We start from the raw sequence: 54,498 nt of genomic DNA, 5'->3' as shown, positions 1-54,498 counted from the left end.
GCCGAGCCCGGTGACCGTGGCCAGCCACTGCAGCCCGCGCAGCTGGTAGTCCCGCAGCGACGCCGCCAGCCCGGCGGGCGGCGCCTGCGGCTCCGGGGGTTCGGACAGCCGTTCCCGCAGCCGCGCCAGCCAGCCGTCGGTGACCACTTCGACCGGCTCGCCGTCGACCTCGGTGGTCCCGGACAGCACGGCGCCCAGCGCGTCGACCGGGGTGAGCGGCTTCAACGTCCGCTCCCGGGCCTTCGCCGCCAGCGCCGGGTCGACCAGCACCCAGCGGTCCCGCAGCCGCACCACCGGGCGGCGGGCCTCGGCGAGCGCGTCCAGCTCCGCCTCGGTCAGCACCTCACCACCCAGGGCGAGCTGCCAGTCGAACGCCAGCGCCCGCCCGCCGCCGAAGAACGACGGCAGGTCACCGGGTGCGTCCCCGGCCCGCACCACGGCCCGGGCGGTCAGGGCTCCCGCCAGCTCGGCCGGCCAGTGCACGTCGATCCCGGCTGCCGCCAGCCGCGGGGCCGCGGCCGCGACCAGCTCGGTCACCTCGTCCCCGCCCAGCACCAGCTCGTCCGGCACGGCCGAGGTCAGCAACGGGCCCAGCGCCGGCCACACCTGCGCACCCCGCCGCAACGCCAGCACGACGTCGATGCGCGCCCGCGGCCCGAACCGGCCGGTCGCCCACAGCTGCGCCGCGTCGGCGACCTGGCCCGGATCGGCGAGGCTGTGCACCTGCACGACGGCGTGGTAGCGGCCGGCGTCGAACCCGTCGGGCGCCTCGATCCGCAGGGACACCCGGATGCCCGAGTCGAGCCCGGCGGCCAGTTCGTCGGCCCAGTCGCGGACGGCCTCGGCGCGTTGCGGGGCGACCGCGGCGAACAACCGCGTCCCGGCCGCCTTCGCCGCGGCGGGCGTCCGGGGCAGCGTGTCCGCGACGGCGTCGAGGAAGGCTCGCAGCAGCGGCCCCGGCGCCCGGTCGTCGGCGGGCATCGCGGCCGCGAGATCCCGCAGCCACGCGGCTTCCGCCGGTTCGAGCGGCCCGACGCGCCAGGCGTCGTGCCCGGCCTCGGTGACCCCCGGCAGCAGCCGTCCCGCCGCGACCAGCTGCAGCGCGGCCTTCGCCGCGGTCGCCCAGAACAGCACGGACGGATCCGCATCCGTCGTGGTGAGCAGTTCCTGCAGACCGTCCGTGATGGACAGTGTCCGGTCCTCGAGCACCAGGTGTCCCGCTCGTGGCGGTTCCCCCGGCAAGAAGTCGGCGTTCAGTTCCCCAGCCTCCCGTATCGGCGCACGGACAACGGCACGAACACCCCGAGCAGCACCAGCGGCCACACCACCGCCATCAGCACCGGGTGCGCACTCACCCAGGACGTCCCCGCCGCCCCCGGGTTGCCGAACAGCACCCGCGCCGCCGTCACCGTGGAGGACAACGGGTTCCACTCCGCCACGGTTCCCAGCCAGGCCGGCATCGTCGACGTCGCCACGAACGCGCTGGAGAGGAACCCGAACGGGAACTCCAGCGTCTGCGCCAGCGTCACCATCGACGGGTCCGACGTCAGCAGGCCCAGGTAGATCCCGGCCCACACCAGCGCCGTCCGCAGCAGGAGCAGCAGCAGGAACGCGGCCACGGTCTCACCGAGGCCGCCGTGCGGCCGCCACCCGACGGCGAACCCGCAGCCGAGCAGCACCGCCAGCGCGAGCACCGCGTTGACCAGGTCCGCGGCCACGCGCCCGGTGAGCACCGCCGACGGCGCCATCGGCAGCGACCGGAACCGGTCGGTGACGCCCTTCGCGGCGTCGTCCAGCACCGCGATCATCGTTCCCGACAGCCCGAACGCCATCGTCATGGCGAACATCCCCGGCATCAGGAACTCGCGGTAGGAGCCGCCGCCCGGCACGCTCATCCCGCCGCCGAGCAGGTAGGCGAAGATCAGCACCATCAGGATCGGGAAGGCCACCACGGTGGCCAGCCGGGCCGGGCGCCGCGCCAGGTGCGCGAGGTAGCGCTGGGTCAGCGTCCAGCTGTCCGTGATCGCCCAGGTCATCGCGCCACCCCCGTCAGCTCCAGGAACACTTCGTCGAGCGTCGGGTGCCGAAGAGCCACGTCGGCGAACGCCAAATCGGTCGCCGCCAGCGCACGCACCACCTCGGTCAGCATCGCCGGCTCCGCCGGCGCGCTCACCCGCAGCTCCTCGGTCACCGGCTCGGCGCCGGTGACCCGGGCCAGCAGCGCCGCGGCCGCGCCGGTGACGTCCGGATCGGTCACCACCAGCTCGATCCGGGTCGCCCCGAGCGAGCCCTTCAGCTCGGCCGGGGTGCCTTCGGCGATCACGCGCCCGTGTTCCACCAGGGAGATCCGGTCGGCGAGGCGGTCGGCCTCTTCCAGGTACTGGGTGGTGAGCAGCACCGTCGTGCCGTCGGCGACCAGGGACCGCACCGCCTTCCACACCTCGATGCGGCTGCGCGGGTCCAGCCCGGTCGTCGGCTCGTCGAGGAACAGCACCTGCGGGGCCGCGAGCAGCGACGCGGCCAGGTCGAGGCGACGCCGCATCCCACCGGAGTAGGCGGACACCGGCTTCGACCCGGTGTCCGCCAGTCCGAAACGCTGCAGGAGGTCGTCTGCGCGGCGGGTGGCCTCGCGCCGGCCCAGGTGGTGCAGCCGCCCGAACAGCACCAGGTTCTGGCGCCCGGACAGCAGTTCGTCGACCGCGGCCTGCTGGCCGACCAGCCCGATCGCCGAACGGACCTTCGCCGGTTCGGTGGCGACGTCGAACCCGGCCACGCGCGCGACGCCGTCGTCGTGCCGCAGCAGGGTGCTCAAGACACGGACGGCCGTGGTCTTGCCCGCGCCGTTGGGTCCCAGCAGGCCGTGCAGCGAGCCCGCCGGGACCGAGAGGTCGAATCCATCGAGGGCGTACGCGGCGCCGTAGCGCTTGCGGAGTCCCTCGGCCTGGATCTGCAGAGTCATCTTCCCCCTTAACTCTGTACTGTGTACGAAGAAAGGTTAGCACAACTCTGTACAGCGTACGAGAATCTGGTGGGCAGAATGAGCGGCGTGAGCACCGAGGATGGCAGCTGCAGCGACCCACGACGGGGGATCGAGCTGCTCTGGGGCGTTTCCGCACCCCCGCGACGCGGCCCGAAGCCCAAGCTGACCACGGCCGACGTCGTCCGCGCGGCGATCACGCTGGCCGACGCCGACAGCCTGGACGCCGTCACCATCCGCGGGGTCGCCGAGCACCTCGGGGTCTCCCCCATGTCGCTCTACACCTACGTGCCCGGCCACGCCGAGCTGCTGGACCTGATGATCGACCACGCCCACGGGGAACTGCCCGTCCCCGCACCCGGCCTCGGCTGGCGCGCCGCGCTGACCGCGATCGCCGAAGAGCTGTGGGCGCTGTTCCACCGCCATCCCTGGCTGCTGCAGGCCGCCACCAGCCGGTCGGCACTGGGACCGCACAGCTTCGCCAAGTACGAGCACGAACTGCGCGCGGTCGACGGCATCGGGCTGGAAGACGTCGAGATGGACGCCGCGGTCACCGTGGTCACCGGCCTGGTCCGGGTCACCGCGCGCAGCTCGCTCGACGCCGCCCGCCTGGTCCGCACGAGTGGCCTGACCGACGCGCAGTGGTGGGAGCGCGCCGCGCCGGTGCTGGCCGGCATCCCGGCCGCCGACGCGGCGAACTACCCCCTCGCGTCCCGGGTCGGGCAGGCCGCGGGCGAGGCGCACAACGCCGCCGAGAATCCGGCCTACACCTTCCGCTTCGGCCTCGCGCGCGTCCTCGACGGCATCGAAGCTCTCGTGTCAGAGCGTCAGCGGTAGCGCGGCCGGGCGCCACGTCCCACCGTCGGGCGCGCGCGGCACGTCGTCGACGGCCAGCGCGAGGTCCGGGAAGCGGGTGAACAGCGCCGACAACGCCACCTCGGTCTGCACCCGCGCGATCGACGCACCCAGGCAGAAGTGCGGGCCGTGCGAGAACCCCAGCTGCGCCGGCCCTTCACGCCTCACGTCGAGCCGGTCGGCGTCGGTGAACACCCGCGGGTCGCGGTCAGCGGCCACCATCGCCGCGGTCACCCGCTCACCCCGGCGGATCAGCTGTCCGTCGATCTCGACGTCCTCCCGCGCGAACCGTGGTGTGGTCAGCAGCTGCGGGCTGCAGAAACGCATCAGCTCCTCGACCGCGCCCGGCCACCGCCCCGGCTCGGCCCGCAGCGCCGCGAGCTGGTCCGGGTGCCGCAACAGGGCTTCGACCGCGTTGGCGATCAGGTTCACCGGTGTCTGCCCGGCCAGCACCAGGTGCCAGACCAGGGTGACCAGCTCGGTGTCGGTGAGCCGGTCGTCGTCCTGCGCCCGGACGAGGTCCCCGATCAGGTCGTCACGGGGTTCGGCGCGGTTGCGGGCGACGACCTCTTTCGCGCCGGTGATGATCGCCGGGATCGCCGCGGCGAAGTCCTGCCCCATCCCACCTGCGACGGCGGCGCCGTACTCGCGCCAGCGCGGCCGGTCCGCGTCCGGAATGCCCACCAGTTCACAGATGACGTCCATCGGCAGTGGTCGCGCGAAGTGCGGCACGAGGTCGACAACGCCGTCTTCCGCGTGGGACGGCAGTTCGTCGAGCAGCCGTTCGGTGATCGCCGTCAGCCGTGGCCGCAGCTGCGCGGCGCGCTTCGGGGTGAAGGCCGGGGCCACCAGCCGGCGCAGGCGCAGGTGCTCGGGCCCGTCCTGCTCGGCCATCGTCCGCATGTACTCCAGGCAGTGGTCGGGGATGCCCGGCGGCCGCATGAAGCTGCCGGCGGTGACCTCGAACCGCGGGTCGCCCAGCATCGCGCGGGCCTCGCTGTAGCGGGTCAGCGCCCAGAACGGGCCGAAGCCGGGGATCACCAGCTTGGCCAGCGCGCCCGCTTCCCGGGCCTGGTCGTAGGCGGTGAACGGGTCGGTGAGGACCTTGAGGTCGGTCAGGTCGATCTCGGGGATCATCGGCAACTCCAGATGTTCACATCAGATGTTCTTATCATCTCAGTGGTCACGGTATCTTGATCCGCGACACCGCGGCAAGGGAGGACGATGGTCAGGCTCAGCAGGGCGGAGACCCAGGAACGCAACCGCGCGAAGGTGCTCGCCGCCGCCCGGGACGAGTTCGCCCGCCGCGGCTTCCGCGAAGCCAAGGTCGACGTCATCGCCGAACGCGCCGAGCTGACCCGCGGCGCGGTCTACTCCAACTTCCCCGGCAAACGGGCCCTCTACTTCGCCGTCCTGGCCGACCTCGCCGAACACGCACCCCGGCCCGCGACCCCGCCCCCGGACCCCAGCGCGTCCGACGTGCTGGCCGCGTTCGCCCGCGCCTGGGTCGCCCGACTCCCCCTGGCCACCGACAGCGACAGCGACGACGCCCGCCTCGCCCGCGACCTGCTGCCCGAGATCCTCGCCGACGACCACACCCGGCGGCCGTTCGCGCAGCTCATGCGGGTCAACGCGATCCTGCTCGGGCTCGCCCTGGAACGCCGCCGCCCGGGACGGCGCCTGGTCCGCGTCGCCGAAGCCGCGCTGACCACCCTGCACGGCGCCAGTCAGCTCGCCGCCGCCGCGCCGGGGTTCGGCGAGCCCTTCCACGTCGTCACCGCGTGCGCCGCCCTGCTCGACCTGGGCCTGAGCGACGACTGGCCGGCCGCCCCGCCGATCACCAGCCAGGCCCGGCCCGCCGACGAACCGTGGAGCCCGCCGCCGGCGACCGACCTGCTGACCGGCGAGACCGTGCGCCTCGGCGACGGCGTCGCGACGATCCTCGGCCTGCACCGCGCGTCCGCCTTCGAAGAAGCCGTCCGCACCGGCGCCGACGTCACGGTTGTGCTCGTCACCAGCGACCCCGGCGAGCTCGCCCCGCTGACCCGGCTCGCCGTCGCCGACCTGCGCGGCTGCCTCGACCAGGCGATCTCCCCGCCCACCCGGCCCCGGCTGCGGATTATCTGCGACGCCACCGGCGAGCTCGCCGCGGCCGCCGGGGTCACCGCGGTCAGCGACGCCACCGAGACCGCCGTCCGGGTCGACGGCGGCCGGATCGTCGTGCGCGCCGAAGGCTTCGGCGCCTGCCACGCGGCGGCGACCGGGTAGGGGTCGATCCCGGCGCCCGCCGTTCGTCGACGGGGTGACCGGTAACGTGGGGAGGTACGGGTGGCAGACGTCGAGACCGCGGTCGCCGAGGCGTTCCGCGAGGAGTGGGGCCAGGTCGTGGCCACGCTCATCCGGATCACCGGCGACTGGGACCTCGCCGAGGAGTGCGCTCAGGAGGCCTTCGCCCTGGCCCTGCGCACCTGGCCCCGCGACGGCGTGCCACGGCGGCCCGGCGCGTGGCTCACCACCGCCGCCCGCAACCGCGCCACCGACCGGCTCCGCCGCGACGCCCTCGGCGCCGCCAAGCTCCGGGAGGCCGGCCGCATGCACGTCCCCGACGACCCCGACACCGACAACGACAGCGGTGTCACCGACGATCGGCTGCGGCTGATCTTCACCTGCTGCCACCCGGCGCTGGCCACCGAAGCCCAGGTCGCGCTCGCCCTGCGCACGCTGGCCGGGCTGTCCACCGCCGAGATCGCCCGCGCCTTCCTCGTGCCCGAAGCGACCATGTCGCAACGGCTGGTGCGGGTGAAGCGCAAGATCCGCAACGCCGGCATCCCCTACCGCGTCCCGCCCGCGCACCTGCTGCCCGAACGGACCGCCGCCGTCCTCGGCGTGCTGTACCTGACGTTCAACGAGGGCTATTCCGCCAGCGCCGGGCCCGACCTGTTGCGTCCCGACCTCGCCGCCGAAGCCGTCCGGCTCGCCCGCGTCCTGGCCCACCTGATGCCCGACGAACCCGAGGCGCTCGGCCTGCTCGCGCTGATGCTGCTCCAGCACGCCCGCCGCGCCACCCGCGTCGGCGCCGGCGGCGAGCTCGTCCCGCTGGAAGAACAGGACCGAACCCGTTGGGACACCGCGGAAATCACCGAAGGCACCCAGCTGCTGGAGACGGCGTTGCGTCGCCGCCAACCCGGGCCCTACCAGATCCAGGCCGCCATCGCCGCCTGCCACGCCACCGCCGCGACGCCTGCCGAAACCGACTGGGCCCAGATCGCCGGGCTCTACCGCGAACTGCGCAGGTTCGTCCCCAGCGAGGTCGTCGAGCTCAACCGGGCCGTCGCGGTCGCCATGGCCGACGGGCCACTGGCCGGCCTCACGCTGCTCGACGAGCTGACCCTCGACGGTTACCACCTGCTGCCGGCCACCCGCGCCGACCTCCTGCGCCGCCTCGGCCGCCACACCGAAGCCGCCGACTGGTACACCCGGGCCCGGAACCTGGCCCCCACCGAAGCCGAGCGCGCCTACCTCACCCGGAGAATTTCCGAAGCGCTGTCTGTTCCGGCCGGCCCCGTTCGTCGGGAAGGCAAATCCCGACCTCCGGAGGAGACACCATGACCACCCTCGCCGTGCCCGGCGCCACCCTCACCTACGACGTCACCGGCAGCGGACCGGTCCTGCTGCTGGTTCCCGGCGGCCCCGCCGACGCCACGATGTTCGCCCCGATCCGGCCGCTGCTGGCCGAGGACCACACCGTCGTCACCTACGACCCTCGCGGCATCTCTCGCAGCTCGCTGGACGGCGAACCCGGGGCCGACACCATCCGCGAGCACGCCGACGACGTCCGGCGCCTGCTCGACGCGGTCGGCGCCGGCCCCGCCGACGTCTTCGCCAGCAGCGGCGGCGCCATCACGCTGCTCGAGCACGTCGTGCGCCACCCCGGCCGGGTCCGCACGGTCGTCCTGCACGAACCGCCGGTCACGCGGTACCTCGGCCCGAAGGTGCTCGACGGCCCGGACATCCCGGCGATCTACCGCGAGCACGGCCTCGGCGCCGCGATCGCCGCCTTCATGGAGATGGCCGGCTTCGACATCGCCCCGCCCGCCGACCCGACACCCGAAGAGCTGGCCCAGATGAAGGTGATGGAAGGCAACTTCGCCTACTTCTTCGGCCACCTCATGGCGGCCATCGGCAGTTACGACCCGGACCTCGACGCCCTCCGCGCGGTGCCGACGCGGCTGGTCGTCGGGGTCGGCGAGAAGGCCGCCGGGCTGCCCGCCCACGAAGCCGGCCTCGGCCTGGCCGCCGACCTCGGCGTCCCCGCCGAACCGTTCCCGGGAGACCACGGCGGGTTCCAGGCCGAACCCGCCGCCTTCGCCGCGCGCCTGCGCGAAGTTCTGGAAGGACGCTGACATGCAGTACCTGCTGATGATCGCCGGCGACGAAACCGCCGAGGAACACCAGTACGACGGGTGCGACGGCTGGGGTGAAGACCTGGCCCGCCGCGGCAAGATCCTCGGCGGTGGAGGCCTGCGCCCGCCGTCGGAAGCCACGACGATCCGGGTCCGCGACGGCGAGGTCCTGCTCACCGACGGGCCGTTCACCGAGGCCAAGGAACAGGTCGGCGGTTACGTCGTCCTCGACTGCGAAGACCTCGACGAAGCCCTCGAGATCGCCGCCAAGCACCCGGCCGCGACCTACGGCAGCATCGAGGTCCGCCCGATGCTCACCCCGGAGGAGCCCGCCTGATGCCGTCCACAGTGGACCGCCCCGCCCAGCGTTACGTCGCCGAGCGCGCCACCGTCGGGATCGAGGAGTTCCCGCGCATCGCCGACCGCCTGCCACCGCTGATCGGAAGCTTGGCCGGACACGGGATCGTGCCCGCCGGGGCGCCGTTCTTCCGCTACCGCGTGCTGCACCCCGGCCTGCGGTTCACCGTCGAAGCCGGCGTCCCGATCGAGGGCGGGTTCACCCCGGACGAACCCGCCTTCCTCGGTGAGATCCCCGCCGGGAAGTACGTGCTCGAGACCTACGTCGGCGCGCCCGGCGGCCTCGCCTCCGCGACCGAGGCCGTGCTGACCTGGGGTGCCCGCGAAGGCGTCACCTGGGACGTCACCGAAGGCCCCGACGGCGAAGAGTGGGGTGGCCGCATGGAAGTCCTGCGCACCAACCCCCTCGAACAGCCCGACCCTTCGCAGTGGGTCACCGACCTGCTGTTCCGCCTCGCGGACTGATCAGCCGCGCCCGGTGAGCACGGCGGCGACCAGGCAGCCGAACCCCGCCGTGCTCACCAGCGCGCGCAGCACGTTCCAGCGCACCCACACCGTCTCGAACGCCGCCCGCACCGCCGCGTAGTCGTCACCGCCGCTCTCCAGCGCGTTGTTGAGCGGGATGTTCACCACCCCGGTGATCACGATCATCACCAGCAGGCACACGAACCCGGCGATCACCCACGGCAGCGACCGCGACCCGAGGTGGAGGAACACCGCCACCCCCGCCAGCAGCGGCGCGCCCAGGAACGTCAGCATGAAGACCGGGTTCACGATCGCGACGTTGATGCCGCGCATCGCCTCCACGAACGTCTTGTCGTCGCCCCGCGCGAGACCCGGCATCACCGAGCAGGCGTAGGCGTAGAACAACCCCGCGATCAACCCGGCCGCGATTAGCGCGGCCACCAGCACCACACCCGAAAAAGTCGTCATCGAGCTCTCCTTCCCCTTCACCGCGCCCAGACCCCGGTGGCGGCCGCGTCCCGCGCGAACTCGGCAAAATCCGTCGCCGGCCGGCCCAGCACCCGCGCCACGTCGTGCGTCACCGACTCGTTGCGGCCGTCGAGCACGCGGGCGAACAACTCCGTGAGCGCCCCCACCTCTTCCGCCGGCACCCCGTAGCCGACGGCCGCGGCCGCATACTCCTCGGCGGAAACCGGAACATAGCGGACATCCCGCCCGGATGCGGCCGAAATGTCGGCCGCGGCGTCGGCGAAGCTCAGCAGCCGCGGCCCGGTCAGCTCGTACAGCTCACCCGTGTGCCCGGGTTCGGTCAGCACCTTCACCGCGACGTCGGCGATGTCGCGGACGTCGACGAACGGCTCCGTCACCGTGCCCGCGGGCAGCACGATCTCCCCGCCGCGGACGGCGTCGAGGAGGAAGTGCTCACTGAAGTTCTGCGCGAACCAGCTGCACCGCAGGACCGTCCAGCCGGTGCCGGCGTCGGCCACGATCCGCTCGCACGCCTCGGCTTCCGCCTCGCCGCGGCCGGACAGCAGCACCAGGTGCCGCACGCCGTGGGCCACGGCCAGTTCGGAGAAGGCCTGGACGTCGGCGGCCGCCTCGGGCACCACCAGGTCGGGGTAGTAGGTCAGGTAAACCGCGTCGACGCCTTTCAGCGCCGGCGCCCAGGTCTCGCGGTCGGTCCAGTCGAACGGCGGCGCCCCGCGCCGCGACGTGCTCCGCACCGGCAGGCCGCGCTCCCGCAGCCGGTCCGCCACGCGGCGCCCGGTCTTGCCGGTGCCGCCCACCACCAGGAAGTTTGTTGTCATGGCAGTGAGTCAACCGCCTGGCGGTGAGACTCTCCATAGTTCAAAGCCTCGATGACATGTTCCAGCGTCTACACTCAGACGCATGGACCCGCTAGCCGCACTCCTGGACGGCCCCCGCGCCCACAGCGCGTTCCTGCTCCGCTCGGTGCTGACCCCGCCGTGGTCGCTGCGCATCGAGGACCGGGCGCCGCTGACGGTCGTCTCCGTCGTGCGGGGCGAAGCGTGGATCGTGCCCGACGCCGGTGAAGCCGTCCTGATGAGCGAAGGTGACGTCGCGATCGCCCGCGGCCCGGACCCGTACCTCGTCGCCGACCACCCGGAGACACCACCGCAGGCGATCATCCTGCCCGGCCAAGAGTGCCGCACCCCCGACGGCGGACACCTCACCGACTACGCCGACCTCGGCGTCCGGACCTGGGGCCACGGCACCGACGGCCCGGTTGTGCTGCTCACCGGCACCTACGGCATGGAAGGCGAGCTCAGCAAACGGCTCCTCGCCGCGCTGCCGGTGTTGATCGTGCTGCGCGCGGCCGACTGGCCGACCCCGCTCGTCGCGCTGCTCGCCGGCGAGATCGGCAAGGACGTGCCGGGGCAGGAAGCCGTCCTCGACCGGCTGCTCGACCTGCTGCTGATCGCCGCGCTGCGGACCTGGTTCGACCGGCCCGACACCAGCGCGCCGGCCTGGTACCGCGCCCACGACGACCCGGTGGTCGGCCAGGCGCTGCGGCTGCTGCAGCACCAGCCCGCCGAACCGTGGACGGTCGCCAAGCTCGCCGCCAACACCGGCGTCTCCCGGGCCGCGCTGGCCCGGCGGTTCGCGACCACCGTCGGCGAGACGCCGATGGCCTACCTCGCCGGGTGGCGGCTCGCGCTCGCCGCAGACCTGCTGCGCCAGCAACGGGATTCGACGATCGGCGCGGTCGCCCACCAGGTCGGCTACGGCAGCGCCTTTGCCCTCAGCGCGGCGTTCAAGCGCGAGTTCGGGGTCAGCCCGCAGCAGTACCGCTCGGCGTGAGGGCCGTCAGCGCCTGACCGGTGGCGCCGTCGAAGGGCACCGAACTGTGCTCGTGGACGATCTTCCAGCCGTTCTCGTCCCGCCGGAACCCGACGGTGGAGCGCACCCACATCGAGACCTCGGTGCCGTCGGTCATGGTGCCGTGCACGTGGAAGAGGTAGTGCGCGAAGCCGGCGTCACCGTCGGCGACCACCTCGAGGTCGCTGATCCGCAGGTCGATCGGGGACCGGTAGGCGCTGAACCACGTTTCGAGCCGCGTTCGCTCGACGTCGGCGCCTCGATCGGCCAGCGGACCGAGTGCGTCGAACAGCGTCACGTCCCCGGCGTACTGCGCAACCAGCGTCTCGACGTCCTTCGCGGCCACGGCCGCAACCCGGGCCTCGACGAGCGCCGTGAGCTCGGCGGTCACTTCAGGGCCTCGCCGAGCCGGTCGAGCCAGTCACCCGTGCCCTGCTCACGCCACGCCGGCTCCTCGGCGCCGTCCAGGAAGGTGTCCTGCTCGGTCAGGACCAGCCGGGTGCCGTCACCTTCGCCGACCAGCTCCACCGTGGTGACCGAGACCGTGGCGAGCACCTTTCCGCCGCTGAGCGTCGAGGAGTAGACGATCCGCTGCTCCGGCACGATGTCGTGGTAGGTCGAGACGACCGACAACGCCGTGCCGTCCGGGCCCGTGGCGTCGACGGTCTCGCGGCCGCCGACGCGGAAGTCCAGCTCGTGGCTCCCGTCGGGGACGAACCACCGGGTTTTGGCGGACTGGTCAGCCCAGGCGGCGAACACTCGCGCCGGCGGGACGGGGTAGGTGCGTTCCAGGGTGAAGGTGCTGTGCGTGACGGTCATGACGTGCTCCCTTCGGAGGTTCCGGGCCCGGCCAGGAAGTCGCCCAGCCGGTCGAGCCTGCTCTCCCACGTGGTGCGCTGGCGACCCAGCCAGTGCTCGCCGGTGCGCAGCAGCTCCGGTTCGATCCGGCAGGTGCGGACGCGGCCGGTCTTCTCCGACCGCACGATCCCGGCGGTCTCGAGCACCTGGAGGTGCTGCACCACCGCGGCGAGCGACATGGTCAGCGGCTCGGCCAGCTCACTGACCGACGCCGGACCGCGTACCAGCCGCTCCACCAGCGCCCGCCGGGTGCGGTCACCCAAGGCGCGGAACACCAGGTCCAGCGACTCCTCATGGTTAAGCATGTACTTAAGTTACGTCCGTGCCGGCACGATAGTCAAGTAACTACTTAAGCATTGCCTGGACGTCGTCCGGGAGTTCGAGTTCCGGGATCTCGCGCAGCACGGTGAGGGTTCTGGTCAACGCGCGCTCGGTGGCATCGGCGCGGGTGGTGCATGCGCGGAGTTCGGCGCCGAGGTTCGTGGTCGTCTCGTGCATCGACCGGACGGTCTGCTCGTGGGCCGCCTGCGCTTCGGCCAGCCGCTGGTCGAACCCGGCGCGCAGGGCGTCGGCGTCGACTCGCGCTCGTTCCAGGGCGGCTTGCTGTGCGGCCTGATGAGCCGCTGTCGCCTTGGTCAGTTCCTCGTGTGCCGCGTCCAGTCGACCGGTGGCGGCCTCGGCGCGGGCTTCAGCCGTCTCCGCGCGAGATGCGGCGGCCTGACTGCGTCCCCGTTCTTCCTCGAGTGCGGCGCGGACGGCCGCAAGTTCGGCGGTCAAGGTGGCGATCGCCGACGCGCGCTCGCCGGCCAGAGTTGCGGTCGCCTCGGCCTTTTCGGAGACTCGCGTCAGCTCGTCACGGACGGCAGCCAGCTGACCTTCGACACGCTGCCGCTCGTGGAGCGCCTCCCGCTGGGCGCCACGAGCGGCGTCCCGCTCCCGGACGGCCGCGGTCTTCTCCTTCTCCGCGGCGGCCGCGTTCGTGACGGCCTCCTCGGCGGTTTCGCGGGCTTGTGTTGCTTCGGCTTCGGCGAGCCCACGCTGGCGGCGGTGGTCGTCCGTCTCGGCCAGCGCCGCGTCCCGTTCGGTGAGTGCGGTGGCGGTGGTCGCTTCGAGCTGATGGCGCAGCGTCGTGAGCGTCTCGACGAGGCCTTGCGCCGGTTCGAGGACGCGGTCGACCTGGTCGGCAAGGGCTGTGACGGCGGTGTCGTCGAGCGCGGTGTCGCTCTCCCGCAGCGACTCGGCGTCCGACAGCACCGCTTCGGCGTCACGGCAGCTCAAGTTGCGGCGGCCCCAGGTCTTCCCGTCCTGGCAGAACCGCGCCCGGCTCCCCCGCCCCACCGCGGGTGGCAACGGCGCCCCACAGCGCCGGTACTCACAAATCCGAGCCTGACCAGCATCTTCCGTCATGATCAGAAGCCTACCAAAGCTTCTGATCAAAACTAGAAGCAGCTGTTCAAAATGAGAAGAGAACGCTTAACGTGCTTGAGTTTGGATAAGGTCACATATCCGAACTCAGAACACGGTGAAGAGTCCCTGGTGGGAAACGGGCAGATTTGAGCCCTCGAAAAACTAGGACCCCCCTGATTGTCAACCCTGGGTTGACGCGGTGGCCCGCTTCCGCTCCAGCAGAGTTCGCTCAGCGGCGTTCTGAGTCAGTTTGATGGCCGTCGTGTAAGCCGCGACCGCTTCCCCGTTCCTGCCGACGCGCTCCAGGAGGTCCGCGCGGATCGCGTGGTACAGCGGGAACCGGGCGAGATCGAGATCCTCGACCACGGCCAGCGCTTCAGCCGGACCGTCGACCTCGGCGACAGCGACCGCCCGGTTCAGCGCCACCACCGGCGTCGGCGAGACGGCCAGGAGCTGGTTGTAGAGCGCCTTGACCTGCGACCAGTCGGTGGGCGCGTCGGTGTGGACGGCCTGGATCGCCGCCTGGATCTGGTACGGGCCCGGCTGGTTGCGGCGCAGGCAGCCGCGGACGATCTCCTGGCCCTCGGTGATCAGCTCCGCGTCCCAGCCGGCGCGGTCCTGGTCCGCGAGCAGCACGAGGTCACCGTCGGCGGTGGTGCGGGTGGCGCGCCGCGCGTCGATGAGCAGCATCAGCGCGAGCAGGCCCCGGACCTCCGGCTCGTCGGGCATCAGATCGGCCAAGACGCGGGTGAGGCGGATCGCCTCGCGGCAGAGGTCCTCCCGGACCAGTTCGGCGCCGGCGGTGGCCGTGTACCCCTCGTTGAAGACCAGGTACAGCACGCCGAGCACCGCCGACAGCCGGGCGGGCAGATCGGCGTCCCGCGGGACCCGGTACGGGATGCCGGCGTCACGGATCTTGTTCTTCGCGCGGACGATCCGCTGGGCCATCGTCGGGTCGGCGACCAGGAACGCGGCCGCGATCTCCGCGGTGGTCAGGCCACCGAGCAGCCGCAGCGTCAGCGCGACCTGGCTGGCACGGGCCAGCGCCGGGTGGCAGCAGGTGAAGATCAGCCGGAGCCGTTCGTCGGGCACGGCGCCCTCCTCGATGGGCTCGGCATCGGCGTGCATCAGGGCGGCTTGGGCGTGTTTGTCGGCCCGCGCGGCCTCGCGGCGCAGCCGGTCGATGGCGCGGTTGCGGGCGGTGGTGATGATCCAGCCCGCCGGGCTCGGCGGGATCCCCGCGGACGGCCAACGCCGGACTGCTTCGGCAAACGCGTCCTGGACGGCTTCCTCGGCGACGTCGATGTTCCCGAAGACTCGCACCAGGACCGACACCGCGCGGCCGTACTCGGCGGCGAAGATGCGGTCGATGCTCATCCGCTGAACGGCCGCACCTCGACCGGCAGCGGAGCGACAGCGTCGGCGAGGCGGCTGCCCCAGGCGAGGGCAGCGTCGAGGTCGGGGGCGGTGATGATCGTGAACCCGCCGAGGTGCTCCCGGCCCTCGGCGAAGGGGCCGTCAGTGACCAGCGTGTCCCCGTCGCCGGCCCGCAGCACGGTCGCGGTGGACGGCGGGTGCAGGCCCCCGGCGAACACCCAGGCGCCGGCCGCCTTGAGGTCGGAATTCAGGGCGTCGAGCTTCTTCATCACGCCGTCGAGCACCTCGGGCGCCGGGGCCGGGCCGTCGGGCTGGTAGATGCTGAGCAGGTACTGCTTCACGTCGTCTCCTTCGCCGGTCGGTGCGTTCACCGCTGACACGAACGGCGCCCGGCCGGATCGACAGCGTCCCGGACGAATCATCCACTAACCTCGGCGCGTGCCCGACCTGGAACCGGTGACCGACACGGTCCTGACCGCCGCGAGCCCGCAGGACCGGCTCGCGCTGCTGGACGAAGCAGCGGCCCGGCACGTCGAGGGGCAACGGCCGCCGAACACGCTCAAGGCCTATGCCCAGGACTGGCAGGTGTGGCAGGACTACACCGCCGAAGCCGGGATCCCGCCGTTGTCGGCGTCGATCGGCGCGCTGACCGGGTTCGTGGTGTGGCTGGAGCGCGGGCGGACGCTGCGTCCGGACGAACGCGCGGTGCCCGAGGTGCCGGAGCGGGCCGCTCCGGCGGCGCCGTCGACGATCGAACGGCGGCTGACCGGGGCGCTCGCCGGACTGCGGCACCACAAGGTCGTCGTCGACCCCGAAGCGAGCCGCGCCGCCTGGCGGGCACTCAAGGGGTATCGGCAGCGGCTCGCCCGGGAAGGGATCCAGCGCGGCCGCGGCAAGGCCACCATGGTCACCCTCACCGACTTGCGGGCGATGTCGCGCGCCTGTCCCGACACGCTGGCCGGCACCCGCGACCGGGCGATGCTGCTGATCGGGTTCCCCATCGCCGCGCGCTGCTCGGATCTGGCGAACCTACTGGTCACCGACGTCGAACCGGTGGCCGACCGGGGGCTGTCGGTGACCGTGCGGCACGGCAAGAGCACCGGTGACATGGTCGTCCCGCGCCGCGAGAACCCCGACACCGATCCGGTGCGGGCGTGGCACGCGTGGCGTTCCGGCGCCGGACTCACCGAGGGGCCCGCGTTCCGCCGGGTCGACCGGCACGGCAACGTCGGCGAGCCCGCGCTGAGCACGACCGGCGTCAACCAGATCCTCACCCGGGCCGGCGTCCGGGCGGGCCTGCCCTATCCGGTGACCGGGCACTCCCTGCGGTCCGGGTTCGCCACCGAGGCACGCCGGGCCGGCGCCGACGATCTCGCCATCGCCGACCAGGGCCGCTGGGTGCGCGGCAGCCGCGCGCTCTACGAGTACATCCGCCGGGTCGACCAGTGGAACGACAACGCCGCGGGTGTGCTCGACCTCTGAGCTTCATCGGGTGAGCCGGGCTCGGGTGGCGCCGACAACTTCGCCGTCGAGGCGGGCCAGCCAGCTGCCGCAGACGCAGCGGACGTAGTCGAGGCGGTGGGTGGCGGGCTGGGCCGCGGTCGCGGGCAGTTCGGCGAGTGGCCAGCCACAACGGGGGCAACGGGTGGATTCCATGCCCCTGATCGTGCTGTAATGGCTTTGTGCACTTCAACCCTTACGGCGGCCCGGCCGCACTCGTGGCTGCCGACCTGGTGAACGCCGGGTCAGCGAGCGAGCTGCTCGACGGGATGGTCCGCAACGGCATGTCCATCCCGGCCTTGAGCGACGACGAGGCAGCGCGGATCGCCGCGTGGGCACACCGGCTGCGGCCGGTGTTCGCCGCCGAACCGGCGGAGCGCCCCGACCTGGTCAACGGGCTGCTCGTCGAGGCGGCGTGCCGGCCCTACATCACGACCCACGACGGCAAGCCGCCCCACCTGCACTACTCGGCCGAAGACGCCGGGCCGGTCGGCCGCGTCCGTGCCTACACCGCGGGTGGGCTCGCGCACCTCGTCTGCGAAGCCCCGGACCGCCTCGGCATCTGCAGCCGCGAAGGCTGCGGAACGGCGTACGTCGACACCTCCCGCAACGGCCGCCGCCGGTTCTGCTCGACCCGGTGCGCAACGCGTGTCCACGTCGCCGAGCACCGGGCCCGGCAGCTGACCGCCTAGGCGAAGACCTCCGCCAGCACCGTCTCCCAGGCGCGCTCGTCCGCCTCGACGTCGACGTCGGCGAAGTGGTGACGCCCGACGCCGATCGGCCAGCCGAAGGCGTTGCGGCCGTAGAACCGGATGAGCGCGTCCCCGGTCCGGACACCGAGGAACTCCGGAGTCGCGTAGTCCACGACACCTTCGGCGCCGCGCACGGTCACGCGGTCCCCGACCTGGACGTTTTCCGGCACCCCGAGCGCATTCTTCAGCTTCGTGAAGCCGTCGGGCTCCGCGGACGTCGCCGGGGCTTCGGTCATCGCGTAGGTGGCGGTGCGGCCGGCGAAGTGCGTGAGGTACTCGCCGAGCGAGTGGTAGTAGAACGCGGTGTGGCGGCGGCAGGCGTCGTAGTTGGTGTCCCAGTCCTCGAGGAAGACACCACGGTGCACGAACTTCAGGTGCGTGGTGGCACCCCGGCGTTCGAAGGTGTAGTCGAGCTGGTTGAACCAGGTTTTGTGCTCGCAGCGGGTGGTGAAGTGCTCTCCCGGCTGCCACGCGGTGACCTCGCCGCCGTAGAAGGTCAGCCCGGTTTCCTTGCCGCCGACCCACGGCTCGTAGGAGATGGGCCACGACCAGCTCCCGGCGTCCACGGTGATCGCCCGCCAGCAGGCTTCCGGCGTGGCGGCCAGCGTGCCCTCGAACCCGACTTCGAATTCCTTGGTCATGGCTGTTCAGCTCCTTCGGTGTGTCACGGCCTCTGCAAGGGCGTCCACCGGGGAGAGCTGGATTCGACAAATGCACCGGAAGTTTTCTTCGCCCGCCAGCCGAGGGCCGTCGGAGTGGGCTCGCCGCCCTCGGCGAACCGCTCAAAGGCCAGGCCTGCGTCGAGAACGGCGTGCAGGAGGTCGGGCAGCGGCAGGTGGGCGGCGCCGACCTTGTCCCGCAGTCCCTGGTCGGTCCAGGACGCCGTGGTCCAGCCGGGCTCCCGGTACCCGGGCCGGATCACGACGGCGTGCTCGTCGGAGCGATCGGCGAACCCGCCGCAGAAGCACGGGTGCACACCGACGTGCACGAACACCCCGCCCGGCGCGAGGATCCGCGCCGCTTCGCGGAGCACGGCCGGGTAGGCGGGCATGTCGGTGTGGACCATGATCGCCACGACCGCGGCCAGGGACCCGGTGGCGACGGGAAGCGCCCCGGCATCACCTTGCGCGACCGGCAGCCGTCCTGTCGCGTGGTGCAGCATTCCGGCGGAGACGTCGACGCCGAGCGGGGACCAGCCGAGCTCGCGGATCGTCCCCGCGTGGACGCCGGTGCCGCAGCCCAGCTCGAGGCACGGCCCGGAGCCGGGGCCGAGGAGCTCCCGCAGCGCGGGTCCGAGGGCCAGGGGGTCTTCGCGCTGCGTGGCGAGGAAGGTCGTCTCGTACCAGTCGGCGATCGCGTCGTAGGCCGTCATGCCTCCCGTGTACCGGGCAGGTGCGCGGCGTGGCCACGGATTCCGCGGCCGGCGGAACGTCAGAGCAAGCCGAGCACCGCGGGCCCGACTCTTCGTATGCGATGTCCAGCAGCGGCGTGGTCGTGATGGCCAAGGGCGGTGATCCTTCCAGCTGACGCTTGCTTAGACTGCAGACATGAGCAAGCGCTTAGTGGTCATGGGGGACTCGTTCACCGAAGGCGTCGGGGACGACGATCCGGCCGCCCCGAACGGGGTGCGTGGCTGGGCCGACCGCGTCGCCGAGCAGCTCGCCGCGCGCGAGCCGGGTTTCCGCTACGCCAACCTCGCCATCCGCGGCAAGCTGCTGCCGCAGGTGCTGGGCGAACAGCTCGAGCCGGGGCTCGCCCTGGACCCGGACCTCGTCTCCCTCTACGCCGGCGGCAACGACCTCATGCGGCCCAAGGTCGACATCGACACGATGCTCGTCGACTACGAAGCCGCCGTCGCCCGGATCCGGGCGACCGGCGCCCGCCTGATCCTGTTCACCGGCGTCGACGGTGTCGAGGACCCGCTGTTCCGCGCCATCCGGGGCCGGGTGGCGATCTACAACGAGCTCGTGCGCGGCATCGCGGCCCGCCACGACGCCTTGCTGGTGGACCTGTGGTCGATGCGGCAGCTGTGCGACCGCCGGTTCTGGGCGCCGGACCGCCTGCACCTCAACGCGCTCGGGCACACCGAGGTCGCCATCGAGGTGCTGCGGGTCCTCGGCGTCGAACACCCGTTGCTCAGCCCGGAACTGGCGCCGCGCGCGGTGTTGAGCCCGGCCGCGCGCCGCAGCCAGAACCTGCAGTGGGCGCGGGAGCACGCGCTGCCGTGGGTGCGGCGGCGGGTGAAGGGCGAGTCCTCCGGGGACACGCTGACCGCGAAGCGCCCGACGCTGGAGCCGATGGGCTCAGCGCCGCTCCCCCGATGACGGGCGCAGGCCGTCGAAAAGGATCGCCACCGCCCGGTCGCGCAGCCGCGCGTCCGGGCCGGCGTACTCGGCGGCCTTCGCAACCCCGATGATCACGGTGATCAGCTCGCCGGCCACGAGGTCCTCGCGAACTGCCCCCGCCTGCTGCGCTCGTGACAGCAGCACGCCGAGGGATTCGACCAGCCGGGCGCCGATGTCGGACTTCGAAACCGGCACCGTGACGCCGGCGGCGGTGAGGGCTTCGAAGTAGGCGTTCTTCGCGCCGGACATCTCGATCCAGCTGGTCAGGAACGCGAAGAACGCGCCGCCCGGGTCCGCGGAGTCGGCCGCGACGACGGCTTCGGCTTCGTCGACGAACCGGCGCAGCCGGGCGACGAGCACCGCTTCGAGCAGGGCTTCCTTCGTCGGGAAGTGCCGGAACACGGTGCCGATGCCGACACCGGCGGCGCGGGCGACCTCTTCGGTCGGCGCCCCGGTGCCCTTGGCGGTGAACACGCTCTCGGCCGCCTCCAGCACGCGCGCCCGGTTGCGCCGGGCGTCGGCGCGCAGCGGCTTCGAGTCGGCGGGATCAGCGGCGGGGCTCACCAGTCGATCGTAACGGGGCTTCGTCGGGCAGCGTGTCCAGCAACCGGGCCAGCGCCTTCGGCACGTGGGAGCGCCAGCCGCCGCCCATGATCCGGCGCGAGACCCGCTGGAACTCATCGTCCGGGTCGAACCCCTCGTGGCTGAGGAAGAGCCGGGTGCCGGTGCCTTCGGGCTCGAGCCGCCAGGTGACCGTCCACTGCGGACCCCAGCGGATGCTCAGCTTGCGCTCGGGCTCGACCTCGAGGACCTCACACGCCACCGGGCCGCCGGCGAACCCGGCCGCGGGCACCGGCTCGGCCAGGAGCTCGAACCGGTGTCCCACCACGGGTTTGATGTCGTTTGGCATGTTGATCCAGCGTTCGAGCAGGTCCGGTTCGGTCAGCGCGCGCCACACCTTGCGGGCCGGGTGGGCGAGGAACTGGTCGACGTGGATCGCGGTCGGATCGTCGTCGGTCACAGCCCGTCCTCCTCGTCCAGCAGGTCACGAAGGTTCGCGAGCTTGCTCCGCCAGAAGCGCTCGTACGGCGTGAGCCAGTCCGCGACTTCTTCGAGCGGAGCCGCGTCCAGCCGGTAGACGCGGTTGCGGCCCTGACGCTGCTCGTTGACCAGGCCCGCCTCACGAAGCACCCGAAGGTGTTCCGAGAGGCTGGGCCGGGCCATCTCGAACCGCTCGGCGATCGCACCGGCGGCCATCGGGCCGTCCAGCAGCAGCCGCAGGACCTCACGCCGCGCCGGGCTGGCGAGGGCGGCGAAGACGTCGTCGTTGACCGGCATCAGCTCGGCACGTTGCCGAAGTCCGACGGCTCGAGCAAGCCGAGGGTGTGGCCGTCGAGGTCCTTGAAGGACGTCGCGCGCCCCCACGGCCGCTCCTCCGGGTCGGCGACCTCGACACCGGCGGCCCGCAGTGCGGCGACGTCGGTGTCGAGGTCGGTGGTCTGCAGCTGGAAGTGCCGCGGGCCCGGCTCGATCCCGGTGACCTGCTGGTCGGTCAGCACCACCCCGGTCTGCGCACCCTTCGGCGCGACCATCACGAACCGCCCGCCCTCCGGCGTGCGGCGGTCGACGAGTGCTTCGAAGCCGAGCTTGCCGACGTAGAAGTCCCGTGCGCGGGCGTGGTCGGTGACGGGCAGGGTCAGGAACTGCAAGTGGGTGATCGTCATGCCGGCGACATTACGTAGGACATCTCCTACATGTCAACCGGGCTGCCGAACCACCGCTCCAGCGCCACCCGCAGGGTTTTGCGCTCCCCCTCGTCGGGATCATCCGAATCGGATGCCCAGGCGACGTATCCGTCGGGACGCACGAGCATCGCGGTGGCCGGAGCCGACGCCTTCCCGGTGACAACGTCGACGCGGTCGGCCCAGCCCTTCGCCTCGTCACCGAGGGATGCGCCCGCGGTGAAGTCCAGCAGGAGCGGCCGGGCGCTCCTCGTCAACTCGGCGAGCCGGGTGCCGTCGGCCAGCTCGAGGTCCGGGGCCCACCGGCCGTCGAGCGGGTGGTCGGTGCCCGGCTCGTACCGGACGTCGGCGCCGGACATGAGGTCCGCGATGTGCTGCACCGTGCTCGGCTGCCGGAGCAGCTCGCCGAACAGCTCGCGCAGCGCCGTCACCTCGCCGCCCGGCGCGATCAGCGCGGACTGGGCCTGGGTGTGCATCACGACGCGCTCGGCGACCGGGCGGCGTTCGCCCTCGTAGGTGTCGAGCAGGCCGGCGGGAACCCGGCCGTGCACCACGGCGGCGAGCTTCCAGCCGAGGCCGACCGCGTCCTGCAAGCCGAGGTTGAGCCCGGGCCCGCCGATCGCGGAGTGGACGTGCGCCGCGTCCCCGACCAGGAGCACCCGGCCGTCGCGGAAGCGGTCGGCGAGCCGGGTGTTGCGGCCCCGCAGCCGTCGCAGCAGGTGCGGACCGTCACCCTCCGGCGGGCCGATGGGCAGGTCGGCACCGAGGACACGGCGGATGCTGGCGCGCTGTTCGTCGAGCGTCATCGGGCGCTCGTCGTCACCTTCCTCGCCGGTCCACTCCATCGTGGTGACGAGCGTCCGCCCGGGGAACGGCGCGAAGACGAAAAGGCCGGTTTCGGTGCGGTAGTGGAAGAACGGCGGGATGACGCCGTGCCCGGGCACCTGCAAACCGCCGGACGCGGGGTCGACGAGCTCCGCGGGCACGGTGGCGTTCGCGGTGTGGGAGAGGGTGCGGTCTTCGGTGACACCGGGGAAGCCGATGCCGGCGAGCTTGCGTGTGACGCTCTTGCCGCCGTCCGCGCCGACGAGGTAGCGCGTCGTGAGCCCGTAGGTGCCGTCGGGGCCGGCAACGTCGATCGTGACCGCTTCGGCGTCCTGGGTCAGGCCGGTCAGCTCGTGACCGCGGCGGATCTCGACACCCAGTTCGGCAGCCCGCTCGACGAGCATCGCCTCGATCTGCCGCTGCGGCACACCCAGGATGTTGAGCGAGTTGTGCTCGGCGAGGGTGAGGTCGAGGCGCATCGCCCCGAAGACGAACGCGGGCGCGGCCGGCCCGATCGGCCCGGCCAGCCGCTCGTGCAGGCCGCGGCGGTCGAGCAGGCGGACGACCTGGCCGACAAGCCCGTTGGCGCGGTTCTCGGTGGTCGGCTCGGGCAACCGTTCCAGGACCAGCGGGCGGATGCCGGCCAGGGCGAGCTCGCAGGCGAGCATGAGCCCGTTCGGGCCGGCTCCGGCGATGACGACGTCTTCCATGGCGGAAACTCCTTGCGGTGGAAGGAAAAGGGCATGACGAACCAGCCCGGCGGGTGCCGGGCGCCCCAGGTGTCCAAAAAGGTCAGTGCGGTTCGGGCAGACCGGCGGCGAGCCGGCCGAACACGTCCCGCAGGAGCTCGTCCATCGGCGGTTGCGGCTCGGCGCGGAGCCACTCCCGTGTGACGACGTTCAGCGCGGCGCCGACCACACCGGCGACGAGCCAGGCATAGAGGTCGTCGGCGCCGGTGCGTTCGGCGACGACGTGAGCGATCTCGGCTTCGGCCGCCGCGCCGGCCTTCTGGAACTCGCCCTGCAGTGCGGGTTCCGCGACCATCAGCCGGAGTCCTTCGGCCCACGAATGGTCCGCCGGCCGCCCTTCGGTCACCGGCTCACCGAGGGCGAACCCGGCCAGCGTGGCTCCCGTGATGGCTTCCCAGATCGGCTCGCCGGCCGGGCGCTCGCGCAGCGCCGCGGCGATCGCGCGGGCCCGGTCGTGGTGGCGGGCGACGATGGCTTCGCCCTTGGTGCCGAAGTAGTTGCTGAACGTCCGGGTGGACACCCCGGCCTCGGCGGCGATGTCTTCGACCCGGACGTTGTCGTAACCGCGTTCGACGGTCAGCCGGATCGCCGCCCAGCTCAGCGCGATCCGCGTCTGCTGCTTCTTGCGCTCCCGGAGCCCGGCGCCGTCGGTGTCCATGACTCCAAGGTAGCAAAACTTGCAGACTCTGCAAAGTTACCGAATCTGCAGTTTTGTGGCGCGGTATACTCGTTTCGTGGCGCAACGAAACGAACGGGCCGAACTGGCCCGCGCGGTGATGGAACTGCTCGACCAGGGCCACCGGGGGATCTCGCGGCACCTGGACCTGACGAGGATGCGGATCCTCGGCACAGTCGCCGCCCAGGGACCGCTCCGGCCGGGCACGATCGCCGCCGGGCTCGGGCTCACCGCGTCGGCCACCAGCCGGCACCTGACCGCACTCGAACGGGCGGGCCGGATCGCCGTCGAACCGGACCCGGCCGACCAGCGCACCTTCCTGGCGCGAGTGACGGAGACCGGGCAGGCCGAGCTGGACTCGGCCGTCGAGGCCGGATCGGCGGCGTTCGCGGAGGTTGTCGCCGACTGGCCGGACGAGGACATCGTGACCGCGCGACGACTGATCACCCGCCTGACCGAGGCGTGGGCCGGCCGCGGTGAACCACCGGCACCCCGGCCCGAGCCGGGATGGCGCCGGGCGCGCCGGACGGAGGAGGAGTAGATGACAGTGACTTCGACGGACCGCCGGGTTCCGGCGGCGGTGCAGGTGGCCCGGCTGCTGTTGGTGCTCATCGCGCTCAGCCACCTCGTGGTGCCGATCGTCATGGCGGCCGGCGAGGGCGCGCTGCGGGACCTGATCGCGACCCAGCACCCCGCATTCGGTGCTGCCGAGGTGGCGCGTTCCGCGGACATCGCCGTGGTCTCCGGCGCGGTGTTCCACGGTGTGCTGCTGCTCGTCTGCTTGCTGCTGGCGGCGAAGCTGGCCGGGGCGCGGCCGTGGACCCGCCGGCTGACGACGGTCTCCCAGCTGCTGTCGGTGGTGTTCAGCGTCTTCTCGTGGTCGTCGTCCCCGATGTTCCACGCCGTCATCCCGGTGGTCGGCATTCTCCAGGTCGCGGTGGTCGCCTTGCTCTGGGTGCCGGGACCGGCTCGGCGGTTCTTCACGCGTTAGCCACGATCACGGTCATCGATCGCCGAATTCGTCGACGGGCGTCACACTGTTGTGTGACATCAGTCACCGGAGGTGTTGCGAGATGGTCCTGGGAGACAACGGCATCACTCACAAGGTGGAGCCGGACAGCAAGACGGGGCAAGTGCAGGTACGGCGTGCGGCGCTGGCGAGTGCGGTCGGCACGACCATCGAGTGGTACGACTTCTTCCTCTACAACACTGCGGCGGCCTTGGTCTTCCCGCACCTGTTCTTCCCCGCGTCGAGCGCGTACGCGGGAGCGATGCAGTCGTTCGCGACCTACGCGGTCGGGTTCGCGGCCCGCCCGGTGGGCGCCGCGATCTTCGGGCACTGGGGTGACCGGATCGGCCGGAAGGCGACGCTGATCGTCACGCTGCTGCTGATGGGCATCTCCTCCGGCATCGTCGGGATGCTGCCCGGGACGGCGTCGATCGGGTTCGCGGCACCGCTGATCCTGGTGCTGCTGCGGCTGGTCCAGGGCATCGCCATCGGCGGTGAGTGGAGCGGGTCGGTGTTGCTCGCGATGGAGTGGGGCGATCAGAAGAAACGCGGGCTGCTCGGGAGTTCTGCGCAGATCGGCGTGCCGGTCGGGCTGGTGCTGGGCACCGGTGGGATGACGCTGCTGTCGGCCGTCCTCTCCCCCGCGGCGTTCGACTCCTGGGGCTGGCGGCTGCCGTTCCTGGCGAGCCTGATCCTGGTCGCGGTCGGGCTGGTGATCCGGCTGAAGATCCTCGAGACGCCGATGTTCGCCCGGCTCGTCGCGAACAAGGAGACCGCGCGGACGCCGGTGCTCGACGCGATCCGCCACCACTGGCGCGAGATCCTGCTCTCGGCCGGGGTGCGCTTCAGCGAGCAGATGCCGTTCTACCTGTTCACCAGCTACGTGCTGATCTACGTCGTGGCGCGGCACGAGTTCAGCAAGACGTTCGTGCTCAACGCCGTGCTGGTCGGCGCCGCGCTGGAACTGCTGATGATCCCGTTCTTCTCCCACCTGTCGGATCGATACGGGCGCAAGAAGGTGTACCTGTCCGGGGTTGTCCTCACCGGACTGATCGCGTTCCCCTACTTCGCGATCCTGACCAGCGGCGGGCACGCGCTGGTGTTCGTGATCGTCGTGGTGTCGTTCGTCCCGCACGCGCTGCAGTACGGCCCGCAGGCCGCGCTGATCGGCGAGAGCTTCCCGACACACCTGCGCTACGGCGGCGCGGGACTGGGTTACCAGCTGGCGTCGGTGTTCGCGGGCGGGCCGGCGCCGCTGCTGGCGACGTGGCTGCTGCACCAGACCGGGACGCCGTATTCGATCTCGGGGTACATCGTGCTGTCGGCGGTGGTTTCGGTGCTGTGCGTGATCTGGCTGAAGGACCGCTCGAAGGTGGACATCGACGACGCGAGCGTCTACCGCCGCGCCTGACGTCCGGGCTCCGACGGGGCTCCACTGTTGGCCACCCGCCAGCGCCCCAAGGCCGCCTTCGGTGCGCGAGACGCAACCAAGGCGGCCTTGGGTGCGCGAGACGCAACCAATGTGGCCTTGGGGCGGTCCCCTGAACGCCGTGAAGGCCTCCTTACCGGCCATAAGAGCCGGTAAGGAGGCCTTCAAAGACCAAACGTCAGCGGCGCGGGCCGCCCTGGGGGCCGCCGAACGGGGGCTGCTGCGGGAACGGTCCGCTGCCCGGGTTCTGCTGCGGCCCGCCGAACTGGCCCGGCGGCGGGGTCTGCGGCGGCGGGCCCTGGTACTGCTGGCCGCCCGGGGGCGGACCGGCGGGCGGCTGCTGCGGGTTCTGCGGCTGGGGCAGCCCGCTCTGCGGCGTCGACGGCTGCTGCGGCGCGGGCGCCACCTCGGTGCCGCGGTCTTCGTCCGCTTCGGGCTCCGGTGCGGGCTGCTGCGTCGGACGCGGGATCTGCGGCCGCGCCGGCGGCGTGCCGGTCGCCACGCCGAGCGCCGGAACCTCCTGGCGTGCCACCGCTTCCGCAGCGGCGACGGCCTCGGCGACCTTCGGGTCGCTCTTGGTCTCGAACCAGCTGGCGACCTCTTCGTCCTCGAGGTCGGGCTTGGCCGGGACGTCGTCCTCCTTCGGCGGCTCGTAGCGGAAGACGCCGTCGTCGCCGGGGGCGCCGAGCGCGCGGGCGAAGCCTTCGAGGGCCTTGCCGTAGTCGCTCGGGATCATCCAGACCTTGTTCGCGTCGCCCTGCGCCATCTGCGGGAGCGTCTGCAGGTACTGGTAGGCCAGCACCTCCGGCGTCGGGCGGCCGGCCTTGATCGCGGCGAACACCTTCTCGATCGCCTTCGCCTGGCCCTGCGCCTGCAGGTACCGCGCGGCCCGCTCACCCTGGGCCCGCAGGATCCGGGACTGCCGCTCGGCTTCGGCGGCGAGGATGGTGGCCTGGCGGGCACCTTCCGCGGAGAGGATCTGGCTCTGCTTCTGGCCTTCCGCGGTCTTGATCGCGGATTCCCGCTGCCCTTCGGCGGTGAGGATCATGGCGCGCTTCTCACGGTCGGCGCGCATCTGCTTCTCCATCGAGTCCTGGATGGAGGGCGGCGGGTCGATCGCCTTCAGCTCGACGCGGCCGACGCGGATGCCCCAGCGGCCGGTGGCCTCGTCGAGCACCCCGCGCAGCTGGGTGTTGATGGAGTCGCGCGAGGTCAGCGTCTGCTCCAGGCTCATGCCACCGACCACGTTGCGGAGCGTGGTGGTGGTCAGCTGCTCGACACCGACGATGTAGTTCGAGATCTCGTACACCGCGGCGCGCGAGTCGGTGACCTGGAAGTACACAACGGTGTCGATCGACACCGTCAGGTTGTCCTCGGTGATCACCGGCTGCGGCGGGAACGAGACGACCTGCTCGCGCAGGTCGATCCGGGCGCGCACCTTGTCCAGGAACGGCACGAGGATGTTCAGGCCGGGCGAGGCGACCGTGCGGAACCGGCCCAGTCGCTCGATCACGGCCGACTGCGCCTGCGGCACGACCATGACCGCCTTGGCGATCGTGATGATCACCAGCAAGGCCAATGCGATGACCAGGCCGATCACAAATCCGGTCAAGAGATCTTCCCCTTACCTAGTACCATTCTTGTGCGGTTGACGGTGTTCCGGGCGCCGCGGGCGGGCTGACCGCGAGCTTGAGCTCCTTGGCGGTGATGCCCCAGCGGCCGGTGGTGTCGTGCAGGACCGTCCACACTGTACGGTGCAGGTCCCCCGGTGCGGTGACGGCGCGCTCGGCCGTCGTCAGCCCGGCTTCCTGCCGCAACGCGGTGCGGGTGAGCTGCTCGATCGCGAGTGCCGGGTTCGCGGTTTCGTAGGTCGCCAGCCGCGCGTCCGTGACGGCGAAAATGACCTCGAAGCCGATGTGGACTTCCTTCCCGTCGCCGGTTTCGACGGCGCGGGGCGGCGCGGACAGGATCTGCTCGCCGAGGTCGACGCGGGCGCGGACCCGGTCGGCGAACGGGAGCACGAAATGCCGGCCGGGGCCGAGCACGGCGCGGAACCGCCCGCCGCGTTCGATCACCGCGGCCCGGCCCTCGGGGACGGTGACGAGGCCGAGGCTCACGGCTCGGCCGACACGACGGCGGTGGCGCCGGAGATCTCGACGACGGTGACGGACGTCCCGGGCGCGATCGGCTCGTGCGCCTCGGAGAGGCTGCGCGCCGACCAGACGTCGCCGGCCAGCTTCACCTGGCCGGCCTCGAAGTCCACTGTGGACACGACGACGGCGCGGGCGCCGATCAGCGCGTCGATCCCGGTCCGGTGGGCGGAGCCGGAGAGCAGCTTCCGCTTCAACGCGGGTCTCACCAGCATGAGCATGCCGACGGAGGCGACGGCGAACACGGCGACGTCGATGAAGAGGTTGCCGGTGAGCACCTCGGCGCCGGCGCCGAACAGCGCGCCGATGCCCAGCATGATCAGCACGAAGTCGCCGGAAACGACCTCGGCGATCACCAGGGCGATGCCGACGATCAACCAGATCAGTGCCCAAGACATGGCTTCATGCTCTCAGATCGCGCCGGTTCGCACCGGCGCAGCTACTCGACGTGACCTACGCGTGACCTTGGACAATTCGGACATTCAGCCCTCTTCCGTCGGCTCGGTGACGAAGTCGATGAGCCGTTCCACGGCCCCGATGAGCGGGGTCTCGAGGTCGCGGAAACTGCTCACCCCGCTCAGGACACGTTGCCAGCCTTCGAAAGGTTGCCCCCAGCCGAGCGCGTCGCAGATCCCCTGCTTCCACTCGGTGCCCCGCGGGATCTTCGGCCACGCCTTGATGCCGACCGCCTCGGGCCGCACGGCTTCCCAGACGTCGATGTACGGGTGCCCGGTGACCAGCACGTTCTCGTCGCGGACGGCGCTGACGAGCCGCGACTCCTTGCTACCGGGGACGAGGTGGTCGACCAGTACGCCGAGGCGACGGCCGGGTCCGGTGCCGAACTCGGCGATCCGGTCGGAAAGCACGTCGACGCCGTCCAGCGGCTCCACGACGACACCTTCGACCCGCAGGTCGTGGCCCCAGACGCGTTCGACCAGTTCGGCGTCGTGCTTGCCCTCGACCCAGATCCGCGAGTCGCGCGCGACGCGGGCCTGCAGGCCCTGCACCTTGACCGAGCCGGACGCCGAGACCTGCTTGACCGGCGCTTTCACGGTCTTCACCGGGACGAGCGTGACGGGCTTGCCTTCCAGCAGGAACCCGGCGGGTTCGAGCGGGAACACGCGGTGGCGGCCCTTGGCGTCCTCGAGCACGACGTTCCCGTACTCGATCTTCACCACCGCACCGCAGTAGCCGCTGGCCGGGTCTTCGACCACCAGGCCGGGCTCGGCGGGGACTTCCGGCACCTTCTTGCGGCGCGGGCCGGCGAGCACGTCGTCATAGGAGTGGGAGCGCACGACCCGGCACGCTAGTGGCCGGAAAGCCCCGGACGGGTCATGCCACGCCGGTCAGCGGGCCAACTCCAGGACCGCGTCGGTGAACGGCGACCGCTCGCCGCGGCGCAACGGCGACAATGCGACCAGCGGGGCCATTGCGACGCACCAGGCGCGGACGCGCTCGGCGTCGAAGCCCGCCACGTGCGGGGCGAGCGCGGCGAGGCCGTCGTCGATCGTGCCGCCCCTGGCCACGGGGACGAACATCCAGTCGATCGCGTCGAGCGAAGGGTCGCCGAGGCCGGGCCGCGGGTCGATGGCGACGGCGCCGCGGCCGGGTCCGGCGTCGAGGACGTTCGCGGGGTGCAGGTCGCCGTGGATCAGCGTGACCGGCCCGCTGGTGGCGAGTGCGAGCGCGCGCTCACGCCCCTTCTCCAGGACCTCGGCGCTCAGGTGCGCGGCGGCCGGGGATTCGCGGCGGCGGCGTTCGGAGAGGGTGAAGATGAACTCGATGCCCTCGGCCAGCCGCCGGAACTGCTCGATCGGTTCGACGGAGTGCAGTTGGTCGAGCATCTCGCCGATCTGCGCCCACGGGACGTCGCCGTCGAGCTGGGTGCCCGGGACGAGCCCTTCCAGGAGGATGGCGTTGGTGTCGAGGTCGGCGTCGAGCACCTGGACGACGCGGGAGCAGCCGGCCCAGGCGCGCAGCCCGGTGACCTCGAGCCGGGCCACCTCGGGGTCCGGGGTCAGCTTGAGGACACGCAGGTCGCCGCGGGGGCCGGTGCACAGCAGGGTGCGGCCGGTGTTGCCGGGCCGGGCTTCGCGGACCTCAAGACCCCACTTCGCCGTGAGCCGGGCGACGAGGTCCGGGAGGGTGTCGCACCAGGGTTCGGCCAGCTCCGCGCCGAAGCGGTCGACGAGCCGCGCGCGGGCCGCGTCGTCGATCAGAACAGGGGCCACGGGATGGCGCGCCAGTCGTCGCCGGGCTCCGGGAAGATGCCTTCGGCCAGCAGCAGGTCGGTGCGTTCGGCCAGGGCGCGGATCTCGAACTTCGTGATGTGCTCGGCGAGCGTCTTGCCGAGGCCGCCGTCGATCTCCGAGCGCAGCTTGCGCAGCTTCTCGACGGTGTCCGGCGGGACCGGTTCGCCGATCCAGCCCCACAGGACGGTCCGCAGCTTCGGGTCGGTGTGCAGGCAGATGCCGTGGTCGACGCCGTAGACGCGGCCGTCGAGGCCGGGCAGCAGGTGCCCGCCCTTGCGGTCGGTGTTGTTGACGACGATGTCGAGCACCGCGAGGTCGCGCAGCCCGGGGTGGTCGGCGTGGGCCAGCACCGCGGGTTCGCCGAGCCGGTCGTGGGCGTGCAGCACGACGCGCCAGCCGTCGGGCAGGTCTTCGGGGGCGCGGACCTCGACGAGATCGTCCTCGGTGGTCTCGACCCACAGCTGGACCATGCCGGGGCCGAAGGGCCCGTCACGCAGCACGGTCGGCGGGATGGCGCCGATGCCGGCGGCGTCGGCGATGATCGCGGTCGCGACCTCACGCCCGGCGAGTGTGCCGTCGGGGAAGTCCCAGAGCGGCCGCTCCCCCGACACCGGCTTGTAGACGACGCGGCCGGTGACGCCGTCGAGCTCGATGGCGCAGAAGAGCGTGACGTTCGAGGCGTCGACGAGCCGCCCTTCAACGTCGATGCGGCCGTGGGTGACGAGCTCGCGCGACGCCGGGTCGGCCGGGTCCGGCTGTTCCGCCGGCGTGTCGGCCATGGTCAGTCTTCGTCCGCGTCGGTTTCGCGCCGGTAGCCGTTCTGCCGGGGGCAGATGTGCCCGGTCGGGTCGAGCGGCTCCCCGCACAGCGGGCAGGGCTTGCGGCCGGCGTTGACAACGCGGTCGGTTCGCTCGGCGAAGGCGCGGGCGGCGGCCGGGGTGAGGAAGACGCGGACGGCGTCCGGGCCCTCCTCGGTGTCGTCGAGCACGACCGTCTCGTCGACCTCGCCCTCGGTGATGGCGAGCAGCTCGATGACGACGGCGCTGCTGTCGGCGTCCCAGCCCAGGCCCATGGTGCCGACCCGGAACTCCTCCTCGACCGGGACGGTGAGGGGGTCGACGTCGAGGAGGTCGTCCGGGGCGTCGTCAGGGACGTCGGCGCCGAAGCGGCTGGCGACTTCCTCGAGCAATGAGCCGAGGCGCTCCGCGAGGACGACGACCTGCTGCTTTTCGATGGCGACGCTGATGGTGCGCACGTCCTCGGAGGCCTGGAGGTAGAACGTGCGATCGCCGGGCTCGCCGACGGTGCCGGTGACGAACCGATCCGGCTGGCGGAAGACGTGGATTACGCGAGACATAGCACTGTCGACCCTAGGCCACCGGCGCATGATCGGCATCCGCCGCCCCACCCTTCGCGGGCCGCTAGCCTCTGGGGGTGTCTCGGATCTCCCCGTACGGAACCTGGTCTTCGCCCATCACCGCCGCCGAGGTGGCCGCCGCCGGCGGCGGCCCGCAGTGGCTCGACGTCGTCGGGGACGAGGTGTGGTGGGCCGAGGCGAGGCCCGGTGAGCAGGGGCGGGTCGCCCTGGTGCGGGCGGTGCCCGGCGGGACCGAGGACGTCCTGCCGGCGCCGTGGAACGTCCGCAACCGGCTGCACGAGTACGGCGGGCGGCCGTGGACGGTCGTGGGTGGTGTGGTGGTTTTCACGCATTGGGCCGACCAGCGGGTTTACGCGCTGAGCGAAACGGGTGTGGCGCCGCTGACACCGGAGCCCGCCGAGGCCCAAGGCGTCCGCTACGGCGACCTCCGGGCGGGGCGGCCGGGTGAAGTGTGGGCGGTGCGCGAGCGCAGTGTCGGGCCGCGCCCGACCGACGTCGAACGGGAACTGGTGGCGATCACCCTGGATGGCGGCGAGCGGGTGCTGGCCGCGAGCCACCGCTTCCTGACCGTGCCGAAGCTGTCGCCGGACGGGCGGCACGCCGCGTGGTTCGGCTGGGACCACCCGGCGATGCCCTGGGACGGCACCGAGCTGTGTGTGGCGCCCGTCGCCGCGGACGGGTCGTTCGGGCCGCACCGGGTGCTGGCCGGCGGCGCGGACGTGTCGGTGTGCCAGGTGGAGTGGGAGACGTCGTCGGCGCTGCTGGCGCTGCTCGACCCGGACGGCTGGTGGAACCTGCACCGGGTCGGGCTGGACGGGTCGGTGGTGAACGTCGCGCCGGTGGAGCGGGAGCTGGGCGGGCCGCTGTGGAAGGCGGGGTCGCGGTGGTTCGTCCCGTTGGGCGGCGGGCGGCACGCGGTGCTGGTGTCGGGGCGGCTGGCGATCCTCGACGAGGCTGACGGCTCGGTGACGCAGGTGGCCGAGGAGCTGACGGCCTGGTCGAGCACCGGGCTCGCGGCGCACGACGGCGGTGTGGTCGGGATTGCGGCCGGTCCGGTCCGCGAAGCCGCGGTGGTGCACTTCGCCGGTGGGGTGCTCGAAGACCTGACGCCGCAGCCGGAGCTGCCGGGCGCGTTCCTGCCGGTGCCGCAGGAGCGGGTGTTCACCACGATGGACGGTGAGGCGGTGCCGGTGGTGCTGTACCCGCCGGCGAACCCGGAGTTCGAGGCGCCCGAGGGTGCGCGGCCGCCGCTGCTGGTGCACGTCCACGGTGGGCCGACCGGGCAGCACCACGCGACGCTGGACCTGGAGATCGCGTACTTCACCAGCCGCGGCATCGCCGTGGCCGCGGTGAACTACGGCGGGTCGACCGGGTTCGGGCGGGCCTACCGCGAGCGGCTGCGCGAGCAGTGGGGTGTGGTGGACGTCGCCGACTGCGTCGCGGTGGCCGAGGCGTTGGTGGCGGCCGGGCTGGCCGACGGTGACCGGCTGGCGATCCGCGGTGGCAGCGCGGGCGGGTTCACCGCGGCGGCGTCGCTGACGACGACGAAGACCTACCGGGCGGGGACGGTGATGTACCCGGTGCTGGACCTGGCCGGGTGGACCGGCACCGAGGGTGACACGCACGACTTCGAGTCGCGTTACCTGGACGGGCTGGTCGGTCCGCTGCCGGCGGCGCGGCAGCGGTACGTGGAGCGCTCGCCGCTGGCCAACGCGGGGACGCTGGCCGGGCCGGTGCTGTTCCAGCAGGGGTTGGAGGACCGGATCTGCCCGCCGGAGCAGGCGGACCGGTTCGTGGCCGGGCTGGCCGGGCGGGGCATCCCGTATGCCTACCAGCGGTTTGCCGGGGAGCAGCACGGGTTCCGGCAGGCCGCGACGATCATCGCGGCCTTGGAGGCGGAGCTGTCGTTCTACGGCCAGGTGCTCGGGTTCGAGACGCCGGGAGTGGCCCGGCTGGAGCTGTCCCGGTGAGGCCGCCACGGCTGCGGGCCGGCGACACGCTGGCGGTGGTCGCGCCGGCCGGCCCGGTCCCGGCAGACCTGCTGGAGAAGGCGTTGCCGGTGCTGCGCGGTTGGGGCGTCGAAGTGCGCGTCGGGCCGTGTGTGACGGCCGAGCCGGGGGTGCCGCCGTATCTGTCCGGTTCGGACGCCGCGCGGGCGGCGGAGTTCACCGAGGCGTGGCTGGACCCCGGGGTGCGGTGCGTGCTGGCCGCGCGGGGCGGTTACGGCGTGCAGCGGATGCTGGACCTGGTCGACTGGGCGGCGTTGCGAGAGGCGGGCCCGAAGGTGCTGGCCGGGTCATCGGACATCACGGCGCTGCACCGGGCGGTGGACGTCCACTTGGGACTGTCCAGTTTGTTCTCGCCGATGCCGGCGAGCGTGCTGTTCGACGACTTCGCGGTGGAGCACCTGCGGCGGGCGTTGTTCGAGCCGGAGCGGAACCTGGTGGTGCGCGGCGGTTCGGCGCTGGTGCCGGGCCGGGCTTCGGGGACGGTGCTCGGCGGGAACCTGTCACTGCTGGCAGCCGGGCTCGGCACGCCGGAGCAGGGTTCGGCCCGCGACGCGGTGGTGCTGCTGGAGGACGTCACGGAGAGCGTGTACCGGCTGGACCGGATGCTGACGCAGCTGGTGCGCAGCGGCTGGTTCACCGGCGTCCGCGGAATCGTGCTGGGTTCGTGGGCGGCGTGCGGCGACCCGGCACAGGTCCGGGCGCTCGTCCTGGACCGCCTGGGCCCGCTCGGGGTGCCGATGCTGGAGGAGTTCGGGTTCGGGCACGTGGCGTCGTCGCCGACCCTGCCGCTGGGTGTGCCGGTGACCCTGGACGCTGACCTCGGGACGCTGACCTTCGACTCCCCCGCGCTCACATGAAGCTCTCGAGTGTCGAGGCCCGCGCCCGGTTTTCGGCGGCGCGGGTCGCACGGCTGGCGACGGTGTCTTCGGCCGGGGTGCCGCACCTGGTGCCGGTGACGTTCGCGGTGCGGGGTGACGAGGTGGTGTTCGCGGTGGACCACAAGCCGAAGTCTTCGGTGGCGTTGCGGCGGCTGCGGAACATCGCGGAGAACCCGGCGGTGTGTTTCCTGGCGGACGGGTACGCCGAGGACTGGTCGCAGTTGTGGTGGGCCCGGGCGGACGGGTCGGCGCGGGTGGTGTCTTCCCGGGACGAGCCGATCTCGTGGCTGGTGGAGAAGTACGAGCAGTACCGCGAGCGGCCGCCGGAGCACGCGGTGGTGTCAACGACGGTGCACACCTGGAGCGGCTGGACCGGTGGTTGATTCGATTGGACCGGCGGTTGATTAGATGGCTCCGGACGGCGCCGGGCTGGTTGGCTGAGGATGGGCTGCACAGCGCTGCCGGTGACCGTCTACCACCGGCAGCTGTGAGTGTGCGCGGCCGCCGTGCCTGAGCCAAGGTTGATCACATGACGACGCAGTGGGAGTACAAGGTCCAGACCTACAAGCTCGGGTGGAAGGGCTTCAAGTACGACCAGGTCGAACAGGACCTCACCGAACACGGCCGAGAAGGCTGGGAGGCGTTCTCCACCCTCGCCCCGAGCTTCGGGCAGGGGCAGGCGATGGAGATCGCCGTGCTGTTGAAGCGCCCGGCTGCCGGCTGAGGTCAGTCGCGGAGGAACTTCTCCGGGCGGCGCCAGGCGTCGATCAAGCCGAGCGGGTCCGGGCGCAGCAGCGAAGCCGCCGCGTACAGGCTGGCCACCACCACCAGCGCGATGAACCACCAGTCGTACAGCGCCTGCTCGCCCGTCGGGTAGTAGACCAGCGTCACGAACACCGACACCGCCACCACCAGCGCCTGGTGCCGCGGCTGCCACTTGAACGCCGACAGCAGGACAAAACCCCAGGTCAGGTACCACGGCAGGGTCGGCGGCATGAGGATCGCGACCGCGAGCAGGGAGATCCCGGCGCGGTAGACGGCTTCGGTGCCGCCGTTGCGGGCGAGCCACCACTGGCGGATGCCGAAACCGATGAGCAGGAGCATGCCGGCCGCGCGGGCGACCGTGACGAACGGGGACACCTGGACGTCCACGATCAGGTGGACCAGGTTGTAGAACACCTCGCCGATGCCGGTGGGGATGTTCAGCCAGTTCGCGATGAGCTGCGGGGCCTTGAGCCCGGACCACCAGCCGAGGTTGAGCGACCCCAGCGAGATCCAGGTGCCGGCGACGAACACCGGGAGGAACAGCCCGACCGACGCCGCACCCGCGCGCAGGAAGTTGCGGACCTTCGACTCGCCTTCGAGGTGGTTGGCCCAGATCCACACCATGAACGGCAACGCGATCGCCGCGGTCGGCTTGATGAGCATGCCGATCGTCACCAGCACGACCGCGATGACGTGCTTGCGTTCCAGGACGGCGAGGACGCCGATGGTCAGGAACGCGAGCATCATCAGGTCGTTGTGCGGGCCGCCGAAGAGGTGGATGACCATCATCGGGCTGGCCACCGCGAGCCACAGCGCGACCGGGAGCTTGCCGCCGAGGTGCTTGACCAGCCGCGGCAGCGCCCACAGCGTGCCGGCCAGGCCGGCGAGCAACACGACGCGCATCAGGATGACGCCGAGGATCATGTTGTCGCCGCTGACCGAGACGACGCCCTTGGAGATCAGCAGGAACAGCGGCCCGTACGGGGCGGGCGTGGTCTGCCAGAGCGGGTGGACGTTCTGCACCACGTTCGGCAGCACGTCGAGCTCGGCGGGGCCGTTGGCGTACGGGTCGAGCCCGTAGAGCAGCTGGGCGCCCTGGCCGAGGTAGGAGAAGACGTCGCGGGTGAACAGCGGCGGCGAGATGAGCAGCGGCGCCATCCAGCAGCCGGCCGCGACCAGGATCGGGCGGCTGCCGATGCGGCCGGCCAGCACGTAGCGGCCGAGCCGGACCCACGCCCACACGACGAGGCCGAAGCCGGTGTAGAGGACGGCGTTGGCGAGCATGCGCCCGTGGCCGTAGCGGATCCACGAGAGCGGGCCGTGGCCGAGCACGGGGTCCTTGATCAGGATGCCGCCCGCGCCGAAGGCGGCGAGCATGAGCAGGGTGCTCCCGACCGTGCCCATCGCGATCGTGCGGTACGGGAAGCGCGAGGGCATGAGAAGCCGCTCGGCCAGTCCGGCCGAGGACGTCTGTGCGGGGTCGGTGGTGGTCGCCATTTCCGTTCGGAGGTTACACACTGCGCTCGAGTGCGGTTCCCGCAGTGTCAGGTTTCGACGGTGCGGCGCTGGGCGGTGCCGCCGGGCAGGGCGGCCAGCAGGGACTTCGTGTACTCGTGCTGCGGGTCGAGCAGGACCTGTTCCACTGTCCCGGTTTCGACGAGCTCACCGCGGTACATCACGGCGACGCGGTCGGCGATGTTCCAGGCCAGCCCCAGGTCGTGGGTGATCACCAGGGCCGCCAGGCCGAGCTCGCGGCGCAGCCGCAGCAGCAGCCCGAGGATCTCGCCGCGGACGGACGCGTCGAGGGAGGCGACCGGCTCGTCGGCCACCACCACCGACGGTTCGAGCGCCAATGCGCCGGCGATGACGACGCGCTGGCGCTGCCCGCCGGAGAGCTGGTGCGGGAGCCGGTCGGCGTACTTCTCCGCGGGCCGCAGCTCCGCGGCCTCCAGCGCCCGGTGGACGACGGCGCGTTCGTCGGCCAGCTTGTGGATCCGGGGCCCTTCGGCGACGGCCTCGTAGACGGTGTGGGCCGGGTTGAGCGCGCTGGTCGGGTCCTGCAGCACCAGCTGGACCTGCCGGCGGTAGGCCTTGAGGCCGGCGCCGCCGTGCGGGACCGGTTTCCCGGCGTAGCGGACCACGCCGGAGTCGGGTTTCTGCAGGCCGAGCAGCGTCCGGGCGAGCGTCGTCTTGCCGGAGCCGGACTGGCCGACCAGGGCGACGATCTCGTCGCGGGCGATCGCGAGGTCGACCCCGGCGACGGCGTTGATGCGCTTGCCGGTGCGGTCGCGGAACGACACGCGCAGGTTCTCCGCGGCCAGCAGCGGCTCCCCCACCACTCTTTCCGACGGTTCGGGCGGCAGCGGGGTGCTGGTGGCCGGGGCGAAGCGCGACACCGGGTCGCCGACCGTCGGGAACGCCGCCGCGAGCGCCCGGGTGTGCTCGTGCTTCGGTGCGGCCATCACCTCGGCGCTGGGGCCTTCTTCGACGATCTGCCCGTCGTACATCACGGCGATGCGCTTGCATGTCGCCGCCAGCACCGAAAGGTCGTGGCTGATCATGATCAGGCCGATGTCCTGCTCGGCGACCAGCCGGGACAGCAGGTCGAGGACCTGGGCCTGGACGATGACGTCGAGGGCGGTGGTCGGCTCGTCGGCGATGATCAACCGGGGCGAGCAGGCCAGGGCCATGGCGATCATGACGCGCTGCTTCTGCCCGCCGGAGAGCTCGTGGGGGTAGGCGCCGGCGCGGCCCGGGGGCAGGTCGACCTGGGTGAGCAGCTCGGCGACGCGGGCGTCGACCGCGGCATCGGTGAGCGCCTTGCCGCCTTCGGGCGGGTGCAGCCGCAGCGGCTCGGCGATCTGGTCGCCGATCTTGCGGACCGGGTTGAGCGCGTGCATGGCGCCCTGGAACACCACGGACGCCTCGGCCCAGCGGACCGCGCGCAGCCGGCCCCACTTCATGGCGGTGACGTCTTCGCCGTCGAGGAGGATCTCGCCGGTGATCTTCGCGGTGCGCGGCAGCAGCCGCAGCACGCTCATCGCGACGGTGGACTTGCCGGAACCCGATTCGCCGGCGACGCCGAGGGTGCCGCCGGGGTCGAGGGTGAGGTCGACGCCGCGCACGGCGGGCACCTCCTGCTCGCCGACCGCGTAGGTGACGTTGAGGTCCTTGAGCTGCAGCAGCGGGGTGGTCACTTCTTCAACCTCGGGTTGAGCACGGTCTCCAGGCCCCGGCCGACCAGGGTGAAGAAGAGGACGACGAGGACGATCGCGATGCCGGGCGGGAGCACGTTCCACCACGCGCCGCGGCTGATGGCGCCGTTGTTGAGCGCGCTTTCCAGCACCAGGCCCCAGGTGACCGAGTTGGGGTCGCCGACGCCGAGGAACGACAGCGTGGCGTCGGCGATGACGGCGTTGCCGACGACGAGGGTGGTGTTGGCCAGCACGAGCGGCATCACGCCGGGCAGGACGTGCTTGCCGATGACGTGCAGGTGGCCGCCGCCGAGGGCGCGGGACCGCTCGATGTAGGGGCGGCTCTCGATGGTGAGCGTCTGCGCCCGGACCAGCCGCGCGGTGCTGGGCCAGGCGGTCAGCCCGATCGCGACGATGATCGTGCCGACGCCCTTGGGCAGCACCGCCGAGAGCGCGATCGCGAGGATCAGCGACGGCAGGACCAGGAAGAAGTCGGTGAACCGCAGCAGTGTCGCCGACACCCAGCCGCCGAAGTGCGCGGCGGTGATGCCGATGACGGTGCCGATGACGACCGACAGCAGCGCCGCGGAGAACCCGACGAGCAGGGAGACCCGGCTGCCCCAGATCGTCATGAGCAGCACCGACCGGCCGAAGTTGTCGGTGCCGAGCCAGAACTCGCCGGTCGGCGGGGCCAGCGGCTCGCCGGTCGCCTTGGTGACGTCGAGGCCGCTCTCGTCGCTGATCAGCGGCAGGAGCAGCGCGACGACGACGGTGGCGCCGAGCAGGATCAGCCCGATGAGCGCGGCCCGCTGGCCGGCGAACTCGCGCCAGGTCCGGGCGATCGACGCGCGCCGCCGGCTCCACGCGATCTGCCGCGGTGTCTCGGCGGTGGTCATGACGTTCGCACCCTCGGGTCGAGCACGCGGTAGAGCAGCTCCGCGAGCAGGTTCATCAGCACCACGGCGCTGGCCAGCACGGTGAACACGCCCTGGAGCACCGGCAGGTCGGGGCCGTGCAGCGCGTCGTAGGTCAGCTGCCCGAGCCCGGGCCAGCTGAACACGGCTTCGACGGTGACCGCGCCGGCGACGACCGAGCCGATCTGCATGAACACCAGGGTGGTGGTCGGCAGCAGCGCGTTGGGGACGGCGTGGCGCTTGCGGACGAGGTCGTCGCGCAGGCCCTTGGCGCGGGCGGTGGTGAGGTAGTCGGCGTTCATCTCCCCCAGCAGCGACGACCGCATGATCAGCATGTACTGGGCGTAGAACACCGCCAGCAGCGTCACGCACGGCAGCACCAGGTGGTGCAGGACGTCGATCGTCTGGGAGAGGACGTCGGGCGCGGCGTCCGGGGAGTGCATGCCGCGGCTGGGGAACAGGCCGTTGGTCGCCACGAGCAGCATCAGGCCGAGCCAGAACTGCGGGACCGACCACAGGGTCAGCGCGATCCCGGTCTGGGTGCGGTCGAAGAGGCTGTCGCGGCGCCACGCGGCGCGGATGCCCAGCCACAGGCCGATGAGCACGGCGAGCACGGTGGCGCTGCCGACGAGCAGGATGGTGGGCCAGAGCCGCTCGCCGATCATGTCCGCGACCGGGCGGCCGTTGTTGAGCAGCCGGGACTCGCCGAGGTCGCCGTGCAGCAGGCCCCAGAAGTACTGGCCGAACTGGACGAACACGGGCTTGTCGACGCCCATCTGCTCGCGCAGCTCGGCGATCTGCTGGGGGCTGGTGACGCGGTCGCGGGTCATCGCCGCGACCGGGTCGCCGGGCAGCATCCGGAAGAGGAAGAAGAACAGCACGACCACCAGCACGATGCTGATGAGCGCTTCGAGGAGCTTCTTGAGGACGAACCGGGCGGTGCCGGTCCCGCCGCGGTGCTCGTCGGGGTCGACGAGCACCGCGGCCTGGTCGGGCATGGTCATCTGCTGCTACTCGCGGTCTTCCGAGGTCTTGCCGCGGCGGCTGAACGCGATGCCGCCGCCGACGAGGACCACCACGACGACCGCGCCGATGACGATCCACAGCACGGTGTTGCCGGACCCGGAGTCCGCCGCGGCTTCGGTGCCGGCCGGGGTGGCGCCGTAGACGCCCCAGTAGCCGGTCTGCTCGAGGATCGCGCCCTTGGGCTGCGGCTGGGTGCTGAAGCCGGAGAACTTGTCGGAGCGGTAGGCCTCGAGCGCGTTCTGGTAGTCGAGCACGATCGTCGGGAACTGGCTGTAGAGCCGGGCCTGGGCCTGCTTGACGTAGTCGGCGCGCTTCGCGTCGTCGGTCTCGGTCAGCTGCTTCTTGTACAGGTCGTCGTAGGCGGCGTCGCAGAAGAACGTGTCGGTGCTGCCGCCCTTGCCGTCGGCGCTGGGCCGCGCGGCGCAGGTGTGCAGTGAGAGCGCGTAGTCCGGGTCGGGGTTGGTGCCGTAGCCGCCGATGGCGAGGTCGTACTTGCCGGTGGCGGTGCGGTCGGACAGCTCGTCGTCGGAGACCAGGTCCTGCTTGACGGTGATGCCGATGTCCTTGAGCCAGCCGGCGACGAACTGGGCGACACCCTGGTCGTAACTGCGGTTGGAGTGCCCGGTCAGGCGCAGTTCCAGCTTCGCGCCGCCGGGAGCGGTGCGGACGCCGTCGGGGCCCTTCTTGTAACCGGCCTGCTCGAGCGTGGCGTTCGCGGCGGCGAGGTCGAACTTCACCTTTTCGGTGTCGCTCGGGTCCCAGTGGTAGGCGCTGTAGACCGGCGGCACGATGCCGCCGCCGACCTGGCCGAGGCCCTTGAGCACCTTGTCCACCAAGGACTGGGTGTCGACGGCCTGGGTGATCGCCTTGCGTACGGTGATGTCCTTGAGGACCGGGTTGCCGTCACCGATGGGGTTGTTCGAGCTGTCGGTGACGCCGAAGTTGAACGCGAGCTCGTCGTAGCGGCGGCCGGGGGCGGCGTTGGTGGTGATGCCGTCCTGGCCCTGCAGCGCGGCGAACTGGTTCGGGTTGAGCCGGTTGATGACGTCGACTTCGCCCTGCTTGAGGGCGTTGACCGCGGCCTCGGTGTCCTTGAACTGCAGCAGCTGCAGTTCGTCGACCTTCGGCGCGCCGCGCCAGTAGTCCTTGTTGGCCTTGAGCTTGACGTACTCGTTCTGCTTGTACTCGGTGAGCTGGTAGGGCCCGTCGGAGACGCCGACGACGGACAGGTCGTCGGTCTTGGGGTCCTTGAGGTCCGTGAGCCCTTCCCAGATGTGCTGGGGCACGATCGGGACGTCGAGCAGGTTCATGTTGACCTGCACGGTCTTGGTCTTGATGACGAGGGTGGTGTCGTCGGGCGCGGTGACCGTCTCGAAGTTGCCGACGTAGTTGCCGTTCGCGGTGCGGGCGTTCTCGTCGGTGAGCATGCGGTTGAAGGTGAACGCCGCGTCCTTGGCGGTCACCGGCTGCCCGTCGCTCCACTTGACGCCACTGCGGATCTTGAACGTCCACGTCAGCTTGTCGGGTGACGGCGTCCAGGACTCGGCGAGGGCGGGCGAGGCCTCGGCCTTCTCCGCATTGGGGACGGTCAGGAACTCGTAGACGAAGCGGCCGACCTGGGTGGAGGCGGCGAGCACGGCGGTGAACGGGTTCAGGTGGTCGATGCCGGTGGTCAGCGCGACCCGCAGCACCTTGCCCTGCTGGGCCTGGGCGGGGACCGCGAGCGGGATCGCCGCCAGCGTCGCGGCCGCGACGACCGCGCCCACGCGGCCGAACCGCCCGATTCTGCGTTGGAAATGCACCAAAAACCACCCCATCGTTCTCGCTGTGAGCCTCCCCAAGGACGAGAAGTAACCACATACCCGGACAACCGCGCAATATGTTGCCACCTCGGCAGGTGTCCGATCGTTATCGATCGGCTTTGGTGACACTCCGTGATCGGGGATCCGTCCGCGCGGCCGCGGTCGGCTGGCTAGAGTGCCCCGCATGCGCATCATGATCTCGGCGGACATGGAGGGCGCCACCGGCGTCACCTGGACCGACGACGTCGTGCCCGGTTCGCCGCAGTGGGACCGCTTCCGGCGGCTGTTCACCGGTGACGTCAACGCGGTGCTGGCCGGGCTGTTCGACGCCGGGGCCAGTGACGTGCTGGTCAACGAAGCGCATTCGTCGCAGCGGAACCTGCTGCTGGAGGACCTCGACCCGCGGGCACGGATGCTGACCGGGCGGCACAAGCCGTTGTCGATGATGCAGGGTGTCGACTCCGGTGTGGACGGTGTGGTGTTCCTCGGGTACCACGCGGGCGCCGGGTTCGACGGTGTCCTTTCCCACACCTACCTGGAGAACCAGATCACCGGGGTGTGGCTGGACGACGTCCCGGCGAGCGAGGGGCGGCTGAACGCGGCGATGGCCGCGGAGTACGGCGTCCCCGTCCTGCTCGTTTCGGGTGACGACAAAACGTGTGACGACGCCCGCGACTACGCACCGGAGGCGGAGCTCGTCCAGGTGAAGGAGTGCGTCAGCCGGTACGCGGCGATCTGCCTGCCGCCCGCGCGCACCGCGGAGCTGCTGACCGGCGCGGCGGCCGACTCGATGGCCCAGGCCGGCCGCGAGGAACGCCGGGTCGGGGCGCACCGGATCGAGGTGGAGTTCGACGCGAGCCACCTGGCCCAGGCGACGGCGGTGATCCCGACGGTGGAGCAGATCGGGACGCGCCGTGTCGGGTTCGACGCGGTGAACATGACCGAGGCGATGAAGGCGTTCAAGGTCGTGACGGCCATCGCGGCGGGGGCGGTGCAGGGCATCTATGGCTGACGTCGTCGAGCTGTGCGCGGACCTGATCCGGTTCGACACCACCAACCGCGGCGGGAACGACGCCGAGCCCGAGCGCCCGGCCGCGGAGTACGTGGCGGCGTTCCTGGACGGCCTGGGCATCCCGTCGAAGATCCTCGAAGCCGCGCCCGGCCGCGCGAGTGTGATCGCCCGCGTGCCCGGCACCGATCCGTCGCTGCCCGCGCTGCTGGTGCAGGGCCACCTCGACGTCGTGCCGGCCGACGCCGCGGACTGGTCGGTGCCGCCGTTCTCCGGCGAAGTCCGCGACGGTTACCTCTGGGGCCGCGGCGCGACCGACATGAAGGACTTCGTGGCGATGGTGCTCACCGCCCTCGCCGGCGGGGTGCGGCCCCGGCGTGACCTGGTGCTGGCGTTCGTCGCCGACGAGGAGGACCGCGGCGAGTGGGGCGCACACTGGCTGGTCGCCGAGCACCCGGAGCTGTTCGAGGGCTGCGCGGCGGCGATCAGCGAGTCGGGCGGTTACACCTACCACGTCCCGGCGGCGGACGGCCGCGACGTGCACCTGTACCCGGTCGGGACGGCCGAGCGCGGGACGGCGCACCTGCGGCTCACCGCGCGGGGCCGGGCCGGGCACGGATCGCGCCCCAACGACGAGAACGCCGTCACCCGGTTGGTGGGCGCGCTGCACCGGATCGCGGCGCACCGCTGGCCGGTTTCGTTGACGCCGACCGTGCAGGCGTTCCTGGAGCGGACCGGCGCGGCGCTGGGTGTCCCGGTCGATCTGTCCGATGTAGACGGCACGGTGGCCGCGCTGGGCCCGGCGGGCTCGCTGGTGGTGCCGACGGTCCGCAACAGCACCACCCCGACGATGCTCGACGCCGGGTACAAGGTGAACGTGATCCCGTCGACGGCGACCGCGCAGGTCGACGTGCGGGTGCTGCCGGGCACCGAAGAGGAGCTGTTCGCCACGCTCGACACGCTGCTCGGCGAAGACGTGACGCGGGAGTTCGTCGCGCACCAGCCGCCGGTGCAGGCGCCGGTGGACTCGCCGTGGTTCGACACGATGGCCGGCGCGCTGCGGGCGGAGGACCCCGAAGCCGTGGTGGTGCCGTACTGCCTGGGCGGCGGCACGGACGCGAAGGCGTTCGCCCAGCTGGGGATCGACTGTTACGGGTTCGCGCCGCTGTGGCTGCCGAAGGGCTTCCCGTACCGCGCGATGGCGCACGGGGTGGACGAGCGGGTGCCGGTGGAGGGCCTGCGCTTCGGCACCCGCGTGCTGTCCCGGTTCCTCGAGAACTGTTAAGGCAGCACGACCAGTTTCCCCGAGGCCCGGTTGTGCTCCATGTGGTCGTGGGCGGCGACGATGTCGTCCAGGCCGAAGACCCGGTCGACGTGGGGCCGGTGGACGCCGGCCTCCACTTCGTCGACGACCCGTTGCAGCGCGCCCGCGTTTCCCTTGAGGGTGTCGCTGTGGAAGGCCGTCAGCTTGGTGCCGGACGGGATCTTCGCGATCGGTTCGAAGTCCGGGATGATCCAGCCGCTGAGCGAGCCCGCCACGCACACCGTCCCGCCGCGGCGGACCAGGCGCAGCGAGTCGACCGCGGTGTTCGCGCCGACCAGGTCCAGCACGTGGTCCGGGCCTCCGGGCCAGAGCGAGTGCACCTTCGCCGCCAGTGACCCGCCGTCGTCGAGGAGGACGTGGCCGGCGCCGGCCGCGGTCAAGGCTTCGGCCTTGTCCGGCCGCCGGGTCGTCGCGGCGGTCTTGATCCCGCGGCCGGCCGCGATCGACGCCGCGGCCAGGCCCACCGACGAGGTTCCGCCGCGGATCAGCAACCGCTCACCCGGCGCGACGCCCAGCGTGTCGAGCGAGCCCTGCGCGGTCAGGTACGTCTCGGGCAGCGCCGCCAGCGTCTCCCAGGGCAGCGTGGTGGTGAGCGGCATCAGCAGCGTGTTCGGCAGCAACGCGTACTCCGCATAACCGCCGTCGAACTCCCGGCCCATCTCCCCCATCACCGCCGCGACGGTCGTCCCTTCCGGCACCCGGGGATCGGTCGAGGCCGCCACGACTCCGACACATTCGATCCCGAGCACCCGCGGGAAGGTCACCGTGGGGGAATGTCCTTGCCGCGTCCGCAGTTCCGACCGGTTCAGGCCCGCGCCCCGCACCCGCACCAGGCTCCAGCCGGGCCGGACCGCCGGGACCGGCAGCTCCCGGATCTCCAGCACTTCCGGGCCACCGGCCCGGACACAGACCGCCGCTCGCATCGTCTCGCTCATGCGTCCACTGTCACCGGGCCGCGGGGCGGCCGACCACCGGTAGAATGCCAGCTTATGCCCATCGGCCGCCAAGCTGTCCCGACGTCGCGGCTGTGGCCCTCCGGCGGGGTGCACCTGTGGCCGTCGGGCGGGACGAGCCCGCTGCATACCCACTCCCGCGGGCACCTGGTTTACGCGGCCCGCGGGATCCTGTCCGTGCACACCGAGCGGGGGACGTCGATCGTGCCCGCCAACCGGGTGGCGTGGACGCCGGCCGGGTTCGCCCACCACCACCGCGCACACGGCCACACCGACATGCGGATCGTGTTCCTACCGGCGTCACTGACCCGGCTCGTGCCGGACCACCCGGCCGTCTTCACCGCGTCCGGCCTGGCCCGCGAGATCCTGCTCGCCCTGACCGCCCCGGGCGACCAGGACCGCGCCGCGAGCGCCCGCCTTCGCCGCGTCCTGGTCGACCAGCTCCAGGAGGCCCGCGAGCAGCCGCTGCACCTGCCGGACCCGCGCGACGACCGGCTGCGGGCCGTCGCGCGAGTGCTCTACGAGCAGCCCGGGGACACCACGCCGCTGGCCGAGCTCGGGCGCGCGACCGGAGCGAGTGCGCGCACGCTCAGCCGGCTGTTCCACGACGAGCTCGGCATGACCTTCTACGAGTGGCGCACCCAGCTGCGCATCTACCACGCGCTGGTGCTGCTGGCCGACGGCCACGACACGACCCACGTCGCCCATGCCTGCGGGTGGGCGAACCCCAGTCACTTCATCGCGGCGTTCTCCGCGGTCATGGGCACCACGCCCGGCCGCCACCGGACCGGCGTCAGCGGGTGAAGGTGGCCCAGTAGCGGGAGCCGTCGCGAATCGTCTCCAGGGACACCAGCCGGACGCCGTCCTGGGCGACGGACTCGATCTCCGCGCGGCTGAACGGCCAGGGCGGGCCCGGCTCGGGAGCCACGTTCTCCTCCGCGACCTCGCTCACCACCGCGGTGCCGCCCGGGGCCAGGAACCCGGCCAGCGACGCGATCGCGGCGGCCCGGAAGTCGCGGGGCATCGCCTGGATGTTGATGATCTCCACGACCAGGTCGAACGCGTGGTGCCACTCCCCCGGCGGTTTCAGCAGGTCCGCCACCACGTAGTCCACTGTGGACTCGGGGAACCGGGTCCTGGCGGCCTCGACGGCGGTCGGGGCGACGTCGAACGCCGTCACCGCCCAGCCCGCCGAGGACAGCAGCTCGGCGTCGTCGCCGAGGGCGCTGCCGACGACCAGTGCGCGACGGCCTTCACCGGGACGCACCCAGGCGGCCAGGTCGGCGTTCGGCACGTTGCGCGTCCAGGGCACCTTGGCCTCGCCTCGCGCGGCGGCGGTGTAGAGCTGCTCGAACCAGCCGGTCGGGTTGCCTTCGGCGAGCGAGGCGCGGGCGAGGACACGGTCAGCGGGGTCCGGCGTTGTCATGATCCCGACCATAGCGAGGGCGCCGGACCCGCGAGACGGTTTACCGCGCGACGGGTCCGGGGAGGGCGTACAGCCCGTTGCCGGCCCAGTCGACGACGTCGTGCGGCGGTGTGACCGGCGGCGCGGGACGGAAGTTCGCGGCGTCGTCGACGCTGCCGGCGCCGCGGTAGACCGCGCGTTGCGGGTACGGGAACACCGGACGTGTGCGGGTGACGTTCCCGGTGGTGTCGCGGCCGGTCGCGGTGACCTGGGCCGGCGCCGTGCCGCGTTCGACCCAGGCGACCACCTCACGCAGCGGGTCGAACGTGGTGAGCGTGGTGCCGCCGCCGCAGTGGTAGAGCGCCGGGACCATGAACAGCCGCGCCCAGTCCTGGGTGCGGGCGAGGCCGCCGGAGCGCTCGGTGAGCCGCTGGTAGTAGTCGAGCGTGCCGGTCGGCGGGATGGCCTGGTCGGCCCAGCCGTGCCAGAGCACCAGCTTGCCGCCGCGCCGCTGGAACGCCGTCAGGTCGGGGCTCATCGCGTTGAGGCGGGCCCCGACCGGGGTGAGCCGGTCGAACCCGGCCCGGGTGAAGGCGAAGGTGTCGACCGTGGCCGCCGGCGCGCCGATCGGGTAGCCGAGGTGGCGCAGGTAGTTGTCGGCTTCGGTGCGCGCCAGGCCGGGCCCGCCCGAGCCGATGACCCAGCTCGCCCATTCCAGTTCCGAGCCCGGCTGCTCGCCGCCGGGGTAGAGCAGGGTGCCGTCGGTGTCGGCGGGCGGTGAGTAGAGCTTGCGGGTGGCGGTGACCTGGGCCGGGGTGAGGCACGCCGGGGTGTCGGGTCCGGCGCAGGTGAGCGTGCCCGGGTCGAAGTGGCAGGCGCGGGGGTCGTCGAGCTGGCCGTCGGTGAGCCCGTCGAGGCCGTCGCAGGCGGCGAGGACGGCATTGTGCAGGGCGGGCAGTTTCGCGGTGGTGAGGATCGGGCGGCCGTCGGCGGCGGTGTTCACCCGCGCGAGCCAGGCGAGGAACCCCATCAGCGAGCTCCAGGCGCCTCCGGGGGCGCCGGCGACGATGCCGTCGAAGTCGGCCGGGTAGCGCTGGGCCAGCAGCAGGCCCTCGCGGCCGCCGTCGGAGCAGCCGGTGAAGTAGGACTTCGCCGGCGGGGAGCCGTAGAAGGCCTGGATGATCGCCTTGGAGGCGCGTGAGACGACGTGCGGGGCACGGAACTCGAAGTCGTTGCGGGCGGCTTGGTCGTTTGCGCCCCAGCTGCCGTCGTCGATGATCCCGGGGGTGCGCCCGACGTGGCCGTCGTCGGTGGCCGCGACCGCGACGTCGCCGCCGTGGGGCAGGCCGCAGTCGGCGAAGGCGGGCGGGGTGAGCAGGCCGCAGAAGCTGCCGCAGCCGTACTGCAGGTAGCGCCCGGCGTAGGTCTTGGTGGGCAGCCGCAGGTCGAAGCGGACGGCGGGTTCGACGTAGCCCCGCACACCGCAGTACTCCGGGTCGGCGCCGGTGGCGGGGACGACCGCGGCCGAGGTGACGTGCGTGGTGGCGCCCGGGAGGGCGATCTCGCGGACCAGGCCGGCGCAGGTGGTGACCGGCCGGACGGCGGTGGCCGTGGCGGCGGTGACGATCGCCGGGGCGGACCCGGCGGTGGCGAGGCTCAGGGTGACGGCGAGGAAGATCCGGACTGTTCTCATCGGGCCCCTTCCCCTTGGTTGTCCAGTTCTGGCCAGGTTTGCCGACCGGTCTTGACATCGATGTCACCCGCGCGTTTCGCTTCCTGGGCGCCGCCGGTCCCCCCGTCCGTCGGTCCCCAGTTCACCCTCCAGAGCTTGGAGCAACGATGCCCCGAAGCGCCAGACCGCCGGTTGCGCTCCTGGTGACCGCCGCCGTGGTCGCCGCCGGCCTGGTCGCCCTCCCCGCGGCCTCGTCCGCCGCCGAAGAAGCCTTGCCGGCCGATTTCGCCTCCTCGTTCGAGGCCGGTGACCCCCAGCCGACCTGGACCGACACCGTCGACACCGACGCGGCGGGCAAGCCGCGGGCGTCGGGCATCAACGGCGCGAACGGCACCGCCATCCCGGGCGACATCCGCGGCAAGGTCACCGAAACCAGCGCAAGCAGCGAGAACACCGACGGCGGTGAAGTCGTGGCGAACCTCGTCGACGGCACGCCCGACACGAAGTGGCTCTCCTGGGACCCGACGGCGTGGGCGCAGGTGAACCTGTCGGAGGCCACCTCGATCACGCACTACGCGATCACCTCGGCCAACGACTTCGACAACCGCGATCCGAAGGACTGGACGCTGCAGGGCTCGAACGACGCCCTCGGCTGGACCGACCTGGACAAGCAGACCGACCAGGCGTTCAGCGCCCGGTTCCAGCAGAAGGACTACAAGCTGGCCGCGCCGAGCGCGGCGTTCAAGTTCTACCGGCTGAACATCACCCGCAACAACGGCGGGGACATCCTGCAGGTCTCGGAGCTGCTGCTGGCCAACGACGACCCGGCGCCGCCGCCGTTGCCGAACATGCGCAGCTTCACCGACTCCGGCCCGACCAGCGGTTACACGAACAAGAACCGCGTCGGCTACACCGGGCTCAAGGCGTTCCGCTACTCCGGCACGCAGACCGCGGACGGGCACGGCTGGTCCTACAACAAGGTCTTCGACGTCGACGTCCCGGTGGTCGCCTCGACCGAGCTGTCGTACAAGGTGCAGCCGCAGTTCATCACCGGCGACCTGAAGTACCAGAGCACGAACGTCGCGGTCGACCTGGTGTTCACCGACGGCACCCGGCTGCGCGACCTCGGCGCGACCGACCAGTACGGCTTCCCGCTGACGCCCGAAGGCCAGGGCGCGAGCAAGGTGCTCTACACCAACCAGTGGAACCTGGTGCGCTCGGCGATCGGCACGGTGGCCAAGGGCAAGACGATCGACCGGATCCTGGTCGGCTACGACAACCCGGACGGCCCCGGCTCGCTGCAGGGCTGGCTGGACGACGTGAAGGTCTCGGCCACGCCGACCCCGCCGTCGAGCACCCGCCCGACCGACAACGTGCTCACCACCCGCGGCACGATGGCCAACAGCACCTTCTCCCGGGGCAACAACTTCCCGGCGACCGCGGTGCCGCACGGCTTCAACTTCTGGACTCCGGTGACCGACGCCGGGTCCGACAGCTGGCTGTACAACTACAGCACGCAGAACAACGCGCGGAACCTCCCGCAGCTGCAGGCGTTCAGCGTCAGCCACGAGCCCAGCCCGTGGATGGGTGACCGGCAGAGCTTCCAGGTGATGCCGTCCGCGGCCGCCGGGGTGCCCGACGCCAACCGCGACGCCCGGGCGCTGGAGTTCAAGCACAGTGACGAGACGGCGCGGGCGCACTACTACGGCGTCCAGTTCCAGAACGGGATCAAGACCGAGATCGCGCCGACCGACCACGCGGCGGTCATGCGGTTCTCCTTCCCGGGTGCGGACTCCAGCCTGATCTTCGACAACGTCAACAACTCCGGCGGGCTCACCCTCGACACCGCGACGGGCACCCTGTCCGGCTTCACCGACGCCAAGAGCGGCCTGTCGGCGGGCGCGGGCCGGCTGTTCGTCTACGCGACGTTCGACAAGCCGGTCACCGCGGGCGGCAAGCTCACCGGGCAGGGGCGTGACAACGTCACCGGTTACCTGCGGTTCGCCGCGGGCGCCGACAAGACGGTGAACATGCGGATCGCGACGTCGCTGATCAGCGTGGACCAGGCCAAGAAGAACCTGGCCCAGGAGATCGCGCCGGCCGCGACCTTCGACACCGTCCGCGACGCCGCGCAGCGGGTCTGGGACGACCAGCTGAAGGTGATCGAGGTCGAGGGCGCGTCGAAGGACCAGATCACGACGCTCTACTCGAACCTCTACCGGCTGTTCCTGTACCCGAACTCGGCGTTCGAGAACACCGGCACCACCGAGAAGCCGGCCTACAAGTACGCGAGCTTCGTCTCGCCGAAGGCCGGGGCGGACACCCCGACCCAGACCGGGTCGAAGATCGTCGACGGCCAGACCTACGTCAACAACGGGTTCTGGGACACCTACCGCACGACGTGGCCGGCGTACTCGCTGCTGACCCCGGACATGGCCGGGAAGATGGTCGACGGGTTCGTCCAGCAGTACCGCGACGGCGGCTGGATCTCCCGGTGGTCCTCGCCGGGGTACGCGGACCTGATGACGGGCACCAGCGCCGACGTCGCGTTCGCCGACGCCTACCTCAAGGGCGTGAAGAACTTCGACGTCAAGTCGTTCTACGACGCGGCGCTGAAGGACGCGACGGTGACACCGCCGAACAACGCGGTCGGCCGCAAGGGTGTCGACCAGGGGATGTTCCTCGGGTACGCGCCGAACAGCGCCGACCACGGCTTCTCGTGGTCGATCGAGGGGTACGTCAACGACTTCGGCATCGCGAACCTGTCGAAGAAGCTCTACGACGAAGCTCCCGCGAGCGACCCGCGCAAGCAGGAGTACCGGTCGAACTACGAGTACTTCACCAGCCGGGCCCAGCAGTACGTGAACCTGTTCGACCCGAGTGTCGGGTTCTTCCAGGGCCGTGACGCCGCCGGCAAGTTCAGCCGCTCCCCGCAGGACTACGACCCGCGGGTGTGGGGCATCGACTACACCGAGACCGACGGCTGGGGCATGGCGTTCTCCGTGCCGCAGGACGGTCAGGGCCTGGCCAACCTCTACGGCGGCAAGGCGGGCCTGGCGAAGAAGCTGGACGCGTTCTTCGCCGACCAGGAGACCGCGAACTTCCCGGGCTCCTACGGTGGCGTGATCCACGAGATGCGGGAGGCGCGGGACGTGCGGATGGGCCAGCTCGGCCACTCCAACCAGGCCTCGCACCACACGCTCTACATGTACGACTACGCCGGTCAGCCGGCGAAGACACAGGCGAAGGTCCGCGAGGCGCTCTCCCGGCTCTACACCGGCAGCGAGATCGGGCAGGGTTACGCGGGCGACGAGGACAACGGCGAGCAGTCGGCCTGGTGGACCTTCAGCGCGCTGGGCTTCTACCCGCTGCAGATGGGCAGCCCGAACTACGCGATCGGGTCGCCGCTGTTCAAGAAGGCGACGATCCACCTGGCCGGCGGCAAGGACCTGGAGATCAACGCGCCGAAGAACAGCGCGAAGAACGTCTACGTCCAGGGCGTGAAGGTCAACGGCAAGGCGTACAGCTCCACGTCGCTGTCGCAGGACCTCATCGCCAAGGGCGGGACGATCGACTTCGACATGGGCCCCAACCCGTCGAAGTGGGGCACCGGCCCGAACGACGCCCCGCAGTCGATCACCCAGGGTGACGCGGTCCCGGCGCCGCTGCACGACGAGACCGGCGCCGGCAAGGGCACGCTGTCCACTTCGGACGGCTCGGACGCGGGTGCGCTGCTGGACAACACGTCCCGCACGCAGGCCGCCGTCACCGGTGCCGTGCAGTACCAGCTGAACAACACCGACGAGGCCGTCACGAACTACACGCTGACGTCCCAGACCGGTGCGGGTGACCCGAAGAGCTGGACGCTGAAGGGCTCCTACGACGGCAAGACGTGGGCGGTGGCCGACCAGCAGACGAACCAGGCGTTCAGCTGGCGGCAGCAGACCCGCGCGTTCAAGGTGGCCAACCCGGCGCACTTCGCCTACTACAAGCTCGAGGTCACCGCGACCAGCACCGGCGCCCCGGCGCAGCTGGCCGAGCTCGAGCTGCTGGGCAAGCCGGACGCCGCCTGCACGCAGACGGTCACCGGTGACCACAAGGGGCCGCTGTCGGTCTCGAGCGGGACGGTGTGCCTGCAGGACGCGACGGTGTCCGGCCCGGTCACCGTGGGCAAGGGCGCGAGCCTGATCGTGCGCGGCGGCCAGATCAAGGGCCCGCTCGCCGCGACCGGCGCCGCCCAGGTGGTGCTCAACCGCACGAAGGTGGGCGGCCCGGTGGCGATCACCGGGGCGACCGGTCCGGTGTCGATCGAGCTGACCGACGTCGGCGGCCCGGTCGCGCTGACCGCCAACCACGGGCCGGTGCTCACCTCGAGCACGATCGGCGGCCCGCTGGCGTGTGCGGCGAACTCGCCCGCCCCGACGGACTACGACCTGCCGAACACCGTCCGCGGCCCCGCCGCCGGGCAGTGCGCGAAGATCTAGTCCCGCAGTACTGATCGGCACAGCAGGTCCGTGAAGGCCTCCCCACCGGCGGTGGGGAGGCCTTCACGCGTTCGGGGAGCCGCGTCACGCCTGCGGTGGATGCCGGGGCGCGGGCGCCCGCGCGAGGATCGGGGACCATGCAGCTCCTGCCGCCGTACCCCGCCCGGTGCAGTCCCGACGTCGACGCCGCCCGTGCCCACAGCGCGGCCTGGGCCCGCGAGGTGGGCCTGCTCGGCTCGGGTGATCCCCGGGCGGAGATCTGGGACGCGCAGGACCTCGCCGACTTCGACTTCGGGCTGTTCACCGCGCGGGTGCACCCGGACGCCCGCGGTGCCCGGCTCGACCTGGTCGCCTGCTGGTACACGTGGAGCTGGTACCTCGACGACTTCGTCATGGAGCGGTTCAAGCGGCCCCGGGACCTGCCGGGCGCGCGGCGGTTCCTCGCCCGCCTCGGGCAGATGCGCACCCCCGGCACCCGCCCGCCGGAGAACCCGGCGGAGCGGGGCCTGGCGGACCTGTGGCGGCGCACCCGGGCGGAGGCGTCGTGGTGCGACCGGCTGGCCGCGCAGGTGCCGAACCTCTTCGACGACGCGCTGTGGGAGGTCGCGAACCTGGCGACGGGCCGGGTGCCCGAGCCGGTCGACTACCTGGCCATGCGGCGCCGGGCGGGTGGCGCGCTGTGGGCGGCGCAGCTCAACGAGCTGGTGCTCGGCATCGAGATCCCGGCGGAGATCCGCGGGACGAGCCCGGTGCAGCGGCTCGGCGAGGCGTTCGCCGACGTGGTCGACCTGCACAACGACCTGGTGTCCTACCGGCGCGAGACCGAGTACGAACAGGACGTCTCCAACGGCGTGGTGGTCACCGCGGCCTTCCTGGGCACCGGCCTGCACGACGCGATGCGACGGACCCGCGAGCTGCTCGAAGCCCGGCTCGAGCTCTTCGAACGGCTGGCGAGCATCGAGGTGCCGGAGCTGCTCACCGCCCGCCAGGCCGATCCGGACACCGCCGCGGCGGTCGCGCGGCACGTGCAGGGCCTGCGGGACTGGCTGGCCGGGGACTACCAGTGGCACCGGGAGACCGCCCGCTACCGCGAGGACTCGTGGCTGCGCAAGGGCGTCCGGCTGCCGGCGGGCCCGACCGGGCTCGGCACCGCCGCGGCCCAGCCGTGGCCGAGCTGACCAGGTCCCGCGAACTACGCCGTTCGGCCGATACGGTGG

Annotated in this window: 58 protein-coding genes (1 of these 58 cut by a window edge); 22 read left to right on the top strand and 36 right to left on the bottom strand. The window is 71.8% G+C overall.

Annotation, left to right across the window (positions count from 1 at the left end):
- The 3 genes from ACIA5G_RS38860 to ACIA5G_RS38850 all read right to left on the bottom strand — a co-directional run.
- Positions 1-1,191, bottom strand: partial view of a DEAD/DEAH box helicase gene (locus tag ACIA5G_RS38860; RefSeq protein WP_395933063.1) — the 5' portion only. 1,317 nt of this gene lie to the left of the window's left edge; 1,191 of the gene's 2,508 nt are visible here — the first part of the coding sequence; the start codon lies at positions 1,189-1,191; the stop codon falls past the left edge of the window.
- A gap of 62 nt (positions 1,192-1,253) precedes the next feature.
- Entirely contained in the window at positions 1,254-2,036 is a 783-nt protein-coding gene (locus ACIA5G_RS38855; RefSeq protein WP_395932612.1) for an ABC transporter permease, read from the bottom strand.
- Positions 2,033-2,959 carry an ATP-binding cassette domain-containing protein gene (locus ACIA5G_RS38850; protein WP_395932610.1) on the bottom strand — a complete coding sequence of 309 codons (927 nt, stop codon included), beginning with the start codon at positions 2,957-2,959 and terminating at the stop codon, positions 2,033-2,035. Before ACIA5G_RS38850 ends, ACIA5G_RS38855 begins: the two co-directional genes overlap by 4 nt.
- 78 nt (positions 2,960-3,037) lie before the next feature.
- Between ACIA5G_RS38850 and ACIA5G_RS38845 the strand changes: the two genes are divergently transcribed.
- On the top strand, positions 3,038-3,814 hold the full coding sequence (locus ACIA5G_RS38845) for a TetR/AcrR family transcriptional regulator (protein ID WP_395932608.1): 777 nt from the start codon (positions 3,038-3,040) through the stop codon (positions 3,812-3,814).
- Here the strand turns inward: ACIA5G_RS38845 and ACIA5G_RS38840 are convergent.
- A complete protein-coding gene (locus ACIA5G_RS38840) occupies positions 3,797-4,969 on the bottom strand; it encodes a cytochrome P450 (RefSeq protein ID WP_395932606.1) in 1,173 nt (390 codons plus the stop codon). The genes ACIA5G_RS38845 and ACIA5G_RS38840 overlap by 18 nt on opposite strands.
- 87 nt (positions 4,970-5,056) lie before the next feature.
- On the opposite strand from ACIA5G_RS38840, the gene ACIA5G_RS38835 reads away from it, so the two are divergent.
- From ACIA5G_RS38835 to ACIA5G_RS38815, 5 genes are read left to right on the top strand one after another with little or no spacing between them, the layout of a single operon-like run.
- Positions 5,057-6,100 (top strand): TetR/AcrR family transcriptional regulator, encoded by a 1,044-nt coding sequence (locus tag ACIA5G_RS38835; protein WP_395932604.1) that lies wholly within the window; start codon positions 5,057-5,059, stop codon positions 6,098-6,100.
- Positions 6,101-6,160: 60 nt separating this feature from the next.
- Complete coding sequence (locus ACIA5G_RS38830; protein ID WP_395932602.1) at positions 6,161-7,441, top strand: RNA polymerase sigma factor; 1,281 nt, start codon at positions 6,161-6,163, stop codon at positions 7,439-7,441.
- Positions 7,438-8,235 (top strand): alpha/beta fold hydrolase, encoded by a 798-nt coding sequence (locus ACIA5G_RS38825; RefSeq protein ID WP_395932600.1) that lies wholly within the window; start codon positions 7,438-7,440, stop codon positions 8,233-8,235. The genes ACIA5G_RS38830 and ACIA5G_RS38825 overlap by 4 nt, the downstream gene beginning before the upstream one ends.
- Position 8,236: 1 nt before the next feature.
- Complete coding sequence (locus tag ACIA5G_RS38820) at positions 8,237-8,572, top strand: YciI family protein (protein WP_395932598.1); 336 nt, start codon at positions 8,237-8,239, stop codon at positions 8,570-8,572.
- Positions 8,572-9,057: an AraC family transcriptional regulator gene (locus tag ACIA5G_RS38815; protein ID WP_395932596.1), complete on the top strand. Its 486-nt coding sequence runs from the start codon at positions 8,572-8,574 to the stop codon at positions 9,055-9,057. The genes ACIA5G_RS38820 and ACIA5G_RS38815 overlap by 1 nt, the downstream gene beginning before the upstream one ends.
- On the opposite strand, the gene ACIA5G_RS38810 is transcribed toward ACIA5G_RS38815, so the two are convergent.
- Entirely contained in the window at positions 9,058-9,525 is a 468-nt protein-coding gene (locus ACIA5G_RS38810) for a DUF1772 domain-containing protein (RefSeq protein ID WP_395932594.1), read from the bottom strand.
- 17 nt (positions 9,526-9,542) lie between these two features.
- Positions 9,543-10,364: an NAD(P)H-binding protein gene (locus ACIA5G_RS38805; RefSeq protein WP_395932592.1), complete on the bottom strand. Its 822-nt coding sequence runs from the start codon at positions 10,362-10,364 to the stop codon at positions 9,543-9,545.
- An 82-nt stretch (positions 10,365-10,446) separates the two neighbouring features.
- Between ACIA5G_RS38805 and ACIA5G_RS38800 the strand changes: the two genes are divergently transcribed.
- Complete coding sequence (locus tag ACIA5G_RS38800; protein ID WP_395932590.1) at positions 10,447-11,379, top strand: AraC family transcriptional regulator; 933 nt, start codon at positions 10,447-10,449, stop codon at positions 11,377-11,379.
- On the opposite strand, the gene ACIA5G_RS38795 is transcribed toward ACIA5G_RS38800, so the two are convergent.
- The 6 genes from ACIA5G_RS38795 to ACIA5G_RS38770 all read right to left on the bottom strand — a co-directional run bounded on the left by ACIA5G_RS38795 (position 11,351) and on the right by ACIA5G_RS38770 (position 15,380).
- Complete coding sequence (locus ACIA5G_RS38795) at positions 11,351-11,788, bottom strand: YybH family protein (protein WP_395932588.1); 438 nt, start codon at positions 11,786-11,788, stop codon at positions 11,351-11,353. The two genes, ACIA5G_RS38800 and ACIA5G_RS38795, sit on opposite strands and share 29 nt — an antisense overlap.
- On the bottom strand, positions 11,785-12,216 hold the full coding sequence (locus tag ACIA5G_RS38790; RefSeq protein WP_395932586.1) for an SRPBCC family protein: 432 nt from the start codon (positions 12,214-12,216) through the stop codon (positions 11,785-11,787). The genes ACIA5G_RS38795 and ACIA5G_RS38790 overlap by 4 nt, the downstream gene beginning before the upstream one ends.
- Positions 12,213-12,560, bottom strand: a complete 348-nt coding sequence (locus tag ACIA5G_RS38785) for an ArsR/SmtB family transcription factor (protein ID WP_395932584.1) — start codon at positions 12,558-12,560, stop codon at positions 12,213-12,215. The genes ACIA5G_RS38790 and ACIA5G_RS38785 overlap by 4 nt, the downstream gene beginning before the upstream one ends.
- Positions 12,561-12,600: 40 nt before the next feature.
- Positions 12,601-13,662 (bottom strand): hypothetical protein, encoded by a 1,062-nt coding sequence (locus ACIA5G_RS38780; protein WP_395932582.1) that lies wholly within the window; start codon positions 13,660-13,662, stop codon positions 12,601-12,603.
- A gap of 180 nt (positions 13,663-13,842) precedes the next feature.
- Positions 13,843-15,039 (bottom strand): RNA polymerase sigma factor, encoded by a 1,197-nt coding sequence (locus tag ACIA5G_RS38775; RefSeq protein ID WP_395932580.1) that lies wholly within the window; start codon positions 15,037-15,039, stop codon positions 13,843-13,845.
- A complete protein-coding gene (locus ACIA5G_RS38770) occupies positions 15,036-15,380 on the bottom strand; it encodes a YciI family protein (RefSeq protein ID WP_395932578.1) in 345 nt (114 codons plus the stop codon). The genes ACIA5G_RS38775 and ACIA5G_RS38770 overlap by 4 nt, the downstream gene beginning before the upstream one ends.
- A gap of 97 nt (positions 15,381-15,477) precedes the next feature.
- Between ACIA5G_RS38770 and ACIA5G_RS38765 the strand changes: the two genes are divergently transcribed.
- Positions 15,478-16,521, top strand: a complete 1,044-nt coding sequence (locus ACIA5G_RS38765) for a site-specific integrase (protein WP_395932576.1) — start codon at positions 15,478-15,480, stop codon at positions 16,519-16,521.
- Between the two features lie 3 nt (positions 16,522-16,524).
- Here the strand turns inward: ACIA5G_RS38765 and ACIA5G_RS38760 are convergent, their stop codons facing one another.
- Positions 16,525-16,695 carry a hypothetical protein gene (locus ACIA5G_RS38760; RefSeq protein WP_395932574.1) on the bottom strand — a complete coding sequence of 57 codons (171 nt, stop codon included), beginning with the start codon at positions 16,693-16,695 and terminating at the stop codon, positions 16,525-16,527.
- Positions 16,696-16,721: 26 nt separating this feature from the next.
- Here ACIA5G_RS38760 and ACIA5G_RS38755 point away from each other — a divergent pair, with 26 nt between their 5' ends.
- Entirely contained in the window at positions 16,722-17,231 is a 510-nt protein-coding gene (locus ACIA5G_RS38755; RefSeq protein ID WP_395932572.1) for a CGNR zinc finger domain-containing protein, read from the top strand.
- Here the strand turns inward: ACIA5G_RS38755 and ACIA5G_RS38750 are convergent.
- Together ACIA5G_RS38750 and ACIA5G_RS38745 are read right to left on the bottom strand one after the other, a co-directional pair.
- On the bottom strand, positions 17,228-17,932 hold the full coding sequence (locus ACIA5G_RS38750) for an SRPBCC domain-containing protein (protein WP_395932570.1): 705 nt from the start codon (positions 17,930-17,932) through the stop codon (positions 17,228-17,230). The genes ACIA5G_RS38755 and ACIA5G_RS38750 overlap by 4 nt on opposite strands.
- A gap of 23 nt (positions 17,933-17,955) precedes the next feature.
- Complete coding sequence (locus ACIA5G_RS38745; protein WP_395932568.1) at positions 17,956-18,663, bottom strand: class I SAM-dependent methyltransferase; 708 nt, start codon at positions 18,661-18,663, stop codon at positions 17,956-17,958.
- 175 nt (positions 18,664-18,838) lie between these two features.
- On the opposite strand from ACIA5G_RS38745, the gene ACIA5G_RS38740 reads away from it, so the two are divergent.
- Positions 18,839-19,615 carry an SGNH/GDSL hydrolase family protein gene (locus ACIA5G_RS38740; protein ID WP_395932566.1) on the top strand — a complete coding sequence of 259 codons (777 nt, stop codon included), beginning with the start codon at positions 18,839-18,841 and terminating at the stop codon, positions 19,613-19,615.
- Here the strand turns inward: ACIA5G_RS38740 and ACIA5G_RS38735 are convergent.
- The 6 genes from ACIA5G_RS38735 to ACIA5G_RS38710 form a co-directional block, all read right to left on the bottom strand.
- Entirely contained in the window at positions 19,595-20,200 is a 606-nt protein-coding gene (locus ACIA5G_RS38735) for a TetR/AcrR family transcriptional regulator (RefSeq protein WP_395932564.1), read from the bottom strand. The two genes, ACIA5G_RS38740 and ACIA5G_RS38735, sit on opposite strands and share 21 nt — an antisense overlap.
- Entirely contained in the window at positions 20,184-20,657 is a 474-nt protein-coding gene (locus ACIA5G_RS38730; protein ID WP_395932562.1) for an SRPBCC domain-containing protein, read from the bottom strand. The genes ACIA5G_RS38735 and ACIA5G_RS38730 overlap by 17 nt, the downstream gene beginning before the upstream one ends.
- The gene (locus tag ACIA5G_RS38725; protein WP_395932560.1) at positions 20,654-20,974 is read right to left on the bottom strand and encodes a metalloregulator ArsR/SmtB family transcription factor; all 321 of its coding nucleotides are present in this window, start codon (positions 20,972-20,974) and stop codon (positions 20,654-20,656) included. Before ACIA5G_RS38725 ends, ACIA5G_RS38730 begins: the two co-directional genes overlap by 4 nt.
- Entirely contained in the window at positions 20,974-21,360 is a 387-nt protein-coding gene (locus ACIA5G_RS38720) for a VOC family protein (protein ID WP_395932558.1), read from the bottom strand. Before ACIA5G_RS38720 ends, ACIA5G_RS38725 begins: the two co-directional genes overlap by 1 nt.
- Before the next feature lie 26 nt (positions 21,361-21,386).
- Positions 21,387-22,913 (bottom strand): FAD-dependent monooxygenase, encoded by a 1,527-nt coding sequence (locus ACIA5G_RS38715; protein ID WP_395932556.1) that lies wholly within the window; start codon positions 22,911-22,913, stop codon positions 21,387-21,389.
- Between the two features lie 82 nt (positions 22,914-22,995).
- Positions 22,996-23,610: a TetR/AcrR family transcriptional regulator gene (locus ACIA5G_RS38710; RefSeq protein WP_395932554.1), complete on the bottom strand. Its 615-nt coding sequence runs from the start codon at positions 23,608-23,610 to the stop codon at positions 22,996-22,998.
- Positions 23,611-23,686: 76 nt separating this feature from the next.
- Here ACIA5G_RS38710 and ACIA5G_RS38705 point away from each other — a divergent pair, with 76 nt between their 5' ends.
- The 3 genes from ACIA5G_RS38705 (at position 23,687) to ACIA5G_RS38695 (ending at position 26,048) form a co-directional block, all read left to right on the top strand.
- Entirely contained in the window at positions 23,687-24,169 is a 483-nt protein-coding gene (locus ACIA5G_RS38705) for a MarR family winged helix-turn-helix transcriptional regulator (protein WP_395932551.1), read from the top strand.
- Positions 24,170-24,619, top strand: a complete 450-nt coding sequence (locus ACIA5G_RS38700; protein WP_395932549.1) for a hypothetical protein — start codon at positions 24,170-24,172, stop codon at positions 24,617-24,619.
- A gap of 82 nt (positions 24,620-24,701) precedes the next feature.
- Positions 24,702-26,048, top strand: a complete 1,347-nt coding sequence (locus ACIA5G_RS38695; RefSeq protein ID WP_395932547.1) for an MFS transporter — start codon at positions 24,702-24,704, stop codon at positions 26,046-26,048.
- 196 nt (positions 26,049-26,244) lie between these two features.
- Here the strand turns inward: ACIA5G_RS38695 and ACIA5G_RS38690 are convergent, their stop codons facing one another.
- The 7 genes from ACIA5G_RS38690 to ACIA5G_RS38660 all read right to left on the bottom strand — a co-directional run bounded on the left by ACIA5G_RS38690 (position 26,245) and on the right by ACIA5G_RS38660 (position 31,825).
- Entirely contained in the window at positions 26,245-27,606 is a 1,362-nt protein-coding gene (locus tag ACIA5G_RS38690; protein ID WP_395933061.1) for an SPFH domain-containing protein, read from the bottom strand.
- 88 nt (positions 27,607-27,694) lie between these two features.
- Complete coding sequence (locus ACIA5G_RS38685) at positions 27,695-28,183, bottom strand: SPFH domain-containing protein (protein ID WP_395932545.1); 489 nt, start codon at positions 28,181-28,183, stop codon at positions 27,695-27,697.
- Positions 28,180-28,614, bottom strand: coding sequence for an NfeD family protein (locus ACIA5G_RS38680; RefSeq protein ID WP_395932543.1), 435 nt, complete (start codon positions 28,612-28,614; stop codon positions 28,180-28,182). The genes ACIA5G_RS38685 and ACIA5G_RS38680 overlap by 4 nt, the downstream gene beginning before the upstream one ends.
- Before the next feature lie 84 nt (positions 28,615-28,698).
- The gene (locus tag ACIA5G_RS38675) at positions 28,699-29,511 is read right to left on the bottom strand and encodes a DUF3097 domain-containing protein (protein WP_395932541.1); all 813 of its coding nucleotides are present in this window, start codon (positions 29,509-29,511) and stop codon (positions 28,699-28,701) included.
- A gap of 51 nt (positions 29,512-29,562) precedes the next feature.
- Complete coding sequence (locus tag ACIA5G_RS38670) at positions 29,563-30,447, bottom strand: aminoglycoside phosphotransferase family protein (RefSeq protein WP_395932539.1); 885 nt, start codon at positions 30,445-30,447, stop codon at positions 29,563-29,565.
- A complete protein-coding gene (locus ACIA5G_RS38665; RefSeq protein ID WP_395932537.1) occupies positions 30,432-31,247 on the bottom strand; it encodes an SCO1664 family protein in 816 nt (271 codons plus the stop codon). The genes ACIA5G_RS38670 and ACIA5G_RS38665 overlap by 16 nt, the downstream gene beginning before the upstream one ends.
- Before the next feature lie 2 nt (positions 31,248-31,249).
- A complete protein-coding gene (locus ACIA5G_RS38660; protein WP_395932535.1) occupies positions 31,250-31,825 on the bottom strand; it encodes a DUF3090 domain-containing protein in 576 nt (191 codons plus the stop codon).
- A gap of 77 nt (positions 31,826-31,902) precedes the next feature.
- Here ACIA5G_RS38660 and ACIA5G_RS38655 point away from each other — a divergent pair, with 77 nt between their 5' ends.
- The 4 genes from ACIA5G_RS38655 to ACIA5G_RS38640 all read left to right on the top strand — a co-directional run bounded on the left by ACIA5G_RS38655 (position 31,903) and on the right by ACIA5G_RS38640 (position 35,457).
- Complete coding sequence (locus ACIA5G_RS38655; RefSeq protein WP_395932533.1) at positions 31,903-33,816, top strand: prolyl oligopeptidase family serine peptidase; 1,914 nt, start codon at positions 31,903-31,905, stop codon at positions 33,814-33,816.
- Positions 33,813-34,712 (top strand): LD-carboxypeptidase, encoded by a 900-nt coding sequence (locus tag ACIA5G_RS38650; protein ID WP_395932531.1) that lies wholly within the window; start codon positions 33,813-33,815, stop codon positions 34,710-34,712. Before ACIA5G_RS38655 ends, ACIA5G_RS38650 begins: the two co-directional genes overlap by 4 nt.
- The gene (locus ACIA5G_RS38645) at positions 34,709-35,116 is read left to right on the top strand and encodes a TIGR03668 family PPOX class F420-dependent oxidoreductase (RefSeq protein ID WP_395932529.1); all 408 of its coding nucleotides are present in this window, start codon (positions 34,709-34,711) and stop codon (positions 35,114-35,116) included. The genes ACIA5G_RS38650 and ACIA5G_RS38645 overlap by 4 nt, the downstream gene beginning before the upstream one ends.
- A gap of 146 nt (positions 35,117-35,262) precedes the next feature.
- Positions 35,263-35,457 (top strand): DUF4177 domain-containing protein, encoded by a 195-nt coding sequence (locus ACIA5G_RS38640; RefSeq protein ID WP_395932527.1) that lies wholly within the window; start codon positions 35,263-35,265, stop codon positions 35,455-35,457.
- 2 nt (positions 35,458-35,459) lie between these two features.
- Here ACIA5G_RS38640 and mptB read toward each other — a convergent pair whose 3' ends face one another.
- Genes mptB through ACIA5G_RS38615 form a run of 5 tightly spaced genes read right to left on the bottom strand, consistent with a single transcriptional unit; the run spans position 35,460 to position 42,449 of the window.
- Complete coding sequence (mptB, locus tag ACIA5G_RS38635; protein ID WP_395932525.1) at positions 35,460-36,995, bottom strand: polyprenol phosphomannose-dependent alpha 1,6 mannosyltransferase MptB; 1,536 nt, start codon at positions 36,993-36,995, stop codon at positions 35,460-35,462.
- Positions 36,996-37,042: 47 nt separating this feature from the next.
- Positions 37,043-38,695 (bottom strand): nickel ABC transporter ATP-binding protein NikE, encoded by a 1,653-nt coding sequence (gene nikE / locus ACIA5G_RS38630; protein WP_395932523.1) that lies wholly within the window; start codon positions 38,693-38,695, stop codon positions 37,043-37,045.
- A complete protein-coding gene (locus ACIA5G_RS38625; RefSeq protein WP_395932521.1) occupies positions 38,692-39,588 on the bottom strand; it encodes an ABC transporter permease in 897 nt (298 codons plus the stop codon). The genes nikE and ACIA5G_RS38625 overlap by 4 nt, the downstream gene beginning before the upstream one ends.
- Positions 39,585-40,610 carry an ABC transporter permease gene (locus tag ACIA5G_RS38620; protein ID WP_395932519.1) on the bottom strand — a complete coding sequence of 342 codons (1,026 nt, stop codon included), beginning with the start codon at positions 40,608-40,610 and terminating at the stop codon, positions 39,585-39,587. Before ACIA5G_RS38620 ends, ACIA5G_RS38625 begins: the two co-directional genes overlap by 4 nt.
- Before the next feature lie 6 nt (positions 40,611-40,616).
- Positions 40,617-42,449 carry an ABC transporter substrate-binding protein gene (locus tag ACIA5G_RS38615; protein ID WP_395932517.1) on the bottom strand — a complete coding sequence of 611 codons (1,833 nt, stop codon included), beginning with the start codon at positions 42,447-42,449 and terminating at the stop codon, positions 40,617-40,619.
- A 169-nt stretch (positions 42,450-42,618) separates the two neighbouring features.
- Here ACIA5G_RS38615 and ACIA5G_RS38610 point away from each other — a divergent pair, with 169 nt between their 5' ends.
- The gene (locus tag ACIA5G_RS38610) at positions 42,619-43,446 is read left to right on the top strand and encodes a M55 family metallopeptidase (protein ID WP_395932515.1); all 828 of its coding nucleotides are present in this window, start codon (positions 42,619-42,621) and stop codon (positions 43,444-43,446) included.
- The gene (locus ACIA5G_RS38605; RefSeq protein WP_395932513.1) at positions 43,439-44,728 is read left to right on the top strand and encodes a M20/M25/M40 family metallo-hydrolase; all 1,290 of its coding nucleotides are present in this window, start codon (positions 43,439-43,441) and stop codon (positions 44,726-44,728) included. Before ACIA5G_RS38610 ends, ACIA5G_RS38605 begins: the two co-directional genes overlap by 8 nt.
- On the opposite strand, the gene ACIA5G_RS38600 is transcribed toward ACIA5G_RS38605, so the two are convergent.
- On the bottom strand, positions 44,725-45,702 hold the full coding sequence (locus ACIA5G_RS38600; RefSeq protein WP_395932511.1) for a zinc-binding dehydrogenase: 978 nt from the start codon (positions 45,700-45,702) through the stop codon (positions 44,725-44,727). The two genes, ACIA5G_RS38605 and ACIA5G_RS38600, sit on opposite strands and share 4 nt — an antisense overlap.
- A 54-nt stretch (positions 45,703-45,756) precedes the next feature.
- Here ACIA5G_RS38600 and ACIA5G_RS38595 point away from each other — a divergent pair, with 54 nt between their 5' ends.
- Complete coding sequence (locus tag ACIA5G_RS38595) at positions 45,757-46,524, top strand: AraC family transcriptional regulator (RefSeq protein ID WP_395932509.1); 768 nt, start codon at positions 45,757-45,759, stop codon at positions 46,522-46,524.
- Here ACIA5G_RS38595 and ACIA5G_RS38590 read toward each other — a convergent pair.
- Positions 46,514-47,146 carry a class I SAM-dependent methyltransferase gene (locus ACIA5G_RS38590; RefSeq protein WP_395932507.1) on the bottom strand — a complete coding sequence of 211 codons (633 nt, stop codon included), beginning with the start codon at positions 47,144-47,146 and terminating at the stop codon, positions 46,514-46,516. The genes ACIA5G_RS38595 and ACIA5G_RS38590 overlap by 11 nt on opposite strands.
- Before the next feature lie 40 nt (positions 47,147-47,186).
- On the bottom strand, positions 47,187-48,818 hold the full coding sequence (locus tag ACIA5G_RS38585) for a tannase/feruloyl esterase family alpha/beta hydrolase (protein WP_395932505.1): 1,632 nt from the start codon (positions 48,816-48,818) through the stop codon (positions 47,187-47,189).
- 146 nt (positions 48,819-48,964) lie between these two features.
- Here ACIA5G_RS38585 and ACIA5G_RS38580 point away from each other — a divergent pair, with 146 nt between their 5' ends.
- Both ACIA5G_RS38580 and ACIA5G_RS38575 read left to right on the top strand, forming a co-directional pair.
- On the top strand, positions 48,965-53,281 hold the full coding sequence (locus ACIA5G_RS38580; protein WP_395932503.1) for a GH92 family glycosyl hydrolase: 4,317 nt from the start codon (positions 48,965-48,967) through the stop codon (positions 53,279-53,281).
- A gap of 137 nt (positions 53,282-53,418) precedes the next feature.
- On the top strand, positions 53,419-54,459 hold the full coding sequence (locus ACIA5G_RS38575; protein WP_395932501.1) for a hypothetical protein: 1,041 nt from the start codon (positions 53,419-53,421) through the stop codon (positions 54,457-54,459).
- Positions 54,460-54,498: the final 39 nt, after the last annotated feature.

Source organism: Amycolatopsis sp. NPDC051758 (genome assembly GCF_044453095.1).
Classification (GTDB): domain Bacteria; phylum Actinomycetota; class Actinomycetes; order Mycobacteriales; family Pseudonocardiaceae; genus Amycolatopsis.
Note: the sequence above shows the minus strand (reverse complement) of the source record. Positions and strands in the feature narration are given on the sequence as shown.

Coding starts and splice junctions, on each gene's coding strand:
- ACIA5G_RS38855 (WP_395932612.1), bottom strand. CDS start 2,036: ATGACCTGGGCGATCACGGACAGCTGGACGCTGACCCAGCGCTACCTC.
- ACIA5G_RS38850 (WP_395932610.1), bottom strand. CDS start 2,959: ATGACTCTGCAGATCCAGGCCGAGGGACTCCGCAAGCGCTACGGCGCC.
- ACIA5G_RS38845 (WP_395932608.1), top strand. CDS start 3,038: ATGAGCGGCGTGAGCACCGAGGATGGCAGCTGCAGCGACCCACGACGG.
- ACIA5G_RS38840 (WP_395932606.1), bottom strand. CDS start 4,969: ATGATCCCCGAGATCGACCTGACCGACCTCAAGGTCCTCACCGACCCG.
- ACIA5G_RS38835 (WP_395932604.1), top strand. CDS start 5,057: ATGGTCAGGCTCAGCAGGGCGGAGACCCAGGAACGCAACCGCGCGAAG.
- ACIA5G_RS38825 (WP_395932600.1), top strand. CDS start 7,438: ATGACCACCCTCGCCGTGCCCGGCGCCACCCTCACCTACGACGTCACC.
- ACIA5G_RS38820 (WP_395932598.1), top strand. CDS start 8,237: ATGCAGTACCTGCTGATGATCGCCGGCGACGAAACCGCCGAGGAACAC.
- ACIA5G_RS38815 (WP_395932596.1), top strand. CDS start 8,572: ATGCCGTCCACAGTGGACCGCCCCGCCCAGCGTTACGTCGCCGAGCGC.
- ACIA5G_RS38810 (WP_395932594.1), bottom strand. CDS start 9,525: ATGACGACTTTTTCGGGTGTGGTGCTGGTGGCCGCGCTAATCGCGGCC.
- ACIA5G_RS38805 (WP_395932592.1), bottom strand. CDS start 10,364: ATGACAACAAACTTCCTGGTGGTGGGCGGCACCGGCAAGACCGGGCGC.
- ACIA5G_RS38800 (WP_395932590.1), top strand. CDS start 10,447: ATGGACCCGCTAGCCGCACTCCTGGACGGCCCCCGCGCCCACAGCGCG.
- ACIA5G_RS38790 (WP_395932586.1), bottom strand. CDS start 12,216: ATGACCGTCACGCACAGCACCTTCACCCTGGAACGCACCTACCCCGTC.
- ACIA5G_RS38785 (WP_395932584.1), bottom strand. CDS start 12,560: ATGCTTAACCATGAGGAGTCGCTGGACCTGGTGTTCCGCGCCTTGGGT.
- ACIA5G_RS38780 (WP_395932582.1), bottom strand. CDS start 13,662: ATGACGGAAGATGCTGGTCAGGCTCGGATTTGTGAGTACCGGCGCTGT.
- ACIA5G_RS38775 (WP_395932580.1), bottom strand. CDS start 15,039: ATGAGCATCGACCGCATCTTCGCCGCCGAGTACGGCCGCGCGGTGTCG.
- ACIA5G_RS38760 (WP_395932574.1), bottom strand. CDS start 16,695: ATGGAATCCACCCGTTGCCCCCGTTGTGGCTGGCCACTCGCCGAACTG.
- ACIA5G_RS38750 (WP_395932570.1), bottom strand. CDS start 17,932: ATGACCAAGGAATTCGAAGTCGGGTTCGAGGGCACGCTGGCCGCCACG.
- ACIA5G_RS38745 (WP_395932568.1), bottom strand. CDS start 18,663: ATGACGGCCTACGACGCGATCGCCGACTGGTACGAGACGACCTTCCTC.
- ACIA5G_RS38740 (WP_395932566.1), top strand. CDS start 18,839: ATGAGCAAGCGCTTAGTGGTCATGGGGGACTCGTTCACCGAAGGCGTC.
- ACIA5G_RS38725 (WP_395932560.1), bottom strand. CDS start 20,974: ATGCCGGTCAACGACGACGTCTTCGCCGCCCTCGCCAGCCCGGCGCGG.
- ACIA5G_RS38720 (WP_395932558.1), bottom strand. CDS start 21,360: ATGACGATCACCCACTTGCAGTTCCTGACCCTGCCCGTCACCGACCAC.
- ACIA5G_RS38715 (WP_395932556.1), bottom strand. CDS start 22,913: ATGGAAGACGTCGTCATCGCCGGAGCCGGCCCGAACGGGCTCATGCTC.
- ACIA5G_RS38710 (WP_395932554.1), bottom strand. CDS start 23,610: ATGGACACCGACGGCGCCGGGCTCCGGGAGCGCAAGAAGCAGCAGACG.
- ACIA5G_RS38700 (WP_395932549.1), top strand. CDS start 24,170: ATGACAGTGACTTCGACGGACCGCCGGGTTCCGGCGGCGGTGCAGGTG.
- ACIA5G_RS38695 (WP_395932547.1), top strand. CDS start 24,702: ATGGTCCTGGGAGACAACGGCATCACTCACAAGGTGGAGCCGGACAGC.
- ACIA5G_RS38690 (WP_395933061.1), bottom strand. CDS start 27,606: ATGGTCGTGCCGCAGGCGCAGTCGGCCGTGATCGAGCGACTGGGCCGG.
- ACIA5G_RS38680 (WP_395932543.1), bottom strand. CDS start 28,614: ATGTCTTGGGCACTGATCTGGTTGATCGTCGGCATCGCCCTGGTGATC.
- ACIA5G_RS38665 (WP_395932537.1), bottom strand. CDS start 31,247: ATGGCCGACACGCCGGCGGAACAGCCGGACCCGGCCGACCCGGCGTCG.
- ACIA5G_RS38660 (WP_395932535.1), bottom strand. CDS start 31,825: ATGTCTCGCGTAATCCACGTCTTCCGCCAGCCGGATCGGTTCGTCACC.
- ACIA5G_RS38645 (WP_395932529.1), top strand. CDS start 34,709: ATGAAGCTCTCGAGTGTCGAGGCCCGCGCCCGGTTTTCGGCGGCGCGG.
- ACIA5G_RS38640 (WP_395932527.1), top strand. CDS start 35,263: ATGACGACGCAGTGGGAGTACAAGGTCCAGACCTACAAGCTCGGGTGG.
- mptB (WP_395932525.1), bottom strand. CDS start 36,995: ATGGCGACCACCACCGACCCCGCACAGACGTCCTCGGCCGGACTGGCC.
- ACIA5G_RS38625 (WP_395932521.1), bottom strand. CDS start 39,588: ATGACCACCGCCGAGACACCGCGGCAGATCGCGTGGAGCCGGCGGCGC.
- ACIA5G_RS38620 (WP_395932519.1), bottom strand. CDS start 40,610: ATGACCATGCCCGACCAGGCCGCGGTGCTCGTCGACCCCGACGAGCAC.
- ACIA5G_RS38615 (WP_395932517.1), bottom strand. CDS start 42,449: ATGGGGTGGTTTTTGGTGCATTTCCAACGCAGAATCGGGCGGTTCGGC.
- ACIA5G_RS38610 (WP_395932515.1), top strand. CDS start 42,619: ATGCGCATCATGATCTCGGCGGACATGGAGGGCGCCACCGGCGTCACC.
- ACIA5G_RS38605 (WP_395932513.1), top strand. CDS start 43,439: ATGGCTGACGTCGTCGAGCTGTGCGCGGACCTGATCCGGTTCGACACC.
- ACIA5G_RS38600 (WP_395932511.1), bottom strand. CDS start 45,702: ATGAGCGAGACGATGCGAGCGGCGGTCTGTGTCCGGGCCGGTGGCCCG.
- ACIA5G_RS38595 (WP_395932509.1), top strand. CDS start 45,757: ATGCCCATCGGCCGCCAAGCTGTCCCGACGTCGCGGCTGTGGCCCTCC.
- ACIA5G_RS38590 (WP_395932507.1), bottom strand. CDS start 47,146: ATGACAACGCCGGACCCCGCTGACCGTGTCCTCGCCCGCGCCTCGCTC.
- ACIA5G_RS38585 (WP_395932505.1), bottom strand. CDS start 48,818: ATGAGAACAGTCCGGATCTTCCTCGCCGTCACCCTGAGCCTCGCCACC.
- ACIA5G_RS38580 (WP_395932503.1), top strand. CDS start 48,965: ATGCCCCGAAGCGCCAGACCGCCGGTTGCGCTCCTGGTGACCGCCGCC.
- ACIA5G_RS38575 (WP_395932501.1), top strand. CDS start 53,419: ATGCAGCTCCTGCCGCCGTACCCCGCCCGGTGCAGTCCCGACGTCGAC.